The 56,599-nt window shown below is 71.0% G+C and carries 52 protein-coding genes (2 of these 52 running past the window's edge); 28 read left to right on the forward strand and 24 right to left on the reverse strand.

Annotation, left to right across the window (positions count from 1 at the left end):
• The 3 genes in view from BLS95_RS32365 to BLS95_RS32375 are tightly spaced (at most 1 nt apart) and all read right to left on the reverse strand, a layout consistent with a single transcriptional unit that may run on beyond the window.
• Positions 1–299: the start of a cytochrome P450 gene (locus BLS95_RS32365; RefSeq protein WP_090940104.1), read on the reverse strand. Its footprint begins 976 nt before the window's first position; 299 of the gene's 1,275 nt are visible here — the first part of the coding sequence; its start codon is at positions 297–299; its stop codon lies off the left edge, out of view.
• Position 300: 1 nt separating this feature from the next.
• The gene (locus BLS95_RS32370) at positions 301–501 is read right to left on the reverse strand and encodes a ferredoxin (RefSeq protein ID WP_090940106.1); all 201 of its coding nucleotides are present in this window, start codon (positions 499–501) and stop codon (positions 301–303) included.
• Complete coding sequence (locus BLS95_RS32375) at positions 498–1,115, reverse strand: TetR family transcriptional regulator (protein WP_090940109.1); 618 nt, start codon at positions 1,113–1,115, stop codon at positions 498–500. Before BLS95_RS32375 ends, BLS95_RS32370 begins: the two co-directional genes overlap by 4 nt.
• A gap of 117 nt (positions 1,116–1,232) precedes the next feature.
• On the opposite strand from BLS95_RS32375, the gene BLS95_RS32380 reads away from it, so the two are divergent.
• On the forward strand, positions 1,233–2,099 hold the full coding sequence (locus BLS95_RS32380; protein WP_090940111.1) for a S1 RNA-binding domain-containing protein: 867 nt from the start codon (positions 1,233–1,235) through the stop codon (positions 2,097–2,099).
• Between the two features lie 319 nt (positions 2,100–2,418).
• Positions 2,419–3,153, forward strand: a complete 735-nt coding sequence (locus BLS95_RS32385) for a DUF4328 domain-containing protein (protein ID WP_176993494.1) — start codon at positions 2,419–2,421, stop codon at positions 3,151–3,153.
• Positions 3,154–3,189: 36 nt separating this feature from the next.
• On the opposite strand, the gene BLS95_RS32390 is transcribed toward BLS95_RS32385, so the two are convergent.
• On the reverse strand, positions 3,190–3,684 hold the full coding sequence (locus tag BLS95_RS32390) for a hypothetical protein (RefSeq protein ID WP_090940117.1): 495 nt from the start codon (positions 3,682–3,684) through the stop codon (positions 3,190–3,192).
• Between the two features lie 266 nt (positions 3,685–3,950).
• On the opposite strand from BLS95_RS32390, the gene BLS95_RS32395 reads away from it, so the two are divergent.
• Positions 3,951–4,520, forward strand: a complete 570-nt coding sequence (locus BLS95_RS32395; RefSeq protein ID WP_143043947.1) for an ArsR/SmtB family transcription factor — start codon at positions 3,951–3,953, stop codon at positions 4,518–4,520.
• 10 nt (positions 4,521–4,530) lie between these two features.
• On the forward strand, positions 4,531–4,701 hold the full coding sequence (locus tag BLS95_RS55980) for a hypothetical protein (RefSeq protein ID WP_176993495.1): 171 nt from the start codon (positions 4,531–4,533) through the stop codon (positions 4,699–4,701).
• 206 nt (positions 4,702–4,907) lie between these two features.
• Here BLS95_RS55980 and BLS95_RS32400 read toward each other — a convergent pair whose 3' ends face one another.
• Together BLS95_RS32400 and BLS95_RS32405 are read right to left on the reverse strand one after the other, a co-directional pair.
• A complete protein-coding gene (locus BLS95_RS32400) occupies positions 4,908–5,372 on the reverse strand; it encodes a MarR family winged helix-turn-helix transcriptional regulator (RefSeq protein WP_218136088.1) in 465 nt (154 codons plus the stop codon).
• A 171-nt stretch (positions 5,373–5,543) separates the two neighbouring features.
• On the reverse strand, positions 5,544–6,422 hold the full coding sequence (locus tag BLS95_RS32405) for an N-acyl homoserine lactonase family protein (protein WP_090940122.1): 879 nt from the start codon (positions 6,420–6,422) through the stop codon (positions 5,544–5,546).
• A 176-nt stretch (positions 6,423–6,598) separates the two neighbouring features.
• Here BLS95_RS32405 and BLS95_RS32410 point away from each other — a divergent pair, with 176 nt between their 5' ends.
• From BLS95_RS32410 to BLS95_RS32420, 3 genes are all read left to right on the forward strand, one after another.
• Positions 6,599–7,516, forward strand: a complete 918-nt coding sequence (locus BLS95_RS32410) for a hypothetical protein (RefSeq protein WP_143043948.1) — start codon at positions 6,599–6,601, stop codon at positions 7,514–7,516.
• 133 nt (positions 7,517–7,649) lie between these two features.
• Complete coding sequence (locus BLS95_RS32415; RefSeq protein ID WP_090940127.1) at positions 7,650–9,686, forward strand: ArnT family glycosyltransferase; 2,037 nt, start codon at positions 7,650–7,652, stop codon at positions 9,684–9,686.
• Positions 9,687–9,820: 134 nt separating this feature from the next.
• Complete coding sequence (locus BLS95_RS32420) at positions 9,821–11,077, forward strand: bifunctional glycosyltransferase family 2/GtrA family protein (protein ID WP_090940130.1); 1,257 nt, start codon at positions 9,821–9,823, stop codon at positions 11,075–11,077.
• 19 nt (positions 11,078–11,096) lie between these two features.
• Here the strand turns inward: BLS95_RS32420 and BLS95_RS32425 are convergent, their stop codons facing one another.
• Complete coding sequence (locus BLS95_RS32425; RefSeq protein ID WP_245765418.1) at positions 11,097–12,557, reverse strand: sensor histidine kinase; 1,461 nt, start codon at positions 12,555–12,557, stop codon at positions 11,097–11,099.
• A gap of 13 nt (positions 12,558–12,570) precedes the next feature.
• Complete coding sequence (locus BLS95_RS32430) at positions 12,571–13,302, reverse strand: response regulator transcription factor (RefSeq protein ID WP_281250052.1); 732 nt, start codon at positions 13,300–13,302, stop codon at positions 12,571–12,573.
• 239 nt (positions 13,303–13,541) lie between these two features.
• Between BLS95_RS32430 and BLS95_RS32435 the strand changes: the two genes are divergently transcribed.
• Entirely contained in the window at positions 13,542–14,204 is a 663-nt protein-coding gene (locus tag BLS95_RS32435; protein WP_143043949.1) for an inclusion body family protein, read from the forward strand.
• Here BLS95_RS32435 and BLS95_RS32440 read toward each other — a convergent pair.
• Positions 14,188–14,832, reverse strand: coding sequence for a class I SAM-dependent methyltransferase (locus BLS95_RS32440; RefSeq protein ID WP_245765419.1), 645 nt, complete (start codon positions 14,830–14,832; stop codon positions 14,188–14,190). The two genes, BLS95_RS32435 and BLS95_RS32440, sit on opposite strands and share 17 nt — an antisense overlap.
• A 136-nt stretch (positions 14,833–14,968) precedes the next feature.
• On the opposite strand from BLS95_RS32440, the gene BLS95_RS32445 reads away from it, so the two are divergent.
• On the forward strand, positions 14,969–16,246 hold the full coding sequence (locus BLS95_RS32445; RefSeq protein WP_090940142.1) for a sensor histidine kinase: 1,278 nt from the start codon (positions 14,969–14,971) through the stop codon (positions 16,244–16,246).
• The gene (locus tag BLS95_RS32450) at positions 16,219–16,878 is read left to right on the forward strand and encodes a response regulator transcription factor (protein ID WP_090940145.1); all 660 of its coding nucleotides are present in this window, start codon (positions 16,219–16,221) and stop codon (positions 16,876–16,878) included. The genes BLS95_RS32445 and BLS95_RS32450 overlap by 28 nt, the downstream gene beginning before the upstream one ends.
• 361 nt (positions 16,879–17,239) lie before the next feature.
• Here BLS95_RS32450 and BLS95_RS32455 read toward each other — a convergent pair whose 3' ends face one another.
• On the reverse strand, positions 17,240–18,121 hold the full coding sequence (locus BLS95_RS32455; protein ID WP_090940147.1) for an SDR family oxidoreductase: 882 nt from the start codon (positions 18,119–18,121) through the stop codon (positions 17,240–17,242).
• Positions 18,122–18,233: 112 nt separating this feature from the next.
• Between BLS95_RS32455 and BLS95_RS32460 the strand changes: the two genes are divergently transcribed.
• The 4 genes from BLS95_RS32460 (at position 18,234) to BLS95_RS32475 (ending at position 25,770) form a co-directional block, all read left to right on the forward strand.
• Positions 18,234–18,653, forward strand: coding sequence for a winged helix-turn-helix transcriptional regulator (locus BLS95_RS32460; RefSeq protein ID WP_090940150.1), 420 nt, complete (start codon positions 18,234–18,236; stop codon positions 18,651–18,653).
• 116 nt (positions 18,654–18,769) lie between these two features.
• Positions 18,770–20,026, forward strand: coding sequence for a lipase/acyltransferase domain-containing protein (locus tag BLS95_RS32465; protein WP_143043950.1), 1,257 nt, complete (start codon positions 18,770–18,772; stop codon positions 20,024–20,026).
• Between the two features lie 146 nt (positions 20,027–20,172).
• Complete coding sequence (locus BLS95_RS32470) at positions 20,173–24,426, forward strand: WD40 repeat domain-containing protein (RefSeq protein ID WP_090940155.1); 4,254 nt, start codon at positions 20,173–20,175, stop codon at positions 24,424–24,426.
• 87 nt (positions 24,427–24,513) lie between these two features.
• The gene (locus tag BLS95_RS32475) at positions 24,514–25,770 is read left to right on the forward strand and encodes a DUF5685 family protein (protein WP_176993496.1); all 1,257 of its coding nucleotides are present in this window, start codon (positions 24,514–24,516) and stop codon (positions 25,768–25,770) included.
• A gap of 82 nt (positions 25,771–25,852) precedes the next feature.
• On the opposite strand, the gene BLS95_RS59170 is transcribed toward BLS95_RS32475, so the two are convergent.
• The 4 genes from BLS95_RS59170 to BLS95_RS32490 form a co-directional block, all read right to left on the reverse strand.
• Positions 25,853–25,978, reverse strand: coding sequence for a hypothetical protein (locus tag BLS95_RS59170; protein WP_281250053.1), 126 nt, complete (start codon positions 25,976–25,978; stop codon positions 25,853–25,855).
• Positions 25,979–26,079: 101 nt separating this feature from the next.
• Positions 26,080–30,411, reverse strand: a complete 4,332-nt coding sequence (locus BLS95_RS32480; protein WP_090940161.1) for an HAD-IC family P-type ATPase — start codon at positions 30,409–30,411, stop codon at positions 26,080–26,082.
• An 81-nt stretch (positions 30,412–30,492) separates the two neighbouring features.
• On the reverse strand, positions 30,493–31,491 hold the full coding sequence (locus tag BLS95_RS32485) for a hypothetical protein (RefSeq protein WP_090940164.1): 999 nt from the start codon (positions 31,489–31,491) through the stop codon (positions 30,493–30,495).
• 220 nt (positions 31,492–31,711) lie between these two features.
• A complete protein-coding gene (locus BLS95_RS32490) occupies positions 31,712–33,337 on the reverse strand; it encodes an amidase family protein (RefSeq protein WP_090940166.1) in 1,626 nt (541 codons plus the stop codon).
• Between the two features lie 423 nt (positions 33,338–33,760).
• Between BLS95_RS32490 and BLS95_RS32495 the strand changes: the two genes are divergently transcribed.
• Entirely contained in the window at positions 33,761–34,999 is a 1,239-nt protein-coding gene (locus BLS95_RS32495) for a PP2C family protein-serine/threonine phosphatase (protein WP_090940169.1), read from the forward strand.
• A gap of 17 nt (positions 35,000–35,016) precedes the next feature.
• On the opposite strand, the gene BLS95_RS32500 is transcribed toward BLS95_RS32495, so the two are convergent.
• Entirely contained in the window at positions 35,017–36,219 is a 1,203-nt protein-coding gene (locus tag BLS95_RS32500) for a site-2 protease family protein (protein WP_090940172.1), read from the reverse strand.
• 213 nt (positions 36,220–36,432) lie between these two features.
• Between BLS95_RS32500 and BLS95_RS32505 the strand changes: the two genes are divergently transcribed.
• A complete protein-coding gene (locus tag BLS95_RS32505) occupies positions 36,433–36,942 on the forward strand; it encodes a hypothetical protein (RefSeq protein ID WP_090940176.1) in 510 nt (169 codons plus the stop codon).
• 119 nt (positions 36,943–37,061) lie between these two features.
• Positions 37,062–38,354, forward strand: a complete 1,293-nt coding sequence (locus tag BLS95_RS32510) for an ArsB/NhaD family transporter (protein WP_090940179.1) — start codon at positions 37,062–37,064, stop codon at positions 38,352–38,354.
• Here the strand turns inward: BLS95_RS32510 and BLS95_RS32515 are convergent.
• The 4 genes from BLS95_RS32515 to BLS95_RS32530 are packed head-to-tail and all read right to left on the reverse strand — an operon-like array spanning position 38,347 to position 42,617.
• Positions 38,347–38,805, reverse strand: coding sequence for a nuclear transport factor 2 family protein (locus tag BLS95_RS32515; protein ID WP_090940183.1), 459 nt, complete (start codon positions 38,803–38,805; stop codon positions 38,347–38,349). The two genes, BLS95_RS32510 and BLS95_RS32515, sit on opposite strands and share 8 nt — an antisense overlap.
• 38 nt (positions 38,806–38,843) lie before the next feature.
• Entirely contained in the window at positions 38,844–41,105 is a 2,262-nt protein-coding gene (locus tag BLS95_RS32520; protein ID WP_090940186.1) for a xanthine dehydrogenase family protein molybdopterin-binding subunit, read from the reverse strand.
• Positions 41,102–42,097, reverse strand: coding sequence for an FAD binding domain-containing protein (locus tag BLS95_RS32525; RefSeq protein ID WP_090940189.1), 996 nt, complete (start codon positions 42,095–42,097; stop codon positions 41,102–41,104). The genes BLS95_RS32520 and BLS95_RS32525 overlap by 4 nt, the downstream gene beginning before the upstream one ends.
• A gap of 34 nt (positions 42,098–42,131) precedes the next feature.
• Positions 42,132–42,617, reverse strand: coding sequence for a (2Fe-2S)-binding protein (locus BLS95_RS32530; RefSeq protein WP_218136099.1), 486 nt, complete (start codon positions 42,615–42,617; stop codon positions 42,132–42,134).
• A gap of 122 nt (positions 42,618–42,739) precedes the next feature.
• On the opposite strand from BLS95_RS32530, the gene BLS95_RS32535 reads away from it, so the two are divergent.
• Together BLS95_RS32535 and BLS95_RS32540 are read left to right on the forward strand one after the other, a co-directional pair.
• Positions 42,740–43,393, forward strand: a complete 654-nt coding sequence (locus BLS95_RS32535; protein ID WP_090940195.1) for a TetR/AcrR family transcriptional regulator — start codon at positions 42,740–42,742, stop codon at positions 43,391–43,393.
• A 74-nt stretch (positions 43,394–43,467) separates the two neighbouring features.
• Positions 43,468–45,081 carry a cellulase family glycosylhydrolase gene (locus BLS95_RS32540; RefSeq protein WP_090940198.1) on the forward strand — a complete coding sequence of 538 codons (1,614 nt, stop codon included), beginning with the start codon at positions 43,468–43,470 and terminating at the stop codon, positions 45,079–45,081.
• Positions 45,082–45,148: 67 nt separating this feature from the next.
• Here the strand turns inward: BLS95_RS32540 and BLS95_RS32545 are convergent, their stop codons facing one another.
• Genes BLS95_RS32545 through BLS95_RS32560 form a run of 4 tightly spaced genes read right to left on the reverse strand, consistent with a single transcriptional unit; the run spans position 45,149 to position 49,926 of the window.
• Positions 45,149–46,990 (reverse strand): glycoside hydrolase family 127 protein, encoded by a 1,842-nt coding sequence (locus tag BLS95_RS32545; protein ID WP_090940201.1) that lies wholly within the window; start codon positions 46,988–46,990, stop codon positions 45,149–45,151.
• Positions 46,983–47,747, reverse strand: a complete 765-nt coding sequence (locus BLS95_RS32550) for a carbohydrate ABC transporter permease (RefSeq protein ID WP_090940203.1) — start codon at positions 47,745–47,747, stop codon at positions 46,983–46,985. The genes BLS95_RS32545 and BLS95_RS32550 overlap by 8 nt, the downstream gene beginning before the upstream one ends.
• Positions 47,744–48,658, reverse strand: coding sequence for a carbohydrate ABC transporter permease (locus BLS95_RS32555; RefSeq protein ID WP_090940206.1), 915 nt, complete (start codon positions 48,656–48,658; stop codon positions 47,744–47,746). The genes BLS95_RS32550 and BLS95_RS32555 overlap by 4 nt, the downstream gene beginning before the upstream one ends.
• Positions 48,655–49,926, reverse strand: coding sequence for an ABC transporter substrate-binding protein (locus BLS95_RS32560; RefSeq protein ID WP_090940209.1), 1,272 nt, complete (start codon positions 49,924–49,926; stop codon positions 48,655–48,657). Before BLS95_RS32560 ends, BLS95_RS32555 begins: the two co-directional genes overlap by 4 nt.
• 110 nt (positions 49,927–50,036) lie before the next feature.
• Between BLS95_RS32560 and BLS95_RS32565 the strand changes: the two genes are divergently transcribed.
• The 9 genes from BLS95_RS32565 to BLS95_RS32600 all read left to right on the forward strand — a co-directional run bounded on the left by BLS95_RS32565 (position 50,037) and on the right by BLS95_RS32600 (position 56,555).
• The gene (locus BLS95_RS32565; protein ID WP_090940210.1) at positions 50,037–51,050 is read left to right on the forward strand and encodes a LacI family DNA-binding transcriptional regulator; all 1,014 of its coding nucleotides are present in this window, start codon (positions 50,037–50,039) and stop codon (positions 51,048–51,050) included.
• 109 nt (positions 51,051–51,159) lie between these two features.
• Positions 51,160–51,429, forward strand: a complete 270-nt coding sequence (locus BLS95_RS32570) for a sulfurtransferase TusA family protein (protein WP_090940213.1) — start codon at positions 51,160–51,162, stop codon at positions 51,427–51,429.
• An 89-nt stretch (positions 51,430–51,518) separates the two neighbouring features.
• On the forward strand, positions 51,519–52,535 hold the full coding sequence (locus BLS95_RS32575) for a LacI family DNA-binding transcriptional regulator (protein WP_090940217.1): 1,017 nt from the start codon (positions 51,519–51,521) through the stop codon (positions 52,533–52,535).
• Between the two features lie 406 nt (positions 52,536–52,941).
• A complete protein-coding gene (locus BLS95_RS32580) occupies positions 52,942–53,733 on the forward strand; it encodes an alpha/beta fold hydrolase (protein ID WP_090940220.1) in 792 nt (263 codons plus the stop codon).
• Complete coding sequence (locus BLS95_RS32585; protein ID WP_090940223.1) at positions 53,730–54,176, forward strand: YdeI/OmpD-associated family protein; 447 nt, start codon at positions 53,730–53,732, stop codon at positions 54,174–54,176. The genes BLS95_RS32580 and BLS95_RS32585 overlap by 4 nt, the downstream gene beginning before the upstream one ends.
• A gap of 65 nt (positions 54,177–54,241) precedes the next feature.
• Positions 54,242–54,364 (forward strand): hypothetical protein, encoded by a 123-nt coding sequence (locus BLS95_RS59175; RefSeq protein WP_281250054.1) that lies wholly within the window; start codon positions 54,242–54,244, stop codon positions 54,362–54,364.
• A gap of 2 nt (positions 54,365–54,366) precedes the next feature.
• Entirely contained in the window at positions 54,367–54,717 is a 351-nt protein-coding gene (locus tag BLS95_RS32590) for a nuclear transport factor 2 family protein (protein ID WP_090940226.1), read from the forward strand.
• Between the two features lie 36 nt (positions 54,718–54,753).
• Positions 54,754–54,966: a hypothetical protein gene (locus BLS95_RS32595; RefSeq protein WP_090940229.1), complete on the forward strand. Its 213-nt coding sequence runs from the start codon at positions 54,754–54,756 to the stop codon at positions 54,964–54,966.
• Between the two features lie 503 nt (positions 54,967–55,469).
• A complete protein-coding gene (locus BLS95_RS32600) occupies positions 55,470–56,555 on the forward strand; it encodes a calcium:cation antiporter (RefSeq protein ID WP_090940232.1) in 1,086 nt (361 codons plus the stop codon).
• Here the strand turns inward: BLS95_RS32600 and BLS95_RS32605 are convergent.
• Positions 56,537–56,599, reverse strand: the 3' portion of a protein-coding gene (locus BLS95_RS32605) for a TetR/AcrR family transcriptional regulator (RefSeq protein WP_090940235.1). Its footprint extends 573 nt past the window's final position; the window shows 63 of its 636 coding nt (coding positions 574–636); the start codon falls outside the window, past its right edge; the stop codon is at positions 56,537–56,539. The genes BLS95_RS32600 and BLS95_RS32605 overlap by 19 nt on opposite strands.

Consider the following 56,599-nt stretch of genomic DNA (forward strand, 5'->3'; position numbering starts at 1 on the left):
AAGTTGCTCATGACGATCGACCGCGACGAGAAGCGCTCGGTGTCGTACGCGATGGCCGCGACGTCCTCGTAGCGCGTCGGCAACCACCCGCCGCCGAACCGCTCGGTACGCGCGATCGGGCAACGCTGCCGCAGATCGTCCTGGATGGGATAGGGGTCGGCCGCCCACTCGGCCTCGACATGGGAGAAGTCGGTCGCCCAGTCCGTCACCGGACCGGTGATGATCTCGCTACGCGTGCCGGGTGGCAGCTCGCCCTGCCCCTCCCGGTAGTCCTCGACGAAGCGATCATCGACGCTCATGTCATGCCTCCTCGATGAGGTCGATCGCCCTTTCCGGGCAGTTGGACACCGCCAGGCGCGCCGCGCGCTCCCCCGCGGCCGGCACGACACCGTCACCGGCGACCTGCCCGTAACCCTCGTCGTCCTCCCCGAACAGCTCCGGGGCCAGGGTGTAGCAGCGGCCGTGGCCGTGGCACCGTTCCTGGTCGATCTGCGCTTTCACTGCGTGGCCCTCCTGGGTGAGGTGAGGTCGGCGGGGGCGAGGGCGGTCACGACGCGGGTGAGCAGCGCGGTCCACTCCTCGTCGTCGACCTGGTGCAGGTCCGGGGTCACGAGCGCGCTGCCCATCGCGAGCAGGAGACAGAAGTGGGCGAACGCGTCCGGCGACAGCGCGCGATCCAGCTCACCTCGGGCCTGCGCGACGCGTACGAGCTCGCCGATGTAGTCGGCGCGCTCACCCACGTAGTCCCGCATCGGCCCCGCGACGTCCGCGTCACGCCGGGCCGCCACCAGCGCCTCGACCAGGAGGTGTCCACGGGCGTCGCGCCGCCGCGGCAACCGGCGACCTGCGGCCACCAGCGACTCGGCCACGGACCGGTCGGGATCGCCGGCGAACAGGTCGGCGAGCAGCCGCCGCCCGTGCTCCCGCAGCGCCGCCACCAGTAACTCGGCCTTCGACCCGAAGTGCGCGTAGAGCGCCCCGTTGCTCACGCCCGCGGTCGCGGCGATGTCGGCCACCCGGGTGCCGTCATAACCACGCTGCGCGAAGACATCGGCGGCGGCCCGCAACAACCGCTCCCGCGTTTCCGCAGCCGTTACGCCCGCTATGCGGCCCATGCCTAAATTAAAAGGGCATTCATTTGATTGGTCAAGGTTCCTGCAGTAGGCGGGTGCTGTTGTCTGAGGCGCTTGCCAATGTCAGTACGGCCCGGCATTCGTGGGAGCCTTGGAGCCATGGGGGCGGTGGAAGACGAAGAGTCCCTGGCCGCGTTCCTGAGGACGGTGAACGTCGGCGACGTCCTCACCGGGACCGTCGCGGAGGTCACGCAATCACAGACGACCGTGCTCCTCGACGCCTTCACCAGTGATCCGATCGGCATCATCGGCCCGCTCGATCGTTCCTGGCGGTCTGAACCTCTTGAAGTCGGTGGCCGAGTCTCCGGCGAGGTCATCGCCGTTGATCTCCGAGAGCGGCAGGTCCGGCTCTCGCGGTCGGCGACCGAGAATCCCCAGCTCTGGGCCTATCTGAAGGCGCTGCGTCCGGGGCAGCGGCTGGCCGGCACGGTGGCCGCTATCGAACGCTTCGGCGTCTTCGTGGATCTGGACGATGGACCCGACCATCCCGTCTTTCCCGGCGTTGGCTTCATCACCATGCCCGAACTGTCCTGGCGCCGCTTCGAGGACCCATCCGAAGTCGTTTCCGTGGGAGAGCACGTCACCTGCGAATTCCTCGTCTTCGACACCTATAACGGCGAAGCCCGCTTGTCGCTGCGCGCCACCCGGCCCGACCCGTTCCAGCAGTTCGCACGCCGCGTACACGTGGGGCAGATCCTGCACGGTTCGGTCACCAAAGTGGTGCCCATCGGCGTCTTCATCCGCGTGGCAGACGGCATTGAAGGTCTGGTCCACGTCAGTGAACTGGCTGCCACGACTGTTGAGGCATCAGGCGATGTGGTCCAGGTCGGCGACGAGGTCACCGTGATCATCACTGAGATCGACGTGCAGCGACGCCGGCTCGCCCTGTCGCGCCGCCAAGCCCCCGAGAAGGCCTGGGACCTCCCATCACCTGCACCTGGGAATCCGCGCGATCCCGCAGGCTGATCTGTCTCCCAGCCACCATCTATGGGCGGTGGTCACAGCTTCGCTCTCAGCGCCTGACCAGCCGGGCCATCTATCGCACTAGAAGCGTGCGCGCTAGAAGGTTCGGCCCGGGTGAGGCTGTGAACGACACTTGTGGGGAGAAAGTACAAATCCCGGCTTCATCACGAGAGGATGCCGGGTCGGACAACTGATCCACTCCTGGTTCGTGGCCCGACATACTGGTTCGTCCCGATTCCGAAAGGGCCGCGCCATGTATCCGCCATCCCCTTCCCACCCTGGCTACCCGCCACCGCCGATACCCTTACGCCCGGTCCGGGGCGTGGCCATCTTCGCCGTGGTGGCCCTGGTGTGCGACTCCCTCATCGGGATCGTCGCGGCTGTGATAGACCTCTGGTACGCCTCGCTCGTGGACCGCATGATCGTCGACCTCGACTCCGTGTCCGAGGCGGAGATCGACACGGGCGACCTCGTCTACGGCCTGTCCGGCATCCTCGAGACGGTCGTCTACCTCGTGGCCGTCGTGGCGTTCCTGGTGTGGTTGTTCAGGGTCAGGGCGAACGCCGAGATCCTCTCACCCGGCGGCCACCGGCACACCCCACCGTGGCTGATCTTCGGCTGGGTGGTGCCGATCGTCAACTTCTGGTTCCCGAAGCAGATCGTGGACGACATCTGGTACGCCTCCTCCCGCACCCCCTCGCCTCCTCGGGGCCTGTTCAACGCCTGGTGGGCGGCCTGGCTGATCGGCACCTGGGTGGCCAACGTGGCCGGCCGCCTGCTGTTCAACGCCGAAGAGCTGGAGTCGCTGGCCGCCGCCGCGCGGTTCGACGTGGTGGGCATCGTGCTGATGCTCATCGCGGCCGTGCTGGCGATCGGCGTCATCCGCAAGATCACCGAGGCCCAGGAGGCTCACCGCTCGACGGCCGCCGCCGGCATGACCCCCGGAGGCATGCCTCTCGGCAGCACGGCTTCCGGCGCCCCCGGTGGTATGCCTCCCGGTGGAATGCCTCCCGGTGGTATGGCCGGGGCTCCCGACCGCGGCTACCCGGGGTACTGACGGTCGGTGCCGGCGGGGCGCCGACCGAGGACTCGTCTAGCGTGCTCTCATGAACCACTGCGCGTCGCTGATGGCGCGGATCGCCCCCTGCCGCACTGTCGTGTCATCGGTGGTCTGCAGGTAGCCATTCGTCTCAGAGCTTCTGAGGGTGTAGATGTCGTTCTCGGTGAACGTGTTCTTCCAGTGCCTGCTGGTCCAGTCCTCGCAGGTGCCGGACGAGACCGGGTTCGTCGAGATCAGGCACTTTCCCGTCCACTTGTTCTTCAGCAGTCGGAATTCGGTGTTCCACTCGCTGTTGACCCAGTGCCACTCTTGGGCGTTGGCGGCGGTGTCGCAGGTCACCATGCGGATCTCGCCGCTTTCGTAGGTCGACAGGCATTTGCCGTTCCCGCGGTTCAGGAACGACCAGTAGATCACCGCGGAGGCGTTCGCCTCATCGATGGCGGACGCTGCGACCGCGGCAGGGGCGGGCAGGGCGATGCCCACGGCGGCAAGCGTGCCTATGGCGATCATCGTCAGTCTCTGGTACATCAGCGTCTCCTTTGAGATGGACGCTCCACAAGATGAGCCAGGACGCTGAGCTGACCCTTAAAACTCGCTGAAACACACGGTTGCACGGACAAGGGCGCGCGCCTGCTGGGCAAGCCCATCGACTGCACGAACGTGCGGTGATCACCTCGAGGACTTCGGTGTGCCCTCGACCGTGCCTGCGTTCGAATACATCTGGCCAGCGCGCGATTTCCAAGATCCAGTAGGCGTCTTGAGCATCTTCACCTGCTGGTCCTACCGTCGTGGCCATGCAACAGATCGATGACCCGGACGTGCTCAAGGTTCTGACCAGCCGCTTTCGGATGAGGCTCTTCAGCCTCCTTTTCCAGATTGGCCCGGTCACGGTGAGCGAGCTCGCCAGACGGATGAATGCCGACCCCGGCCAGGTCAGCTATCACCTGCGGCAACTGCAGAAACATGACTTGATCGAGGACGTGCCGGAGCTCGCCCGGGACAGCCGGGAACGCTGGGTGCGGCCCGCTATGGGCGGGCTGGTAGTGGATAGGGACTTCGAAGCACCGGAAGCCAGAGCCGCGTTGCAGGCGTGGACTTCACAGTGGGTGATCGACCAGTTCGAGCGGCTGCGCGACTTCAAACGCACTCACATGACGCTTCCCGAGGACTGGCGCAACGCGGGCTTCGGAAGCAGCCGCCACCTACGACTCACCAAGGACGAGTTGGCGCAGCTCGCCGACCAGCTCAATGCCGTGTTGCAGCCGTGGCGCGAGCTGACCAAATCACGTGTCGAATCGAGCGAGGCACCGCCGGATACACGCCCGATTTTCATCTTCTACCACGCATTCCCCGAAGAGCCCTGAGGAGCCTTCCATGTATGCCATGCATGAGGAGTGGGGCCGCGCCTACCTCGCTGAGCGGCGAGCCGAGGCCGCACAGTTACGCATGATCCCGCCGCGCTCGCGCCGGCGTGTTCTTCCGCGCCTCCGCGGCCGGTTCGCGATCACCCTCCGCCGCCTCGCCGACCACCTCGAACCCGCCTGATGGCCCGTACGAGTATCCGCAGGCGTACCGGCAAACGCCTACGCCAGGTGCGGTTCTCCCGTCCGCCGGCACGATCATGCTGGTTTCAGGGCCTCCAAGAAAACGGAGTGGTTCATGAGCAGCGGCGGCTGGCGCTGGGCTTGGCCGGCTCCGTGGTGAGGCCAGCTGCTGGTGGCGGCAACTCACGCCGGTGTGGGCAGGTGCGATCAGGCTGAGAAGCTTTCTTTGCGTCGTCGTACCTTTTCGCCGGCGGGGAAGTGGTCGGCCACGGTTCGGAGCGTGGTCAACGTGGGTGTGATCGGTTGTCCGGCGAGCATGTCTTCGATCGCGTCGTTCAGGTCGTCCTGGACCGTTCTGACGCGCTCGGCCAGTTGCCTGCCGGCTGCCGTGAGTGTCAGGGTAACGTGCCGTCTGTCGCTCGTACTGATCGTCCGCTCGACCAGCCCCGCGGTCACGAGCCGGTCGACCAGCCTGCTCGGATTCACTCCCGACTCGCATACCAGCAGTTCACCGAGTCCCGAGAGGGTGAGGGGCCCGCGTTCGTCAAGGACGCTCACCACCTCCGCCTGGGCCGGCGTGAGATCGAGCGGGCGGAGCGCGGCGGCGAGCACCCGGTTGCCCTCTCGCTGAATCGCCAGGACCAGGTAGCGGAACTCTTCGGCGTCCTTCACCGGTGCGGATCCTCTCTCGGCGGAAACTCTCAAGGAGCGCCCTGTAGGTGCCATTCTTCTTTGTAGGCGCATGCTACGGCATCTGATGACGTGTCATCGAATGGCCTCGGGCGACCGTCTCCGCGCCGTGGGCCTCGATGATCTCCTTGAGAACGCGGAGGTTCTCGGTCTTCACGCCCTTTGCGCGCGGCTGAGGGCCCCGGCGAGGCGATCGGCCGCTCCGGGGTCGTGGGCGGCCAGAACCGCCAGGTCAGGCATCGTGGCGCGCAGGGCGTTCACCTTGTTCACCGCGTCACGCATCTGCTTCTTGTCGCCTACTCCGGGCAGTGCGCCGGCCGCCAGAAGGTCGTCGTCGTAGGTGAGATCCCCGACCAGGATCAGTGGCGCGTGGTCCGGGCGGCGGATCAGCATGGAGAGCGAGCCTGGTGTGTGCCCTGGAGTGGCCAGCAGCAGGAGGCTTCCGTCGCCGAACAGGTCATGGCCGGTGCTGAACGGTGCCACCGTCGGATCCGCGAGCGGTTCGGGTGTTATCCGCTTCCAGCTCAGTCCCGGTAGGTCGATGTGCGATGGCATCAGGCCACGTGCCTCAGGAAGCGGCTTGTGCAAGGACTCCCATTCCGCGTGGCTGATGACGATGTCGGCGTGGCCGAGCAGGGGCAGCCCGCCGATGTGGTCCTGGTGAAGGTGGGAGATCACAGCGGTGTCCACGTCGTCGATGGCGTACCCGAGTCTGGACAGGCCGGCCGTCAGCGTCTCGTCCGGTTCGATGGCGAATTTCGCGAGACGCGAGTAGATCAGCTTGTTGAACCCGCCGGGGAAGTAGTTCGGATCGGTCACGGACGCCCGGTCCTGCCCGGTGTCGAACAGCACCAGGCCGTCGCGATGCTCGATCACGTAGACGTTGATCGGCAGGGGAGTTGTCCATCGCGTCGAGGTGAACAGCCAGAAATAGGGGTTCTTCCATGTCGGTCCAACATGCTCCGGCCGGATGGCCACTGAGCCGGTGCTGAGGACGGATACACGCTTGATCGGATCTGTCGAAGCCTTCATCGGAAACCTCCCAGTGATGATCTATGTCGTGTCATTAAGTTACACGACATAGATTCGAGGTTGCAAATTCCCAGTGTTTCGGGCGGGATGTGGCCGGCCTCCGAGGCGATCAGCGCGGGGCCGGGTCCCGCGAGGGTCTCGCCCGCACCGGCCCCTGGCGGCTACTCTCTACTCCTATGCGATCACGCAGCGGCGTCGAGGTGGAAGCCCTCGCGTTAACGGCCGCCGAGGTGAGGCAGCAGATCACGCGCCGCCTGCTACCGGACAAGGACCAGGCCGAACGCCCCATGTACGTCGGAGACGACGTCCTGAGCTGCCCGCAGTGCCAAGGCCCGCTCACCGGCGGCCACGCCGCCAGTGGCTGGTACCCCGATCCCCTGAGCGCGTCCTATACCTGTGCCGGCCCTGACTGCGCCGAGGTCCACGCGCCCGTGACCGCGGTGGATCAGGAGCTGCAGAAGCTGACCGCCCGGCGCCTGTCCCGGCCCGCGATCGTCGCCGTCTGGCGCGAGAGACGCGTGACGGAGCTCGACGAGCAGATCGAGACGGCCCGCGCGGTGCTCGCCTGGTGCCGCGACAAGCGGGGCGGACGACTGCGCGAGCTGGTGAACTGGCTGTTCATGGCCGTGCACCTCCACGACAACTCGCTCGACGCCTACGCCGGGTGGCTGGCCGACCTCGTCATCGAGCGGGCCGGCCTCTCCGGAGGCACTCCCCACGGGCGACCGCTGGCCGACCTGTCGAGTGCGCGCAGCGCGTACGTCCTGCATCGCCGTACCAAATTCGGCCACACCCGACGTCAGGTACGCCGCGCGCTCGGGGGCCGCAACCAGCACAGAGCATACGAAGCCGAGCTGGACCGGCTCCGGAACCGGTACTGGGACCTGCTGAACGCCACCGACTGGCGGCATCCGGGCCCGCTTCCGCTTCCCACGGACGACAAGGCCCTGCGAGAGGACTGGGGGCGCTCCCCCACCACCATGACGGAGCGGCGACGGTCACTGCTGCTCACGGCGCTCGGCCAGGACCAGATCACGCTCAACCCGCCGACGGAGTCGAGATCCCGCGTCCGCGTGATCTCCGGGCAGAGCTGACGACCCGGACGGCGGCCAGGCGTCGGAGCGAACACCCCCCACCGCGCTCACAGGTCACACACAGCGTCGGCACATGGCTCGGACAGGCCGGCGGCCGACAGTGGTCGAGTACGCATGGATGAAAGGACGCGCCATGAGCTCGACATTGCCCGCAACGCCGGTGGACCGGCCGCCGCCCGATCCGGCGCGTGGCGGGCAGAGCAGCGGCGCACCCGGTGACGGCACCCGATGGGTGCGTCCGGCCCTGCTGGCACTCCTGCTGGCCACCGCCGTGCTGTACCTGTGGGGCCTGGGCACCTCCGGCTGGGCCAACTCCTTCTACGCGGCCGCGGCACAGGCCGGCTCGCAGGATTGGACGGCCTTCTTCTACGGCTCCTCGGACGCGGGCAACTCCATCACTGTCGACAAGACTCCCGCCTCGCTGTGGGTGATGGCCCTGTCTGCCAGGCTGTTCGGCGTCAACGCCTGGAGCCTGCTCGTACCGCAGGCCCTGATGGGCGTCGCCACCGTCGCGCTGCTGTACGCGACCGTGCGGCGCTGGTACGGCCCGGCCGCCGGACTGGTCGCCGGCGCCGTGATGGCGCTGACGCCGGTGGCGGTGCTGATGTTCCGCTTCAACAACCCCGACGCGCTGCTGGTGCTGCTCATGGTCGCCGGTGCGTACGCGATGGTCCGCGCCGTGGAGAACGGGGCCACCAGGTGGCTCGTGTGGGCCGGCGTCTTCGTCGGCTGCGGCTTCCTGGCCAAGATGCTCCAGGCGCTGCTCGTGGTCCCGGTGTTCGCGCTGGTCTACCTCGTCGCCGGGCCGCCCAAACTGGGCAGGCGTCTCCTCCAGCTCCTGATCGCGGGGCTCGCGCTGGTCGTCTCGTGCGGCTGGTACGTCGCCGTCGTGGAGCTGGTGCCCGCCTCGACGCGCCCCTACATCGGCGGCTCCCAGAACAACAGCCTCCTGGAGCTGACCTTGGGCTACAACGGCCTCGGCAGACTGAACGGCAACGAGGTCGGCAGCGTCGGAGGACGGCCGGGCGGCGGCTGGGGGGACACCGGATGGACGCGCATGTTCGACGCCGCACAGGGCGGCCAGGTCGCCTGGTTGCTGCCCGCCGCTCTCGTGCTGCTGGTCATGGGCCTGGTGGTGACGGCCCGCACGGCACGTACCGACCGGACCCGTGCCGGGTTCGTGCTGTGGGGCGGCTGGTTGCTCCTCCACACCGCGGTGTTCAGCTTCATGGCCGGCATCTTCCACGCCTACTACACGGTGGCCCTCGCCCCTGCGATCGGCGCGGTGGCCGGCATGGGCGCGGTGACGCTGTGGAGGCGGTGGAAGAGCCCCTGGGCGCCGCCGGTCGCGGCCGTCACCGTGGCGGTGACCGCATGGTGGTCCTTCGAGCTGCTCGGCCGCAGCGCCGACTTCCTGCCGTGGTTGCGCTGGGCGGTGCTGCTGGGCGGGGTCGCGGCGGCGTTGGGGCTGCCGGCCTCGGCTCACCTGAGCGTGCGCGCGACCACGGCCAGCGCCGCCCTGACGTTCGTCGTGGTCCTCGCCGGGCCTGGCGCCTACGCGATGGACACCGCCGCCACCCCCCACGCCGGCTCCATCCCGTCGGCCGGCCCCTTCACCGCCGCCGGCCCTGGCGGCCGGGGCGGCCCCCGGCCGGGCGGTGGCCCGCCACCGGGTGCGGCCAGGGGCATGCCAGGTGACGGCACGATTAGGGACGGCAACGCTCAACGCGGTGGCTTCCCGCGTGGCGGGACGCCGCCCAACGGCCTGCCCGGTGGCGGCGCCTGGAGAGGCGGCGGCGGCATGGGCGGGCTGCTCAACGGCTCCACCCCTGGCGCGGACACGGTCAAGCTGCTCCTGGACCAGGCCGGCTCCTACACCTGGGTGGCCGCGGCGATCGGGTCGCAGAACGCCTCGGGCTACCAACTGGCCACCGGTCATCCGGTCATGCCCGTCGGCGGCTTCAACGGCAGTGATCCATCCCCCACCCTCGCCCAGTTCCAGCAGTATGTCACCGACAAGAGGATCCACTATTTCATCGGCGGCGACCGCGGCCCCATGCGTGGCGACGGTGGCGCCTCCGGGCAGATCTCCGCCTGGGTGACCGCCACCTTCAAGCCCACCACGGTCGACGGCCTCACCCTCTACGACCTGACCACCCCGGCCTCCTGACCGGCCCACCACGAAGGCGGCCCCCCGTACCCCGGGGAGCCGCCTTCCGCGCTGTGCCGGGCGCCGCCCGGCTTCACAGCCTCGTCACAGCACGACCACAAAACCCTGACAGCCGCCCCGGCGACGGTAGGACCATGAGCACCTCAGCGTCATCCGCCTCCGTCACGGCCCCACGATTGCCGGCGAACGCCCCGGTCCTCGACGTCGTGGTGCCGGTCCACAACGAGCAGGACGACCTCGAACCCTGCGTGCGCCGCCTGCGGCACCACCTGGTCAACGAGTTTCCCTATACGTTCCGCATCACGATCGCCGACAACGCCAGCACCGACCGCACCCACCAGATAGCGGTGGGGCTCGCCGCAGAACTGCCCGAGGTCTCCTACGTACGGCTGGCCGCGAAGGGGCGGGGCCGCGCGCTCAAGCACGCCTGGTCGGCCTCCGACTCGCCGGTGCTGGCCTACATGGACGTCGACCTGTCCACCGACCTGGCCGCGCTGCTGCCCCTGGTGGCCCCGCTCATCTCCGGCCACTCCGAGCTGGCGATCGGCTCCCGGCTCACGCGCGGCGCCCGCGTGACCCGCGGCCCCAAGCGGGAGATCATCTCTCGCTGCTACAACCTGCTGCTGCGCGGCACGCTGTCGGCCCGCTTCTCCGACGCGCAGTGCGGCTTCAAGGCCGTCCGCGCCGACGTGGCCGCGCGCCTGCTGCCCCTGGTGCAGGACACCGGCTGGTTCTTCGACACCGAACTGCTCGTCCTGACAGAACGCGCCGGCCTGCGCATCCACGAAGTCCCCGTCGACTGGGTGGACGATCCCGACAGCCGCGTCGACATCCTGCGTACCGCGGTCGCCGACCTCAAGGGCATCGCCCGCCTGGTCACGGCGCTCGGCACCGGCCGGCTGGCTCTCAGTAGCCTGCGCGAGCAACTCGGGCGCTCCCCGCGACCGGTGCCCGGCGTGCCCGCCGGCCTGACCGGGCAACTCCTGCGCTTCGCCGCCGTCGGCATCGTCAGCACCCTCGCCTACCTGCTGCTCTATGCCCTGCTGCGGACGCAGACCGGCGCGCAGACCGCCAACCTCGTCGCCCTGCTCGTCACCGCCGTGGCCAACACCGCGCTCAACCGGCGTTTCGCCTTCGGCGTGCGCGGTACCGGCCGCCTGTGGTTGCACCAGGCCCAGGGCCTGCTGGTCTTCGCCGTCAGCCTCGGCCTGACCGGCGGCTCCCTCGCCCTGCTGCAAGCCCTCGCCCCGGCTCCCGCCGCGCCCCTCGAACTCGGCGTGCTCGTGGCCGCCAACCTCGCCACCACCTGCCTGCGGTTCCTCCTGCTGCGCACCTGGGTCTTCGGCGGGGTCCCAAGCGCCGTGGCCAGGCGCCGGCCGCCCCGCTCCTAGCCTTGGTGGGAGGAAACCGTCAGGTGCGGGGCAGGCGGACGGTGAACCGGGTTCGGCCCGGCGCGCTGTCGACCTCCACGGTTCCGCCCTGCTCGCTGAGCACCGCGTGCACGATGGCCAGCCCGAGCCCGGTGCTGCCGGAAGTCCTGGAGCGGGAGCCATCGCCGCGGGCGAACCTCTCGAAGACGTACGGGAGCAATCCGGCCGGGATGCCCGGGCCGCTGTCGGAGACCTCCAGCACGGCCTGCCCCCCGCAGGTGCCGACAGTGACCGTGACAAGGGTGCCCTCGGGGGTGTGCGTGCGCGCGTTGGCGAGCAGGTTCGCCAGCACCTGCTGCAGCCGCCCTGGGTCGCCGAGCACCGTGACCGGTTCCTCGGGAACCTCCAGCCGCCACTCGTGCCCAGGCCCCGCGGCGTGGGCGTCGCTGACCGCGTTGACGGTCAACATCGACAGGTCGACAGGTTCGTGCGCGAGCGGACGGCCGGCGTCCAGGCGGGCCAGCAGCAGCATGTCCTCGACCAGGCGGGTCATCCGCCGGGCTTCGGACTCGACCCGGCTCAGCATGTGCGCCACTTCGGGCGGCACCGGCTCCCGGGCGCGCCGGCCGAGCTCCGCGTAGCCGCGGATCGCCGCCAGCGGGGTGCGCAACTCGTGGCTGGCGTCGGCGACGAACTGGCGCACCTGCGTCTCACTGGCGTGCCGCACCTCCAGCGCGTTGCCGACGTGGTCGAGCATCCGGTTCAGCGCCGCCCCGACCTGGCCGACCTCGGTGCCCACGTCGGCATCCGCCTCCGCGACCCGCTGCGGCAGGACCACCTCGCCGCGGTCGAGTCTCAGCCGCGACACCCGGGTGGCGGTCGCCGCCACCCGGGACAGCGGCCGCAGCGCCCGCCGTACGATCACCACGCCGAGGTAGGTCACCGCCAGCACCACCAGCACGCTCACCCCGCCCACCACACCGGCCACCAGGTACAACGTCTCCTTGGTGTCGGCCAGCGGCAGCCCGGTGACGAAGACCACGCCGTCAGGCATGGTTCGCGCGATGAGGCGATACTCGCCCAGGGCTCCCAGGTCGTGGCTGCTCGGGGGGCCGTCCACCGGCACCGCCAGCAGCGTGGCGTCGAGGCCGCTGACGACCGGCGGCGGCTGCCCGTCCTCCACCAGCACGTCGGCGTTGACCACTGTGCCGTGGCAGATCCGCGCCGCCAAGGTGCCGATGACCTGCCCGGGTGGGAACTGCCGAGCACGCGGCTGCATGCAGTCGCGTGGACCCGGCGGGGGCAGCCGATCGTCGAAGCCGCGCGGCGCCCGGTTCGCCGCCGCGCTGAGCTGGTCGTCGACCCGGTCGTAGAGCGCCTTGTTCAGGGTCAGCTCGGCGGTCACACCGACGACCAGGAACGCGGGCACCAGCAGGGCCGCCATGGCCGCCACCAGGCGGGCCCTGAGCGACCAGCGCGCGGGCTCGCGCCACCGGCTCACAGGGGGCGGCGGCTCACTCCCCGGGCCTGAGGACATACCCCGCGCCGCGCAGTGTGTGGATCATGGGAGCCCGGCCCGCGTCGATCTTCTTGCGCAGGTACGAGATGTAGAGCTCCACCACGTTCGCCTGGCCGCCGAAGTCGTAGTTCCACACCCGGTCCAGGATCTGCGGCTTGCTGAGCACCCGGCGTGGGTTGCGCATCAGATAGCGGAGCAGCTCGAACTCCTTGGCCGTCAAGGTGATCGGCTCGCCGGCCCGGCGAACTTCGCGGCTGTCCTCGTCCAGGACCAGATCCCCGATGACGAGCTGGGAGCCGGAGCGCCGCTCCGATCGGGCGGCCCTGCGCATCAGCCCGCGCAGCCGCGCCACCACTTCCTCCAGGCTGAACGGCTTGGTCACATAGTCGTCGCCGCCGGCCGTCAGTCCCGCTATCCGGTCCTCCACCGAGTCCCTCGCGGTCAGGAACAGCACCGGCACATCGGCCCACTCCGCGCGCAACCGCCGCAGAACCTCCAGGCCGTCGATGTCGGGCAACATGACGTCCAGCACGACGGCGTCCGGCCGGAAGTCGCGGGCCGCCCGTACCGCGCTCAGCCCGTCTCCGGCGCTGCGCACCTCCCAGCCCTCGTAACGCAGTGCCATGGACAGCAACTCCGCCAGGGTGGGTTCGTCATCCACCACCAGGACCCGCACCGGGCCGCCATCGGGTCGGCGTAGCTGCCCGAAGGCATTCGCATTCCCCATCGTCATCATCCGATCGTCGGCAAAGACGCTGTGCGCCCCCTTTCGTCAACCTGTGTACCAGCTGTGAGTATCGAACCCACCATGCGCCGTCCTGACCACCCCGGTGATGCACCTCTGTCCTGTTCGCCATATCTGCCCCGGGGAAAGGGGCGCGCCCTCCTGGTCCCAGGGACTGATTCCGGCTGCTCATCGCGTCAATGCCAGGCGTTACGGTGCTATTTGGGTGACATTCTGCGGTCTTGACAGCACTTACGGCGAACATCATGGTGGAGGCGTTCGCCCCTCAGCCTTCGACCCCGCGCATCAACGCGCGGCACCGATCGACCGCATTGACGGCTGAGTTGTGGTTGCGGGTTCCACGTTCTGTTCTCGTCGGACACGACAGGGAGAATTTCTGCATGTCGGAATTCATTAACGTTCTCATCGCCATCGACGCCGAAACCATTGTCGGAGAATTCGGCAGGAACACCGATCCGAACGGGCCGACGTCGATCCCCGACAGCAGCAACCTGATCTACATGACCACCCGGCAGAACCAGCTCGGGAGCACCCCGGGCAGCGAGTTGACGATCAACGCCTCACCCATGGACATCATCAGGTGGCGTGAGACGACACTATCCCTGAACTCCGAGTACACCGGCATCCTCTACAGGTTCAACACCCTGGCAGGGCAGGATCTGATCAGCACCCCCGTACCGCGGTCGGTGATGCTCAGCGAGCCGCAGCCGAACAGTCAGGACCCGCTGAATCCCACCATCCAGAAAATCAGCAGTTATTACTGGGAGTGCGAGGTCCTGGACACGGGGACGGTCACCTACAACTTCAGTTTCATGATTCTCAACCACAAGGGCGAGAAGCAGGGTTACTACTGCTGGGACCCCTTCATCAACATTCAGCCCTGAGCACCGGCCTCCGGCACACGTACGTCATCCCGGGCGGAATGTTCCGCCAGACCGGCCCGGTGGTCAGGACCTCCTCGAAGGCGGACCGGAGCCGCCGCCGGAAGGCCCTGGCCATCGGGAGGGGCAGGGCGTGCAGGTAGGTCACCGTGGTGAAAGCGGCCCCGGGGGCGAGCACGCTGCCGATCTCGTGGAGGATCCGCGACTGGCGGGAGGCTGGGAACAGAGACCATGGAAGCGTGCTGACCACCGCGTCGACCTGGGTCACGCCGGCCGCCGCCAGCAGGGCTCCCAGCTCCGCCGCGTCGCCATGGATCACCTCCAGCCACGGCTTGGCGCGCCGCAGGTGGGCGACCATCGAGGGCTCGACCTCGATCGCGAGTTGCCGCGAGCCGGGCGCCAGCCCGCGGCGGATGGCCTCGCTGATCGATCCCGTACCCGGGCCGAGCTCCACCACCAGCGGGGTTCCGGAGGACGGCACCACCGCCGTGAGTGCCCGTGCCAGCGACGGCGAACTCGGTGCCACGGCGCCCACCACCCCCTGCTTGCGCATGGCGACCGCCACAAAGGCTCGCAGGTCGGAGGGCCTGTCGTCGTCTGTTCCCGGTCGCAAAGTCACTGTCTCGTTCACGAGACCCAATGACATCGCCGGCGGCGTTCGGGGCGCAGTGACCGAGGACCTACTCTTCGGGGTAGGGCTGGATATACCTCGCAAGTAGGGCGGCGCCCATCGGAAGCATGCTCTCTGACCTCGTATTCTTTGCCGCGTGCGACCACGACAGTCATGGCAGGCGCTCACGCGGAGAGACCTGATCCTCTCCTCCCTGCCATGGCGCGCGATGGCCTACCTCGTCACGGGCGTGGGCGTCGGCGCGATCGTGCTGGTGGTGTTCCTGGGGTTCTTGTTCACCGGTGCGGTGATGACGCTGCTACTGGTCGGCATCCCCATGGTGGTGGCGCTGGGGCTCGGCGGGGTTCCGGTGGCCGCGCTGGAGCGGAAGCGCCTGCGGATCATCGACGGGGCGCCGGCCGGCACTCCCCATCGCGTTCCCGGCCAGCCCGGCCTGCGCGCGTGGCTGGAGCTGCGTTACAAGGAGCAGGCCACCTGGAGGGAGCTGGCCTACACCGGGCTCCTGATCATGGTGCTGTGGCCGATCGAGCTCGCCATCGTGGTGTACGGCCTGGTGGTGCCCATCGCGATGATCTGCACGCCGCTCGCCCTGAGCGAGGCCGACGTGATCAACGTGCTCAAGGTGTGGCACGTCGAGACCTATCCCAAGGCGTTCTTCGTGGCGGCCGTGGGAGTCGTCACGCTGGTCCTCGCCGTCTACCCCCTGACAGCGCTCGCGATGGCCCACGCCACGCTGGCCCGGTTTCTCCTCACGCCCCGAGATGACGAGCCGGGCGAGCGGCTGGCCGAGCTCACCCGTTCCCGTACCCGTCTGGTGGAGGCGTTCGAAGCCGAGCGGCGGCGCATCGAGCGTGATCTGCACGACGGGGCCCAGCAGCGGCTCGTGTCGTTGACGATGATGCTCGGGCTGGCGAAGATGTCGCGCGGTGAGGAGGCCACCGAGCTCGTCGACGAGGCGCACAGGCAGGCGAAGCTCGCGCTGGCCGAGATCCGCGACCTGATCGGGGGCATCCATCCGCGCATCCTCACCGACCGCGGGCTGCCCACCGCCCTGGCGGAGGTCGCCGACCGTTCTCCGGTCCCCGTGGAGGTCTCCGTCGACTTCTCCGAACGCCTGCCGGCGCCCGTCGAGTCGGTCGCCTACTTCGTCGTCTGCGAGGCGCTGGCCAATGTCGCCAAGCACAGCAAGGCCCGGCATGCCACGGTCGAGGGGCGGTTCGAGGACGGGATGCTCGCCGTGGAGATCCGGGACGACGGCGTGGGCGGCGCCGACGCCTCGGCCGGGACGGGACTGGCCGGCCTGGCCGATCGCGTCTCGGTGGTCGACGGCAAGCTGATGCTGTCCAGCCCCGCCGGCGGTCCGACCCTGCTACGTGTGGAGATCCCTTGCGCGTCGAACGCCCCCTCAAGATAGTCATCGCCGAGGACGGCGTACTCCTGCGTGAGGGGCTTTCCGGGCTGCTGGCCCGGTTCGGTCACACGGTGGCCGCGTCCGTCGGGGACGCCGGTGCCCTGGTCGCGGCCGTCGCCGAGCACCGGCCCGACATCGTCGTGACGGATGTGCGGATGCCTCCGGATTTCGCCGAGGAGGGATTGCGCGCCGCCGTCGCGCTGCGCACGGCCGACCCGCGCCTCGCCATCCTGGTGCTCAGCCAGTACGTCGAGCAGGCCTACGCCTCCGAACTCCTCGACTCCGGCGACGGCACCGGAGTCGGCTACCTGCTCAAGGACCGCATCGGCGACGTCGAGGAGTTCTTCGACGCGCTGCACACCATCGCGGCGGGAGGCACCGTCGTGGACCCGGAAGTGGTCAGGCGACTGCTGCGGCGCCGCCGCGACCCGCTCGAACGCCTCAGCCCGAGGGAACGAGAGGTGCTCGCCCTCATGGCCGAAGGGCGCTCGAACAACGCGATCGCCCGGGCGCTCGTCGTATCCGAGGCCGCCGTCGGCAAGCACATCGGCAACATCCTCGTCAAGCTGGACCTGCCCCCCGACGAGGACGACCACCGCCGCGTCCTCGCGGTCGTCACCTACCTACGCGGCTGACGCCGGTGTCGTCAGCTCTGCACGGCTCGCGTCAACGACCTCGGCCTTCCCGGCCTGTCCGGCGAGCCTTCCGCGACCTCCGACGCCCTCATCGAGGGCTTCACGACCCTGGCCCACCGCGCTCACCAGGCCGGCCTGAGGATCCTCGCCGCCACCATCGGCCCCTTCGCGGGCGCCGCCCCCCCGGGGATCAGTACTCCTGAGGGCCTCGCCGTCCGCCGCCAGGTGAACGACTGGATCCGTGCCACCGGCAGCTTCGACGTGGCCCGGGCCGTCGAGAATCCCGAGGACCCCGCCTGACCCGGTGGACGCGGGGCGGCTCGGGACGCCGGACTCGCGGCGGGCCGTGGACGCGGGCGGCTCAGGATGCCGGACTCGCCAGGGCCGTCGCGATCGTGGCGGCGATCGGCGTCGTCGGGCGGCCGATGAGCCGCGACAGCTCCCCCGGCGTGCCCGCCAGCGCGCCCCGGCTGATGGCCTCGTCCACGTCGACGAGCGCGTCGGCGTAGGCACCGGGGAGGCCGGAGGCGGTGAGCAGTGCCCTGCGCTCGGCGGTGGTGACGGAGGTGTGGACCACCTTCTTGCCGCTCTGCCGTGACACCTCCGCGGCGAACTCATCGAACGTCCACGCGGTGTCGCCGCTCAGCTCGTACGCCCTGTTCAGGTGCCCGTCCTGACTCATGACGACCGCCGCGGCGGCGGCGTAGTCCCGGCGCGGAGCCGTGGCGATGCGGCTGCCGGCGGCGACGTTGGTGACGATGGCCCCGCGTTCCAGCGTTCCGGCGAAATCGCTGAGGTCCCCCGCGTACGCCTCCGAGTACCAGTTGTTGCGCAGGAAGGTATGGGGCAGACCGGAGTCGAGGATCAGCTCTTCGGTGCCGCGGTGGTCAGCGGCGATCAGGAAGTCGGCCTCCGGCCCGCCGAACACGCCGACGTACGCCAGCTGCGCGACGTCCGCCTTCCGCGCCGCGTCGATGACCCCCTCGTGCTGCGCCACCCGCCTGCCGAGCTCGATGCCCGGGATCAGCAGCACCCGGTCCCCTGGCCGGAACGCCCCCGCGAACGTCTCCGGCCGGTCATAGTCGCCGAGATGCAGGCGAACCCCCTTGGCCACCAGGTCGGCGGCCTTGTCCTCGGCGCGAGCGACGGCCGTGATCTCGTCCGCGGGTACGCCGGCGGCGAGCAGGTCCGCGATGACGATACGGCCGAACCGTCCGGTGGCCGCGGTGATGACGATGCCCATCAGAGGTGCTTCCCGTCCCTTGAGTGAATCGGCGCAGGTCCCGCGCCCGAGGCTCACCATAGGACCGGTACAGTGCAATCAGGAAGTACCCACTTTCAGGTAAGGTACTGATATGGCAGTAAGGGAAAGGCCCGAGTCCGGAGAGCACGCGCCGCACGGGCTCCGTGCGGCGCCGGCCGACGTCAACCGGACGGACTGCCCCTCGCGCGTGGTGCTCGACCATGTCACCAGCCGCTGGGCCGTGCTGGTCCTGGCCGCGCTGCTGGAGCGCTCCTACCGCTTCAGCGAGTTGCGCCGCCACGTCGGCGGGGTGAGCGAGAAGATGCTCGCGCAGACCCTGCAGACCCTGGAGCGCGACGGCTTCGTCTACCGCGACGCCAAGCCCGTCATCCCACCCCGGGTGGACTACTCGCTGACGCCCATCGGCCACGAGGTGGCCGAGCAGGTGTGGACGCTGACCCGCTGGGTCGAGGACAAGCTGGACCACGTCTTCACCGCCCGCGAGACCTACGACGTGGCCCGCCGGCGCTGACCCCACCCGCCCCCGGCCCGATCTTCCTCTCCGACACGACGCTGACCTGCGAGTATTGCGTAGTGTGATCGTGTAACGATCCTTATCGAGCACAAATGCTGCGAGGGGGATCTGCGATGTTCGACGGTGGCTGGATTCAGAGTGTGCTGGCGGCGGCGCTGCTGCCGCTGGGATTGGGCGCGGGGCCGGCCGCGGTGCCTCCGGCGCGGGGGAAACCGCCGGTCGTGCTGTTCCCCGCCTTCCACTTCACCAAGCTCCAGGCGACCGTAATCGACCAGACGACGTCGCCCGGATGCCCGCGGTCGGGCACGTTCCAGGACTGGTTCCGCAACGACCGGCCGAGCAGGTTCAGCCAGGTGTGCCAGGACCTGCTGCTCACCCTGCGCTACCGCGACGACCCGGCGCTGCCGATGCCCGAGCGCTTCTCCGAGCAGCCCGGCGTCACCGTACGGATCATCGACTACGGCAGCACCAGCAGCGCGCCCTACTACGAGGAGATGTACCGCAGGCTGGAGGCGGACGGATACATACGCGACCACGACATCCGGGTCGCCGGCTACGACGCCCGGCTCACCCCCGACATGGGCGGCTTCCTCCAGCGCACCCGCCGCCTCATCGAGGAGACCTACCACGCCAACGGCGACCAGCCGGTACACCTCGTCGGTCACTCCAACGGGCCGCTCTACGCCCAATACCTGCTCACCCACACCAGCCAGGCATGGCGTGACAGGTTCATCCACGGCTTCACCCCGATCGCGGGCAACATGCCGGGGCAGGGCCTGATGTACCAGTTGATGTTCACCGGGCAGAACGTCCAGGACTTCGGCTACCCCACCACCGTGGAGAACGCGCAAAGCAGCGCGCGCATGTACCAGAGCGCCCCCTCGACCTACATGAGCGCCGCCGACCCGGAGATCTTCGACAGCCGCGAGGTCGTCATCAGCGACTCCTCGACGGGCCGCTCCTACACCCCGCGCGACTACCCGCGCCTGTTCACCGACGCCGGACTGCGCACCGCCCGGAGCATCGCCGACTACTACATCGGCTTCGTCCGGTTCGCCGACCCGAAGTGGTTCCCGAACGTGGACGTCTACGCAGAGAGGGGCTCCGGCCTGCCGACGGTCGTCGGGGCCAGGATGCCGGACCTGACCACCGGCCAGCTCGCCGACCCCGGCGACTTCCTGTATCGCATGGGTGACGGCAACCAGGAGGACACCACCAACACCGCCATCGTGGCCTGGCGGGCGATGCGCTGCCACCACTTCAGCCTGACCGACAACCCGGGCGTGAACCACGGCTCGTTGCCCAACGACCCCGCCCTGCTCGACCGCCTGGTCGACAACCTGAGCCGGCCGCGCAGCCACTGCTCCTAGCCAGGTGGCCGGTTCGCGGGCCTGAGCCCGGCGGGCGTCTCGACGAGCCCTGGCGACCCGGCCTCCACAGCCTCCTCGCTCTGCTATTTCTGTAACGGTCATGACGCGAAGCGTGACCGGAGCGCACTGCAGTGAGGATTCCCCCCTTGGCCGAGGACACCGAGCAGGATGACGGCGGCCTGCGTGCGGCCGCGCGGGCCGGCGTCGCGGCGGTGGTCACCCGGTCGGCGCCGCTGGCCCCGCCGGCGCTGCTGGCCGTCCTGTCGGCCGGGGCGCTGGTCCCGATGGCCCTGGCCGCGCTCGCCGGAACGGCCGTGCCCGTGGCCGAGCTCGTCGGCGGGGTGGGCGCGAACGTGCTCAGCACCGTCCTGACGGACGCCGTGGCGGCGCTGCGCAGGCGCACCTCCACCGTGACGCCGGAGGAGGCCGAGGACGAGCTGCGGCATCGGCTGGCCGCACGGCTGGACGCCGAGGCCGCCGGCGCCGGGGAGCTGCGCGGGGAGATCGCCGCGCTGCTGCGCGAGGTCGGAGCCGGGCAGGTCGCGCTCAAGGTGGCCGTCGAGAGCGGCGACCGCGACCTGCAGAGCTCCGTCGTCGCCGCGTTCGCAGAGCTCGGGGAGCGCTACGCGGAGACCGCCTGCCTGCTGGAGGGCCTGGAGCAGGCCGCCCTGGAGATCCAGCGGAGCCTGCACCGCCAGGACGCCGAGCACCGCCACGACCGTGACCTGCTGCGCCACCAGCTCGACCAGCTCGCGCTGATCCGCTCCGACGTGGCGGCGTTGCGGCAGCCGGACCGGGCGCCCGGTGGCGGGCCGCTCTGGGCGGGCGGCAGCCCGTACCGGGGGTTGTGGCCGTTCGAGACCGACCACGCGCCGATCTTCTACGGCCGCGAGCGGGAGACCGTCCGGCTGCTGCGCACCGTTGCCGAGCGCCTGGACGGGCCCGCCCTGGTCGTCGTCACCGGCGCCTCGGGAGCCGGCAAGTCATCCCTGGTACGGGCCGGGCTGCTGCCCGCCCTCGCCCGCGGCGCACTGGCCGAACCCGGCTCGGCCCGCTGGCCGCACCTGGTGCTCACCCCGACCCGCGACCCGCTGACGGAGCTGGCCACGCAGCTCGCCGCCCGCGCCCGCCTGGACGCGCTGACCGTGCGCCGCTTCCTGGCCGATCGGCCCGACCAGGCGCACCTGCTCATCCGGCAGATCCTGCTGTCCTGCGACGGCGCGGAACGGCTGGTCGTCGTGGTCGACCAGTTCGAGGAGCTCTACTCGCTGGCCCCGGACGAGCCGGGGAGCGCGGCGTTCCTGCAAGCCCTGGCCGCGGCGGCCACCGGCCCACCCGGCGCCGCACGGCCGCCCGCCCTGGTCGTGGTCACCGTACGCGGTGACTTCGTCGACCGGTGCGCCGCCGACGCGGCACTGGCCGAGGCACTGCAGGACGGGCAGTTCGTGGTCGGGCCGATGCGGCCGGCCGAGCTGATGTCCGCGATCGCCGGCCCGGCCGCGGCGGCGGGGGTCGCGCTGGAGGCCGGCCTGGCCGACGTCGTCCTGAAGGAGCTGGGCCCCCAGCCGGGTGCCGGGGTGCTGCCGCTGCTGTCCCAGGCGATGCTGGCCACCTGGGACAACCGCCAGGAAGGCCGGTTGACCGTACGCGGCTACGAGCGGGGCGGCGGCGTCGCCCACGCCGTACGCACCAGCGCGGAAGCCGCCTACGACGCCCTCACCCCGCACCACCAGGACCTGGCCCGGCGCCTGTTCCTGCGGATGACCGCGATCTCCCCCACCGGCCACCCGTTCCGCCGCCCACTCCGGCACGACGAACTCGCCGCCCCGGTCCAGCACGACACCCCGGTCGCGCAGGGCGAACACGGCACCCCGGTCCGGCACGACGAGCTCGGTGGGCGGGAGGAGCGGGCCGACGTGGCGGCGGTGCTGGAGTCGTTCGCGGCGCGGCGGCTCGTGGTGCTCGGTGAGGACACCGCCGAGATCGCCCACGACTGCCTGCTGCTGGCCTGGCCCCGGCTGCGCGGCTGGCTCGGCCAGGACGAGGCCGATCACGCGATGCGGAGTCAACTGCTGGCCGACGCCGAGCACTGGGACCGGCACGGCCGCGACCGTTCGTTCCTCTACCGCGGCGCCCGCCTGACCGCCGCCCAGCAGGCCCGCGCCCGCTGGAGGGCCGCGCCGGACCGCTTCCCGGCGCTGGAGCGCGCCGGCGAGGACTTCCTGCGGGCGGGCGAGGAGGCCACCGCCCTGCGGGCACGGGCGGCGGCGCGGCGCCGGGGATGGGCTCGGGCGGCGGTGTCGGGGCTGGTCGTGCTGTCGGTGGTGGCCGTGGTGGCGGCCGTGGCGGCGGTGCGGTCGGCCGGGACGGCCGAGACCCGGCGGCGGGAGGCGTTGTCCCGGCAGGTGGCGGCGCAGAGCGTGGCGCTGACGGGCATGGGCGTGGTGCTCCCGGGGCTGCTGGCCGTCGCCGCCCACCAGATCAGCCCCACCCCAGAAGCCCGCCACGCGATGCTCAACGTCCTGGCGCAGCCGGTCAAACGGGTGCTGCGCACGGGCGCGGGCATTCGCGCGCTGCTGAGCGCCAACGGCCGGACCCTGGTCGTGCTGGACGCCGATGGCATGGCACGGCGCTGGGATATCCGTGCCGGGCGGCAGGCCACCCGCGCCTTCGCCACCCACCCAGGAGGGGCCGGCAGCGCGGCGCTCAGCTCCGACGGCCGCACCCTCGCCATCATGGGAGCGGACCGGGCCGTGCGGCTGCACGACCCGGCGACCGGCCGGCGGCTCCGCCCGCCCTTCGCCCGCCACAGGTACGGCGTCCGGAACATGGCCCTCAGCCCAGACGGCAGGCTGCTGGCGACGACGGACTCGCGACACGCCGTCCGGGTGTGGAACGTCACCACCGGCAGGCAGGTCGTCGGCCCGCTCACCAGCTCCCCGTTCTCGGCCGACACGCTGGCCCTGGCACCGGGTGGCAAGATCCTCGCCGCCGGCGGTGACAACCTGCCCGGTTCGACCTGGGACCTGCCGAGCGGGCGGCGACGACAGCTCATGAACTGGCAGTATCCGATGCCGGCGCTCGCCTTCCGCGCCGACGGCGTCCTGCTCGCCACCGGCGGTATGGACCACACCGTCCGGCTCTGGAACCCGGTCACCCACCGTCAGGTCGGCGGCCCTCTCATCGGGCACCTGGGCCCCGTCCGCGTGGCGGCCTTCAGCCCAGACGGCACCATGCTGGCCACCAGCGGGGAGGACAGGACCGTGCGCCTGTGGGACGTCAGGCGGAGAATCCAGCTCGTGGCGCTCCCGAGCCCCGCCCAGCAGCTGGCCTTCAGCTCCACAGGCGGCACGCTCGTCTCCGTCGACCAGCGGGACGTCTCCCTGTGGGACGTGGCCGGCCTGACCCGCTCCGTCATCACCAACGTGAACGACGCCTCGTACACGGCCTTCAGCCCGGACGGCACCCTCCTGGCCGTTGCCGACCCGCTGGTGGAGGACGCCCACGTCAACCTGATCGACCTCCGTACCCGCCGCCGGGTGGGCGCGCCCCTGCCCCACAGGACGCTCATCACCGGCCTGGCGTTCGACGGCGGGATCCTGGTGGTCGGTACGAGCGACGGAACCGTGCACCGCTGGGAGCCCGGCACGCGACGGCGGGCCACCACGCGCCTGCCTGCTCCCGAAAGAGCGGGAACCGCCATGCCCAGGGCGACCATCAGCCCGGACGGCAAGATCGCCGCCATCCCGCGGGGCGGCAGGATGAGCCTCTACGCCGTCGATTCCGGCCAGCAGGCCGGTCCGCCGCTGCCCGGAGACATCGGCAGGATCCGGAGCGCGGAATTCAGCGCCGACGGCGGAGTCCTGGTGGCCACCGGCGACAAGGGGGACGGGTGGGTGTGGGACGTCCGCCATCGCCGGCTGATCGGCGGCCGGCTCCACCTGCCCGGCCTCGTCCGTGGCATCGACCCCACCGGCACGACTCTGGTCGTCTCCGACGAGAGCTACGCCGTCCACCTGTTCGACCTCGCCGGCCGCCTGCGGACCGGCGTGCCCTTCACCGGCCACACCGGGTGGGTGACCGCCGCCGCCTTCAGCCCCGACGGGAAGATCCTGGTGACGGGTGCTCACAACGGCGAGGTCCGGGTATGGGACGTGGCCACGCACCGGCAGCTCGGCTCCGCCCGCAACATCGGCGGCTCCGTCTTCACCGTGGGGTTCGCCCCTGGCGGCAGGAGCTTCGCCGTCGGCGGGATGGACCGGACCGTACGCCTCTGGAACGCCCGCGAGCCCTCCGACCCCGTGGCCGAGTTGTGCGCGCTCGCCGGCCGGTCGCTCACCCGGGAGGAGTGGGCACAGTCCGTCCCGGGTGAGCCGTACCGGACGGTGTGCCCGTCTTGAAACAGCCTGGCCGGACGCCGCGACCGGTCTGTGCCGGCCGAAGTGATGTTGCTACGGTTGCCCCGGCACATCCAGATGAGGGGGCATATGTTTGGCATCGTCCGCCCCTGCCGGCACGTGATGTGCCAGGGGCTCTACGCGGACTGGATGAGCCATCTGTGCGGGCTCTGCCTGGCGCTCCGCGACGAGCACGGACATCTGTCCCGCCTGGTGACCAACTATGACGGCCTGCTCGTGTCCGTCCTCACCGAGGCCCAGTCGCCCGCGTCCGCACCGCGCCGGCGGGCGGGCGCGTGCGCGCTGCGCGGCTTCAGGGGCGCGGACGTGGTGCAGGCCGCGGGGGTCCGGCTGGCGGCCTCCGTCTCACTGCTCCTGGCGGCGGGCAAGATACGCGATCACGTGGCCGACGGGGACGGCCCGTACGCCCGGCGCCCGGTGGCCGCCGGTGCCGCCCGGCTGGCGGAGCGCTGGTCCTCGGCCGGCACCGCCACGGCCGCCACGCTGGGCTTCGACCCCACCCCGCTGACGGCGGCGGCCGACCGCCAGGCGTCACTGGAACGCCCTTCGGCCCGGGCACTGGCGGCGCCGCCCGGGTTACGCGAGCTGACCGGGCCCACCGAGGACGCCGTGGCCGCCGCGTTCGCGCACACCGCCGTACTGGCGGGCAAGCCGCACAACCGGCAGGCCCTGGAGGCGGCCGGGCGCGGGTTCGGCAGGCTGGCGCATCTGATCGACGCGGTGGAGGACCTGGCCGAGGACCGGGCATCCGGGGCGTACAACCCGCTCGTCGCCACCGGCACCGGCCTGGACGAAGCGCGCGGCCACTGCGAAGCGGCGCACGCCGAGCTGCGTGCCGCCGTGGACGGGCTGGACCTGGCGCGACCCGCCCTGACGCGCGCCCTGCTGGTACGCGAGACCGGCAGCGCCATCTCCCGCGCCTTCACCACCGCGACACCCGGCACCCACCACCGACCGCAACCCAGGCGACCCGCAGGTCAGGGACAGGGACCCGGATGGCCCTCAGGCCAGGGGCCCGAGCATGGGCCCGCGGATCCCGGTGCGCCGCCGGCGGGGCCGCCAGAGGGGCCGCCGCCGAGGCGGAATCCCGGCGGCCTGCTGTCGCCGGTGTGCGCCGCGCTGACCTGCTGCACGTGCGGCCTGTACCGGGCCCCGTGGGACGAGGAACGCGAAAGCTCGTGCTGCAGGCGCTGCGAGTGCACCGAGCGCTGCGAGGACTGCGCAGGCTGCTGCGACGGCTGCGGAGAGTGCGCCGACTGCTGCTCCTGCTGCTCGAATGCGAACAGCTGCTGCGACTGCGACGGTTGCTGCTGCGACTGCAACTGATCGCCAAGACCGCGCCCCGACTACCGCCGGAGCACGTGTGGGCCGGCACGAAGCCGGCCGGGCCGAAGCGTCCCGGCCCCGGTTATGCGAGCCGGAGTCCCGCGGGCCGGAGGATCGACGCTGCCAGGCTCTGGACGAGGCGCGTGATCAACGCTTCGAGGAGGATGAGGGCGGCCTTCGCAAGCAACGAGGCCAGGAACTCGGTCAACTCTCTACCTCTTCGTAGGAAACTACACTTAGAGGCATAATCCGGCATAAAGATGTATAAATGGGCATGATCGATGTATCGAAATGGTGAACAAATGGTGACTAGTCCGCATCGGACCGCTCGATCATGCCCGCCACCACGACCGCGGCACCGGCGCTGCCCAGGCCGATCCCCCAGCCGATCGGGCCGACCGGCCGGCAGCCGAAGAGCTGGCTGACGCCCGGCGTCGTGATGATGGCCACCAGCACGCCGAGGGAGGACAGCGCGGCCAGCGCCACCATCCGATCACGCCCTCCGAGCGCCAGGGTCTGCAGCAACTGGGCCGACACCAGCCCGATCAGCCCGACGGTGTCCGCCCGGCCACGGGTGCCGGTCATCCGCGCCAGCAGCCACGCCGCCGTCGCCGCGGCGGCGGTGATGACGGCACGCAGGTAGATGTCGCGGGTCAGGGCGGCGCCCAGCGACGCCTCCGGCCCTTCGGAGAGCAGCCGCTCGGGGCTGGCGGCGCTGGGCGGCCGGATGGCCACCGCCATCGCCGGCAGCATGTCGGTGAGCAGGTTGACCAGCAGCAACTGGCGGGCGTTCAGGGCGCTGCGGCCGGTGAGCAGGCTGGATCCGAGCGTGAACGCGATCTCCCCGACGTTGCCGCCGAGCAGGATGCCCAGCGCGTCGCGGACGGAGGCCCACATGCCCCGGCCCTCGACGATCGCGTCGATGATCGTCTCGATCCGGTCGTCCACTACGACGATGTCCGCGGCGGCGCGGGTGGCGGGGGCGGCGTGCGAGCCGATGGCCACGCCCACGTCGGCGAGCCGGATCGCGGGCACGTCGTTGGCGCCGTCACCGGTGACGGCCACGACCGCGCCCGTCTTGCGGAGGCAGGTGACGATCCGCGCCTTGTGCTCGGGCGTCACCCGGGCGAACACCGCCACCTTCGCCAGCGTCTCGGTCAGCGAGTCCTCGTCGAGCAGCTCCAGCTCGGGGCCGGTCATCACGTGCATGCCGTTCAGGGCGCCGATCTCCGCCGCGATGGCCTCCGCGGTGCTGGGATGGTCGCCGGTGATCATCACGACCCGGACGCCGGCCCGCATGAGCTGCTCCACGCTCCGCTTGGCGGTCGGCCGTACCGGATCCGCCAGGCCGATGAACCCGCGGAAGCACAGGCTCTCGATGCGGGACTCGTCGAGGTCGGCGCGGCTGGACGCGGGCCGCTCGGCGACGGCCAGCACGCGGTAGCCCTGCAGGGCGAGGCGCTCCACCTCCTGCTCCAGCTCCTGCCTGATCCGGTCGTCCATCGGGACGGTCTGCCCGTCCCGCCGGACGCTCGTGGAGGAGGTGAGCACGATCTCGGGGGCGCCCTTGACGCTCAGCATCTGCCCGGTCTCGCACCGGCCGAGCACGGCGTGGTAGCCGCGGCCCGGTTCGAAGGGCAGCTCGTCCACCCGCTGCCACTTCTCCAGGCCGTCACCCGGCGTGATGCCGAGCTTCTCGGCGCCACGCACGATGGCCCGGTCCGTGGGATGCGGAATCGCGCGCCCGCCCTCGAACCGCGGCCCCGCCCGCAGCGCCGCGGCCACGATCATCCGCATCTCGGGCGAGGCCTTGTCCACCGCCTGCTCGACCCAGCCGTCCGAGACCCGGCCCAGGCTGATGCGGCCCTCCGTGAGGGTGCCTGTCTTGTCGAAGCAGAGCACGTCCACCCGGCCCAGGGCCTCGATCGTGGACGGGTTGCGTACCAGTGTGTTGTGCACCGACAGCCGCTTGGCCGAGGCCAGCTCGGCCACCGTGGCGACGAACGGCAGCCCTTCCGGCACCGCCGCCACCGTCATGCTCACCGCCGGGGCGAGCGCCTGCGACAGCGGTGAGCCGCGGAACAGCTCCACGGCCATCAGGACCACACCGGAGCCCAGCGCGGCCGGCAGGATCTTCCGGCTCAGCGCGCGCAGCCGCAGCTCCACCCCGCTCGGCGGCGGCTCGTGCCGGGTCAGCCTGGCGGTCCTGCCCGCCTCGGTCGCCTCGCCCGTGGCCACCACCACGGCGAGCCCGTGCCCGGCCGCGACGGTCGTCCCCTCGTAGACCATCGAGACGCGATCGGCGATGGCGGGCGCCGCGGTCGGCCTGGCGGTCTTGGACACGAGTTGCGACTCGCCGGTGAGCGTGGACTCGTCGATCTCCAGCCCGGCGGCCTGGATCAGCCGCCCGTCGGCCGGTACGGCGTCGCCGGCCCTGAGCTCGATCACGTCCCCCACCACCAGGTCCTCGGCATGGCCCGGTACGCCGCCGGTGGGGCGGCGCAGCCGTACCTTGACGGCGGTGGTCTCGGTGAGGCGGTGCAGCGCCCGGCCCGCGCCGCGCCGCTGGGCGCCACCGAGCAGGGCGTCCACCACGATCACGCCGCCGATCAGCACGGAGTCGAGCACCGAGCCGAACGCGGCCGACAGTCCCGCCCCACCGGCCAGGACCGGCGTCAGCGGGTTGGCGAGCTCCTGCACGGACGCGCCGATCAGCGACTGCGGCCCGCCCCTCGCCGGTCGGGGCACGGTCGCCCTGCGGCGCGCCGCCTCCTCCTCGGTCAACCCGGTCCGGGTGGTACGGAGCCTGTCCAGCACGTCCTGGGCCGCCATCGCGTGCCACGGCGTGGCGTCGGCGCGGACCGGCGGCCCCTCGCGCCCCACTCTCCTGCCCGTCCACTCCCCGACCAGCAGGGCGGCCAGCGTCGTGCAGTCGCGCACCATCTGGGCCCGCCGGACCGCGGTCGGGACCGGGCCGAGGAGCGCCAGCGTGGTCCCGGCGACCGCGCCGGCGGCCGCCACGCCCACCCCCCGCACGCTCGCCTTCCTGGCCGCGGCCAGGAAGCACAGCAGTTGATAAACGCCGTCGAGCTCGCCCATCACGTCGGCGTCCCACGGGACCTGCCGGCCTCCGTCGAGCACGCCGATGCCGAGGTCGGCCTGGCACAACCCGCGCCGCCCGCGCCGCGACACCACGGCCACGCCGTGGCCCTCGGACTGCAGCGCCCGTACCGACGAGACCAGCCGGGCCCCGCCCTCGACCCGGTCCGTGCCCAGCCGCCGGGCCAGGCCGGGCTCCCCGCCGGCCAGCACCACCTGGCACGTCCGTTTCGCCGCCGCGACCAGGGCCTCGGCGAGCGGGTGCAGCTCGCGGGCCAGGGCGACCAGGGCGACCGGGGTTCCGTCCCGCGCCACCGCGACCGCCCGGATCCCCTGCTCGCGCCACTGTTCGGGCACGTCGTCATGCGGCGCCACGCTCCAGCCGTCCCTCTTGCGGCGGGTTGCCGGGTCGGTGAGGTCGACGAGCGCGTACAGCCGGGCGTGCAGCTCGTCCGCGTCCAGATCGGGGACGAGCGGCTGCACGGCGTCGATCGTCCACATACCGGTGGTGAGCACCGGGGCGTCCAGGACGACGGTGTCGATGCGGTCCATACGGCACAAAGCGATGCGGTTGAACACGATCGTGCCGTGCTTGGCGAGGAAGCGGGTGGCGGCGCTGGCGTAGGCGTTCCTGCCGAGGTTGGCGGCCTTGGGCACGCCGGAGATCAGGACGGACAGGCCGCGCTGGTGGCTGCGGCTGAGGATCGTGGTGAGGCCGTCGGCGGCCACCGCGGCCCCGCTGGCCGCGTCGGCGTACCGCTCCACGGGCCCGCGCGGCAGCGGGGCGGGGCGCACCGGCTCGGCGGACCGGACATGCCGGTAGGCGCCCTCCTCGGCCGCGAACTCCTCCTCGCGCCGCTCCCAGGCCCGGCGCCCGGCGCGCGTGTCGATGTAGCGGCCGGTCGCGGCGACGGAGTCGACCAACAGCGACAGGGGCCGCATGGCCAGCGTGTTCGAGACGATCCTGCTGGTCGCCACCATCGCTTCCACGACGGGCCGGCCGAGCCGCTCCTCCAGCTCCCTGCGGATGCGCGGGGTGTGCTCGACCAGCGCGAGGACGTTGGGCACCGCCGGGGGCAACCTCGGGACCCGGGTCACCGCACCGGCCGCGGCCAGCAGGGTGCCCGCGAGGTGCAGGCCGAGGCTGGCGCCGGCGCGAGCCTGCTGCTCGACGCCGTCCAGCAGGGTGGGCCCCGGCGCCTGGCCGGGACCCACGTCGAGCTCCTCGATGATGGCCAGCAACTTGTCCAGCTCAACCTGGACCTCCGCGGCCTCCTCGCCGGCGGCCGGGCCTTCCTCGTGCCTCACGAACACGCAGCCGAGCGCCCCGTTCACCTCGGCACGCGGCACCCCGACCGCGCGCAACCGCTCCTCCAGGGCGCGGGCGGGCCCCTCGGTCCGTGGCCCGCCGATGTTCCGCAGCTCGATGCGGACCCCACCAGGGCACCGCTGAACCCGGCGCGAGCGCGGGAGGAGGCTCCTCACAGGTTCGGGGAGCATGTTGTGGAGCGTGTCGACGGCTAGAAAGCCGAGCAACGCCATGGGTCCTCCCGCCTTGGGGCGTCTGGCTCACCCGCGTGCGGCGGGACTCTTGCGTGTCCTGGTCGTACTGGTTGTGTGGTGTCAGCTCTCGGCAGCCGACGTCATGGCGGCCCGGGCCGGCGCGGTGGTCTTACGGCCGCTGCCGACACGAGACGTCGTAGCCGTCCTGCGACCGGTGGTCCCGGACGCCGCAGCCGTCTTACGACGCGTCGTACCGGAAGCCGCGGTGGTCTTGCGACCGCTGCCCGCACGGGACGTCGTGGCCTTGGAGCCGGTGGCACGGGCCGTCGCGGTGGTCTTGCGACTGCCGTTCGCGGCCGCGCTGGTCCTGGTCCGGCTGGTGCCGGTGGCCTTCTCACGCGTCGTCGTCGCGGCGCTCTTCGCGCGGCTCGCGGCGTCCGTGGCCTTGGCGCGGGTCGTGGACGCGGCGCTCTTGGCGCGGCTCGTGGCACCGGTGGCTTTCGCGCGCGTCGTCGTTCCCGCGGCCTTGGCGCCGGTCGTTCCCGCGGCCTTGGCCCGGCTCGTCGTGCCGGCGGGCTTGCGGGCGCCGGCGGCGCCTCCGGTCGCGGCGGGCTTGCGCCGCGCGGCGGTGCCGGCCGTCGTGGGCTTGCGCCGCGCGGCCGGCTTGCCCGGCTCGACCTCCTTGGCCGGGCCGGCGGCGGTCGGACGCGGCCTGCCCGCGGCCTGCTCCTGGCGCTTGCGCCGCTGCGCGATGACGGTGCCCGCGCCGATGGCGGCCGCGACGGGCCACTCCACGACCCCGAAGACCGCCAGCGCGCCGAGCGCGCCGTAGTAGGCGATCCGCTCGGGCGGCGGCAGGAACGTACGCGCCACGTCTACGTAGTGGCCGACCTCCTGCCTGCTGACATGCGGCATCTCGACACGCGGCATGTGAACCCGCGGCATGTTGACCCGCGGCATGGAAACCCGGGGCATCGAGACGTTCGGCATCTCGACGCGCGGCATCCGCATGTCGGGCCGCCGCAGCTCGATCTTGAGCATTGGCAGGTCCAGCGTGATCCGCTTGGGCACCTTACCGTCGGACGCGGCAGTGCGTCCGCGCGGCTGGGTGACGGCCATGATCCCTCCCTCTGTACGAGGAAATCCTTGGTTGTCACCCTTTCCATCACTCGTCCCGTTATTCCGGACAGTAAGTATTTGATGATTTTGCCGTCCCTATACCCGCCTCTCCGAACGGGTCACAGCTCCGCGCAGGCACCGGGATTCCCCGGCCCCGCAGGCGCCGGCACGGTGTGCGTGGCCCGCCGCGCCGTCCGGGAAGCGGCGCGGCGGGCGGCGGTCAGGGTGCGCAGCTCCGCTGCCACTTGCCCGGCCGCACGCACCGGAACAGGGAGGGGTTGGTCACGGACGGCGGGCGCCACTCCTGCGCGGCCTGCTCGTAGGCGTAGGCGTAGGACAGCAGCCTGGCCTCGGTGTAGGCGGTGCCGAGGAAGGTCATGCCGAACGGCCGCCCGTTCGCGGGGTCGTACCCGATCGGCACGGCGACGGACGGGTACTGGGCGCGGGCGCCGATCCCGGCCGAGCCGCTGCCGGTGAACAGGATCGCGTCGAGGTCCTCGGCGGCCAGCGCCGCGTCGATGCGCTGGCGGGCGCCGGCGATACCGTTGTCGCGGTCGGCCTCGTAGGCCGCCTTGGTGGCCGGGTCGTCGACGTCGATCGCGTTCGATTCCTCCAGCAGGGTCTGGCCGAACTTGATCGTGCCCTCGGCGGCGTGCGCGGTGTTGTACCTGACCACGTCGTCCAGGGTCTTCATCGGGGCGTTGCGGGGCAGGCGGGCGAGGTAGGCGTTCAGGTCGCGCTTGAACTCGTAGTTCAGGATGCCCGGCGGCAGGCCGCCGGTGCTGACGGTGACGGGGACGACCGTGGCGCCCTGGGCGCGCAGCACGTCGAGGGCCCGGTTGAAGGCGACCGCCTGGTTGCCGCTCGGAGTGCTGGCCACGCCGACGCGCACGCCCTTGAGCGCGTCCTTCGACAGCGCCGCCGTGTAGTCGGTGCCGGCGACGTCCTTGCTCGTCTCCGTCGCGGGGTCCTCGGGGTCGACGCCGGTCAAGGCGGTCAGCAGCGCGGCGGCGTCGTACACCGAGCGGGTCATCGGGCCGGCGGTGTCCTGCGAGGCGGCGATCGGCACCACGCCCGTCCTGCTGACCAGGCCGACGGTCGGCTTCACGCCGACGAGGGAGTTGGCCACGGACGGGCTGAGGATCGAGCCCGAGGTCTCGGTGCCGATGGTCACCGCCGCCAGCCCGGCCGCGGCCGCCGCGCCCGAGCCCGAGCTGGACCCGCTCGGGGTCTGGCTGACGTCGTACGGGTTCAGCACCTGCCCGCCGAGGCCGCTGTAGCCGGAGGGCATGCCGTTGGTGGTGAAGTTCGCGAACTCGGTCAGGTTGGTCTTGCCCAGGATGACGGCGCCGGCCGCGCGCAGCCGCTTGACGAGGAAGGCGTCGTCAGTGGGGTAGGAGTCGGCCAGCGCGAGCGCGCCCGCGGTGGTGGGCAGCCGCCGTACGTCGATGTTGTCCTTGACCAGCACGGGGATGCCGTGCAGCGGGCCGCGTACCTTGCCTCTCTTGCGGTCCCGGTCGGCCTGCCTGGCCTCCTCCACCGCGTTGTCGTTGAGCACCCGCACGGCGTTCAGGCCGGGGCCGTCGGAGTTGAGCGCGCGGATGCGCTCGATGTAGTCGTTGGTGAGCTCCTCGGAGGTGATTTTCCGGGCGCTCATCGCCTGCTGGAGCTGCGCCACGGTGGCGGTTTCGAGATCGATGCGGATTCCGGTGCGGTCGGCCGCGGCCTGTTCGGGCGCGACCGGCGCGACGACGCCCAGCGCGGCGGCCGTGGCGAGCGCCACCAGGCCCACGGTGGTGCGGGAGCCCAGACGGCGCTGTACGGATAAGACACGAGAACGTTCCATGGGGTGCATGCAGGTCCTTCCGAGGTGTCTCGTCTCGGCCGAATTCGGCACGAGTGACACACGATGATCACGCAGAAGGATGCAGCGCGTAAGTTATGCCGATATTTCCTCGCAGTTACTATCACCTCCCCATCTGGGCACACCGGCAGTCGGCGGGACGTCCCGGACACGGGCGGAACCCCGAGCCCATCGACCACGCCGGGCAGAGCGACAACGCCGGATCCCCCGCCACCCCGGCCCTCACCAGGCCACCCCCGGCGTGGGCGGGCGGCCTACGGGGGCGTCGTGGAGGGGCGGCGGGCACGGGGCTCCGACATACCCGACATCCCCATGGCGGTCTCTCCAGATCCCCATGAAAGCGGCGGATCATCGCTCATTGGGTATGAGCCCTCGCACAAGGACGATCGCGAGAAGGGCCTGCTGATGCGAAGCGAAGGCGAGCTGATGCTGGGCGGCCTGCTGCGTGCCAACCATCTGACGGTGCTGGAGCACCTGCCGGGTGTGATCGCGGAACACGCGAGCTCGGGCGGGTTCGCCGACCCGATGGTCTACGTGACCGACCTGCAGCAACAGCTCCTGATGCCGCTCCCGGGGCAGTCGGACCCGGCCGGCGAGCCGCTCCAGCCGCTCCGGATCGACGCCACGCTCGCCGGCCGCGCCTTCCGCGCCGTGGAGGTCGTGCGGGCCAGGCTCGTGCCCGGCTCCGCGGAGGACAGCCCGGAGCCCGGCCAGGGCGAGGCGCAGCGGTGGTGGGTGCCGCTGCTGGACGGCGCCGAGCGGGTCGGCGTGCTCGGGCTGACGGTGAGCGAGGGCGGGGAACTCGCCGAGTGGCGGGTCACGAAGCTGGCCTCGCTGGTCGCGATGCTGGTGATGGACAAGCGGCCGCAGAGCGACTCCTACGCCCGGCTGGTCCGCACCCGCCCAATGACCCTGTCGGCCGAGGTGCTGATGACGCTGCTGCCGCCGGGCACGTGCGCCAACGACGACGTGGTGATCAGCGCCGCGCTGGAACCCGCGTACGAGATCGGCGGCGACATCTTCGACTACGCCATCGACGGGGACCTGCTGCACCTGGCGATCTTCGATGCCATGGGCCACGACACCTCGGCCGCGTTGACCGCCACCGTCGCCGTGAGCGCGTGCCGCAACAACCGGCGCCAGGGAGCGGACCTGCCCACGACGGGCGAGGCCATCGACGCGGCCATCGCCGACCAGTTCGTCGGCCGGTTCGCCACCGGTGTGCTGGCCGACCTGAACCTGCGTACCGGCTGGCTGAGCTGGGTCAACCGGGGCCACCATCCCCCGCTGGTGCTGCGCGACGGCCGCTGGGTGGCCACCCTGAGCAGCGAGCCCGACCCGCCGATGGGCTTCCGGCTGAGCCCGGCCACCGGGCTGCTCGGCTACCAGTTGGAGCCGGGCGACCGGGTGCTGTTCTACACCGACGGGATCATCGAGGCGCAGAGCCCGGACGGGGAGCAGTTCGGGCTGGAGCGGTTCATCGACTTCATCATCCGCCACGAGGCCGACGGCCTGTCGGCCCCGGAGACGCTGCGCCGGCTGATCCAGGCGATCCTGAAGCACCAGAGCGGCCGGCTCCAGGACGACGCCACAGTGCTGCTGGTCGAGTGGCGCAGCACCCGGGAGCAGCGGCTCACCCTGTGAGGCGCCTGCGCATCGGCTCAGGCCGCGTCGCGGTGGTGGTCCTGGCCCTCCCGGTACGGTGGGGCGAGGTCCGCGCCGCGCAGCCCCGACACGTGGCCGCGCAGGTCGGCCGTCTGCACCGCGCGGCTGATGTCGCTGGGCGTGAGCAGCCCGATCAGGCGCCCCTCGGGGTCGAGCACGACGGCGCGGCCGTCGGCGGAGCCCTGCATCCTGGCCAGCAGGTCGGTCAGCGGCTCGTCAGGCCGCGCCTGCGGCACCTCGGCGGGCGGGCAGGCGATGTCGCGCACCCGGGTGACGTCACGCAGGGCGGGATCCACGTGGCGGACACGGTTGAGCGTCACCAGGCCGAGAAAGGAGCCGTCCTCCCCGGTCAGCGGGTAGGTGGACAGCCGCCGCCGCATCACCACCCGCTCGACGAGGTCTGCCACGGTCTCGTCCGGATGCGCGACCACGGGGTGCCGCGACATCACGTCACCGACCCGGACGCCGTGCAGGGCGCTGCCGAGCCGGGTGTGCTGTTCCTCGGCGCTGGCGGCGTTCACCAGGAAGAGGCCGATCAGGGCCAGCCACAGCCCGTCGAAGCTGCGCCCCGTGACCACCTGCACGAATCCCAGGGCGATGAGCATGTAGCCGAAGCCGCGACCGGCGCGGGCGGCGGCGATGGCGGCGCGGGCGCGGTCCCGCCAGCGCGCCCACAGGGCCGCGCGCAGCACCCGCCCGCCGTCCAGCGGCGCGGCCGGTATCAGGTTGAACACGGCGAGCAGCACGTTCACCCCCGCCAGGTACGCGAACATCCCGGCCAGCAACCCCGGCCCGAGCGTGGCCGAGGTCAGCAACGCCACCACCGCGAACACCGCCCCGGCCGCCAGGCTCGTCGCGGGACCCACCACGGCGATCCGGAAGTCGGCGCCGGGCGAGCGCGGCTCGCCCTGCAACTCCGCGACCCCGCCCAGCAGCCAGAGCGTGATCCGCGACACCCCGACGCCCTCCCGCCGGGCCATGATTGCGTGCGCCAGCTCGTGCGCGAGCAGCGACGCCATGAACAGCACCGCCGCCACCACGCCGGCCAGCAGGTAGACGACCCACGACCGGCCGGGGAAGACCAGCGGGAACCGGCCGAAGGCGAGCCCGAACACCAGGATCGCGACGATGACCACCACGCTGATGTTGAGCCCGACCTGGACTCCAGCGATGCGGCCCAAAGAGATGGATGAGCGCATCTCGCCTCCCACGCTGGGTCGATGCCCGCCCCCTACCCCCGCCGGGCCGCCCGTCACCAGTCTCAGCGGATTGACCGGATCATTCCTCCAGGCGTGGATCACCCTCCTGAGCTGCGACATCTCTTTCCGCCGATCCCGGGACCCCTCCCGCCGCCGCCCACTATGTTGGGGGCCGCTTCGTATCCGCCGCAGACGAGGAGCGCACGACTTCTCATGGCCGATCACGTCATCACCGTCCACTCCGCCGCCGGTTGCGGCGACTCCTTCGGCTGCGCCTGCGGCCTGCCCCTCGGCGACCGGGACGCCGCGGCCCGGCACGCCGCCCGCTCCGGCCTGTGCCCCGCCTGCCTGGGCTCGGGACAGGCCGCCCCTGGCCAGGACACCCCCGGCGACTGCGAAATCTGCGGCGGCTCGGGCAGCGCGGCGGCCAGGAACATCACGGTGCAGGCCCGGGTCACCGAGGACTTCGTGCGGAAGGTGGCCGCGCTGCTGCCCGAGGAGTTCGGGCTGGGCGAGGTGGTGGCGCTGCTGCGGCAGCACATGCCCAGGAGCGGCGGGATGGAGACCGTCCTGTCGGTGGCGGCGGGCATGATCCGCTATCTGGAGGTACAGGGCCACGTCGTGCTCTACTCGGCGCCCGATTTCGTGCCCGCTGAAGGGATTGAGCAGAACTACAGGGATCCAAGGTGGATCCGGATCACTCGCGAGCCTTACGGGTCTTGATACTTTATTGATGAGGTGTGCCGGGAAGTCTGGTCGGCGGTTCCGTCGCCGAGCCCGGAGGTCGCCCAGATGTTCCCTGACCGCCCCGCCCTCCTCCCCCGTGAGCGGCGGGTGGTCACATGACCGTCACGGCGTGGGTGGCGGTGGCCGTCTTCCTGCTCGCGTACACGCTGATCGCCACGGAGAAGGTGCACCGGGTCGCGGCCGCGCTCGGCGGGGCCGGGATCATGCTGCTGATCCACGCCACCGGCGCGGAGGCGGCGTTCTTCGGCGAACGTTCCGGGATCGACTGGAATGTGATCTTCCTGCTGCTCGGCATGATGATCATCGTCGGCGTGCTGAAGCAGACCGGGATCTTCGAATATCTGGCCATCTGGGCGGCCAAACGGGCCCGGGGCCGGCCGTTCCGGCTCATGGCGCTGCTCATCGTGATCACCGCCTGCGCCTCCGCGCTGCTGGACAACGTCACCACCGTGCTGCTGATCGCGCCCGTCACGTTCCTCGTGTGCGAGCGGCTGGCCGTGCCGGTGGCGCCGTTCCTGATCGCCGAGGCGCTGGCCTCCAACATCGGCGGCACCGCGACCCTGGTCGGCGACCCGCCCAACATCATCATCGCCAGCCGCGGCGGCCTGACCTTCAACGACTTCCTGGTGCACCTCGCGCCGCTGATCGTGGTGCTGGTGGTGGTGTTCGTGGCGCTGTGCCGGTGGCTGTTCCGCGGCTCCTTCCGGTACGACCCCGAGCGGGCCGCCGAGATCATGACCCTGAACGAGCGCGAGGCCATCGCCGACCGCCGCCTGCTGTGGCAGTCGCTCGCCGTGCTGGCCCTGGTGATCGTGGCCTTCGTACTGCATCCCGTGCTGCACTACGAGCCCTCGATCGTGGCGCTGTTGGGCGCCGGGGTGCTGGTGGCCGCCACCAACGTGACCACCGAGGAGGCACTCCGCGAGGTGGAGTGGCCGACCCTGGTGTTCTTCGCGGGCCTGTTCGTCATGGTCGGGGCGCTGGTGGAGACCGGGGTCATCGACCGGATCTCGCACGCCGCGGCCGAGGCCACCCACGGCCGGCTCGCCCTGACCACGATGGTGCTCCTGTGGGGCTCGGCGGTGCTGTCGGCCGTGGTGGACAACATCCCGTACGTCGCCACCATGAGCCCCATCGTCGCCGACCTCGTCCAGGCGGCCGGCGGCAACGAGCACGCCCAGGTGTTCTGGTGGGCCCTGGCCCTCGGCGCCGACCTGGGCGGCAACGCCACGGCCGTGGGAGCGGCGGCCAACGTCGTGATCATTGGCATCGCCGCCCGCAACGGCACCCCGATCAGCTTCTGGCAGTTCACCCGGTACGGGCTGGTCGTCACGCTCGTGACCGTGGCGATCTCGACGCCGTACCTGTGGCTGCGTTACCTCATCTGACGGGCAGCACGTCCACCCCCTGCTCGTGGTCGGCGCGCGGGCCGAAGATGCGCCGCTCGGACTCCGCGATGGGCACGTCGTTGATGCTCGCCTCCCTGCGCCGCATCAGCCCCGACTCGTCGAACTCCCACTGCTCGTTGCCGTAGCTGCGCCACCACTGCCCCGCGGCGTCGCGGCACTCGTACTGGAAACGCACCGCGATGCGGTCGCCCAGCACGCCCCACAGCTCCTTGCGCAGCGCGTAGTCCAGCTCCCTGTCCCACTTGCGGCGCAGGAAGGCCCGGATCTCGTCGCACCCGGTCAGGAACTCGTCGCGGTTGCGCCAGACCGAGTCCTCCGTGTACGCCTGCGCGACCCGGTCGGGGTCGCACGTGTTCCAGTCGTCCTCGGCGGCCTGCACCTTGATCCGTGCGGTCTCCTCGGTGAACGGCGGGACGGGCGGGCGTGACATGGTGCCTCCAGCAGCGGATGGTCGTTCTCCTGGGCAGCCTAGAGAAGTTTGTCCAGGGTGATGGGGAGGTCCAGGATCCGCCGCCCCGTGGCGTGCCGTACGGCGTTGGCCACGGCCGCCCCGACGCCCGTGATGCTCACCTCGCCCACCCCGAGCAGCCCCAGCGGCATGGTCGGATCGGGGTCACCGAGCCAGTCCACGTCGATGCGGGGCACGTCGGCGTGCACCGGGACGTGGTTCTCGGCCAGGCTCGCGTTCACGACGCGGCCGGTGCGCCGGTCGACCAGGGTCTCCTCCGACAGGGCCAGGCCGAGGCCCATCACGATGCCGCCGCGCAGCTGCGCCGCCACGGTCTTCGTGTTGATCACCGTGCCCACGTCGAACACGCCCACCCAGCGCGACACCCGCACCTCGCCGGTGTCCTGGTCGACCCGCACCTCGCAGAACTGGGCGCCGGAGGCCGCCTTGACCCAGTTCCGGCGGTCGCGCAGCATCTTGGCGGCGAACCCGAGCATGCCGGGACCCGCCTCCGCCTCCAGGTGGTCGCGGCCCGCCCGGGTCAGGATCGCCGCGTACGTCTCCCCGGCCGACCCCTCGTACAGCCCGCCGTCGCGCGCTTCCAGCCGGTCCAGGCGGCGCCCGCGCAACGGCGAGTCCGGCGCGTGCCGGGCCAGGGCGAACACGGACCGCTTCAGCTTGTGCGAGGCCGCCAGCAGCGCCGCCGCCGCGCTGGCCGTCTGCCCCGAGCCGCCCGCCCCGGGCCCCGGCGGCAGGTCGGAGTCGCCGTACTCCACCCGGACGGCCTCCATCGGCACGCCCAGCGTGTCGGCGGCGATCTGCGCCTGCGCGGTCGCCGCGCCCATGCCCATCTCGTGCAGCGAGGAGCGCACCACGACCGTGCCGTCCGCGGTGAGCCGCACGCCGACCTTGGCCGGCAACTGCCACGCCGGGTGGTAGGCCGTGGCGACCCCCATGCCGACCAGCCACCTCCCGTCCCGCATGGCCCCGGGCCGCGGGTCCCGCTCCTTCCAGCCGAACCGCTCGGCCCCCAGCGCGTACGCCTCCCGCAGCATCCGGTGCGCGAACCGCTTGCCGTCCACCGGGTTGTTCGCGGGCTCGTTACGCATGCGCAGCTCGATCGGATCGAGGCCGAGCTCCCAGGCCAGCTCGTCCATGGCCGACTCCAGGGCGAAGGTGCCGATGGACTCGCCGGGGGCGCGCATGACGGTGTTGGCCACCAGGTCGAGCTGGACGAGGTTCTGACGCAGGTGGATGTTCGGGGCGGCGTAGAGGTGCCGCGAGGCGGAGGTGATCTGCTCGGGGCCGCCGCCCACCCGGCCCGTCCTGGCCACGCTGGTGTGGATCAGCGCGGTCAGCCGCCCGTCGGCGTCCGCGCCCAGCGCCACCCGCTGCGTGCTCGGGGTCCGGCCGCCGACCGTGTGGAAGACGCCCTCCCTGGTGAGCACGAGCCGGACCGGCCGGCCGGTCGCCCGCGCGGCCAGCACGGCGAGCAGCGTGCCCGCCCAGATCATGGTCTTGCCGCCGAACGCGCCGCCCACGTAGGGGGACAGCACGCGGACGCGGCGGGCCGGCACGTCGAAGCGCTGGGCGAGGTGCTGGCGCACCCACGCGATGTTCTGGGTGCCCTCGTGCACGGTCAGGTCGTCGCCGTCCCACACGGCGGTCGTCGCGTGCGGCTCGATCGCGTTGTGGCTGTGCGGGGGCGTGGTGAAGCGCAGGTCCACCCGCACCGGCGCGGCCGCCAGCGCGGCGTTCGCGTCGCCCTTGTCGGCCCCGGCCGACTGGAGCGGGTTGTTCTTCTGCGGGACGGCGTTCGGCTCCGCGGCGGCGAAGTCCACCTCCGCGGGCGACTCCTGGTACGTCAGCCGTACCAGGCTCGCGGCGTACCTGGCGGCCTCCGGGGTCTCGGCGACCACGACGGCCACCGGCTGGCCGTTCCAGTGCACCTCGTCCGTGGCCAGGTAGTTGACCGAGGTCCCGCTGGCCATCGTGCTGGGGTTCAGCATGCTGAGCGCGGGCGCGGGTTTCATCGCGGGTGCGTTCTCGTGAGTGAGGACCTCGATCACGCCGCGCACCGCCAGCGCCGCCGCGGTGTCCACGGCCGTGATCCGGCCCCGCGCGACGGTCGCGTGCACGAGCGCGGCGTGGGCCAGGTTCGGGTAGGGGTGCTCGGCCGCGTACCTGGCCGCGCCGGTGACCTTGGCGGGGCCGTCCAGCCGATCCACGGCCCTGCCGACGTAGGGGGCCCGCTGCTCGACTTCCGCGTGTTTCGTGGTCATGCCGTGCTCCCTCCGTGGGTCAGGTCTCGCAGCGTGGCCACGATCGTGGCGCGGGCCAGCGCGACCTTGAACGCGTTCCCTGGCCGTACGGTGGCCGCCGCCAGCTCGGCGTCGGCCGCGCGGCCGAAGGACTCCTCGCTCGCCGGGCCGCCGACCAGGAGCCGCTCAGCCTCACGGGCCCGCCACGGCTTGGCCGCCACGCCGCCCAGCGCCAGCCGCGCCGCCGTCACGGCGCCGTCCCGCACCTCCAGCGCCGCCGCGACGGAGACCAGCGCGAACGCGTACGACGCCCGGTCGCGCACCTTCCGGTAACGGGAGTTGGCCGCGACCGGCACCGGCGGCAGCTCGACCGCCGTGATCAACTGGTCGGCGGCCAGCTCGAACTCCACGTCCGGGGTGGCGCCCGGAAGCCGGTGGAGGTCGGCCACCGGGATGCGCCGGGTGCCGCGCACGCTCTCCACCTCGACCACGGCGTCCAGCGCGGCCAGGGCCACGCACATGTCGGAGGGATGGGTGGCGATGCACTGCTCGCTCACCCCCAGGACGGCGTGGCCGCGGTTGAACCCGTCGAGCGCGTCACAGCCGCTGCCCGGCGCGCGCTTGTTGCAGGCGGCGGCCTGGTCGTAGAAGTAGGGGCAGCGGGTGCGCTGCAGCAGGTTGCCGCCGACCGTGGCCATGTTGCGGAGCTGGGCGGAGGCGCCGGAGAGGATCGCCTGCGACAGCATCGGATAGCGGCCGCGGACGCGCTGGTCGGCGGCGAGCGCGCTGTTGCGCACCAGCGCGCCGATCCGCAGCCCGCCGTCCGGCAGCTCCTCCACCCCGTCGAGCGGCAGCCCGCCGAGGTCGACGACGGTGTCCGGGGTCTCGATGCCCTCGCGCATCAGGTCCACCAGGTTGGTGCCGCCGCCGATGAACTTGGCGCCCGGCGCGGTGGCGACCGCCCGCACGGCCGCCGCGACATCGGCGGGCTTGACGTAATCGAACGGCCTCATGCCCCGGCCACCTCTCTGACGTGGGCGGACGGCCTCATGGCGTCGCCACCTCCCTGATGGCGTCGAGGATGCCGTTGTAGGCGCCGCAGCGGCACAGGTTGCCGCTCATGCGCTCCCTGATCTCCGCGTCGGTCAGCTCGGCCCGCGCCGCGGATCCGCTCACGACGCTGGGCATGCCCGCGGCGTGCTCGGCCAGCATCGCGACCGCCGAGCAGATCTGGCCCGAGGTGCAGTAGCCGCACTGGAACCCGTCGTGGCGGATGAACGCCTGCTGCACCGGGTGCAGCTCCCCACCCTGCGCGAGGCCCTCGATCGTGGTGATCTCCTTGTCCGCGTACTGCACGGCCAGGGCCAGGCAGGCGTTGATCCGCACGCCGTCGGCGAGCACCGTGCACGCGCCGCAGGCGCCCTGGTCGCAGCCCTTCTTGGGACCGGTCAGCCCGAGCCGTTCGCGCAGCGCGTCGAGCAGGCTGACCCACGGCTCGACGTCGAGGGAGTGAACGACGCCGTTCACCCGCATCCGTATCTCGGTCACGCGATCCTCCCGTCGGAGTCCGATTGGTTGAGGCGAAGCTAACAGAACGGCGTTCACTTAACAAGAGACCTTTGTTCTCTTAGGCTGCGCCAGTATGCTGGAGCGACATGACGCGGTCGGCATTCGTCCGGGCCAGGCGGCCGGAGCACAAGCAACAGCGGCGCGAGGCGATTCTCGGCGCCGCACGCGAACTCGCCCTTGCCTCCGGCGTGCGCAACGTCAGTCTGGGAGCCGTCGCGGAGGCGGTCGGACTGGCAAAGTCCAACATCATGCGCTATTTCGGCACCCGCGAGGAGATCTACCTCATCCTGGCCGCCGACGAGTGGCGGGAGTGGGGAGAAGCCATCGGCGACCGGCTGCGCGACTGCGCGGGAGCGGACGAGGTGGTGGCGGCGCTGGCCGAGACGCTGACCGCCCGCACACTGCTGTGTGACCTGATGAGCCACACCACGACCAGCCTCGAACACAACGTGTCGGTCCCGGCGGCACGCACGTTCAAGCAGGCCGTCCTGGGCGTGATCGCCGAGGTGGGCACGCTGGTCTCGCACGTCACGGATCTGACGGAGGGCGAGGCCGTGGAGCTCGTCTCGGCGGCGACCGGCCTGGCCGGGATGCTCTATCCCGTCACCCACCCCTCACCGGCGCTCGCCGAGCTCTACGCCCAGGACCCCGCCATCGCCGCCGCCTGCCCCGAGATGATGCCCACCATGATCCGCCTGCTCAGCGCGGTGGCCGCCGGCCTGCCCGCGCTCCGGTCCTGAAACTTTCACCCGCGCTGTACAGGGAAGCCCATCCGGTGTACATAACCGGTTAACCTCCGAAGAAGGGCACTCCCATGCGCAAGCGACTCGGGCTCGTGGCGGCGGCGTTCCTGTCGCTCCTCGTCTCGATGCTCATCGTCCCGGCCCCCGCGCACGCCGCGGTCGGACTCCGGGTCAGCGGCACCAGAATCATGGAAGCCAACGGGAACGCGTTCGTCATCCGCGGTGTGAGCCACGCCCACACCTGGTTCCCCACCCAGACGAGCTCCTTCGCCGCCATCAAGGCGCTGCGCGCCAACACGGTCCGCGTGGTGCTCAGCGGCGGCAGATGGCCGGCCAACAGCGCCTCGGACGTGGCCAACATCGTCTCGCTCTGTAGAACGAACCGGTTAATATGCGTCCTCGAAAACCACGACACCACCGGGTACGGCGAGCAGAGCGGCGCGTACACGCTCGACCAGGCGGTCACCTACTGGAACAGCGTCAGGAGCGCGCTCACCGGCACCGAGGACTTCATCGTCATCAACATCGGCAACGAGCCCATCGGCAACAACAACGCCGCGTCGTGGACCAGCGCCACCACGAGCGCGATCAGCCGGATGCGCAGCCTCGGCTTCCAGCACCTGCTGATGGTGGACGCGCCCAACTGGGGCCAGGACTGGCAGTTCACCATGCGTGACAACGCCCAGGCGGTCTTCAACTCCGACCCGCAGCGCAACACCGTCTTCTCGATCCACATGTACGGCGTCTTCGACACGGCCGCCGAGATCACCGCCTACCTCAGCGCGTTCCAGACGGCCGGGCTGCCGCTGGTGATCGGCGAGTTCGGGCACGACCACTCCGACGGCAACCCCGACGAGGACACGATCATGGCGCAGGCCCAGTCGCGTGGCCTCGGCTACATCGGCTGGTCGTGGAGCGGCAACGGCGGCGGCGTCGAATACCTCGACATGGTGACCAACTTCAACGCCGCCAGCCTCACCTCCTGGGGGCAGCGCATCTTCAACGGCGCCAACGGCATCGGCACGACCTCGCGCGAGGCCACGTTCTTCGGCGGCGGCGGAGGCGACGACACCACCGCGCCCACCACCCCCGGCACCCCGTCGGCCGCCGACGTCACCTCCAGCGGCGCCAGGCTGACCTGGTCGGCCTCCACCGACTCCGGCGGGTCCGGCCTGGCGGGCTACAACGTCTACCGCGAACAGGGCGCCAACGACCCGCTGCTCGGCCAGAGCACGACCAACTCCATCACGCTCACCGGGCTGAGCCCCGCCACCCAGTACCAGGTCTACGTGCGGGCCCGCGACGGCGCGAACAACCTGTCCGGCAACTCCCCCACCACCACGTTCACCACCAGTCCCGGGGGCAGCGGGGGCGGCGGCTGCACGGCCGCCGGCACCGTGCAGACCCAGTGGAGCAACGGCTACGTCGTCCAGCCCGTCACCGTCACCAACAGCGGCACCTCGGCCGTCTCCGGGTGGACGGTGACGTTCACGCTGCCGAGCGGGCACACCGTGACCGGCTCGTGGAACGCCACGCTGACCGTCAGCGGGCAGACCGTCACGGCCCGCAGCCTGGGTTACAACGGCAACCTCGGCCCGGGTGGCTCGACCAGCTTCGGCTTCCAGGCCGGCCGCCCCAACGGCAACACCGCCACCGCCGGCTCCTACACCTGCACCGCGTCCTGACCCACCCGGTGCCCGCCCCCGCGCACCGGGGGCGGTCACCGGGTGTGAGCGTTAACAGGACCAGGCGCTAGATCGGCAGCCAGACCCGCATGGTCGCGGGGCCGCGGTTCCCCCACCGGTGATAGGGGATGAGCCGCAGCCGGACGTCACCACCTCCGGCGGAGCCGCCGGACGGGCCACCGGCCGCGGACGTGTACGGCCAGCCGCCGTCCCCGGCGCCGAGCGTGGCCTCGACCTCCAGCTCGACGACGCCGTCCACGTGGTGCTCGGCGGGCGGGGACACCCGCGCGGTCAGGTCGCCGAGCGGCGGCTCGTCGGCCACCGACTCCGCGCAGTAGACCAGCGGCCCGCGCTCCACCGCCGCGCTTCCGCGCAGCGCGTCGATGCGCCGGTCGGGGAACGTCCAGCGCGGCGCCATGGGCAGCTCCAGCCGGATCTCGTCGCCGACCCGCCACGGCCCGTCGACGTAGGCGTACCCGGGGCTGACCGGCCGGATGACCGGGCCCTCGGGCAGCGGGGCCTGCGGGGAGGAGGCGGGGACGTGCGCCAGCGTGGCGTCCGTGGCCCAGCCGGGCACGCGCAGCCCGATCCGGCCCGCGCCGTCCGCCAGCACCCGGACGGTCACCGAGCCCGTCCACGGGTAGCCGGTCTCCACCCGCACCGCGAGGTCGCCGTGCCGGATCTCCGACGGCGTGTGGTGGTGGATCTGGATCCCGTCGGCCGAGGACGTCGCGACGTAGGCGGGCAGCGAGGCCAGCGTGCGGGCGATGTTGTGCGGGCAGCAGGACACGTCGAACCAGGGGGAGCGCAGCCCGCCCTCGGCGGCGTGGTTGACGCCTTCGAGCGGCTCGGCGGGCACCCGCACCTGCAACGGGTTGGCGTAGAAGAACGACCGGCCGTCCAGCGCCACTCCCGTGGCGAGCATGTTGTACATGGTCCGCTCCGCCAGGTCGGCGTAGCGGGCGTCACCCGTGGCCAGCAGCAGCCGGTGCGCCAGCATGATCGAGGCGATGCTCGCGCAGGTCTCGTTGTACGCGCGGTCCGGCGGCAGCTCGTAGTCCTCGCCGAACGACTCGTCGATGTGCCTCGACCCCATGCCGCCCGTCAGGTGCGTACGGCGGGCGACCGTCCGTTCCCACTGCGCCTCGACCGCCTTGAGCAACCCCTCGTCGCCGGTCTCGACGGCCACGTCCACCACGCCGGAGGCCAGGTAGAGCGCCCGCACCGCGTGCCCGCGGAACACCTGTGCCTGCCGGACCGGCAGGTCGTCCTGGTAGTAGGCGCGGCCGAAGGGGATGTCGGCGAGGGCGGGCAGCCCGCGCCGATCGACGAAGCGGCGGGCCATCTCCAGGTAACGCTCGGTCCCGGTCACGCGGTAGAGCTCGACCAGCGCCATCTCGATCACCGGATGGCCGCAGGTCTGGGTGCCCTCCATGAAGCGGCGGCACACGTGGTCGGCGGCCCTGACGGCGACCTGCGTGAGCCGGTCCTCGCCGTGCATGCGCAGCCGGGCGACCCCGGCCTGGATGAGGTGGCCGTAGCAGTACAGCTCGTGGCCCCACTCCAGGTCGGTGTAGCGGCTGCCGGACCAGCGGGTGTTGATGTACCCGTCACCCTCCTGGGCCTGGGCCACGGTCTCGGCCAGTGCGGGCAGCGCGGGATGGTCGGCCCAGGCCATGGCTTCCAGCAGCTTGTACGTCTCGGAGTCGCTGAACTCCCGGCCCCTGCGGGGGCGCTCACCCCGGAAGTTGGGGATCCAGCCGACGCGTTCCTCCCATTCCTGACAGTGAGCGATGGTGACCTCGCGGTTGAGCGCGATCCGGTCACCCCAGAAGCCGGGGGAAACGCTTACGGCGTCGAGGCCGAGGGGCGACAGAACGCCCGATGAGGGCAGGACAGGATTAGCCACGCAGAGCTCCTGACATGAATCCGCGCACGTAGTGGCGCTGCAACACGATGAAGAGGATGAGACAGGGAATCGCCATGACCATGACGCCGGACTGCAACATGCCGTAGTCGATCGCGCCGAACGTCTGCTGCGTCATGTTCACCACCGCCACCGGCAACGTGAACGAGGAGCCATCGTTGAGCAGGATGAGCGGCGCGAAGAAGTCGTTCCACGAGGCCAGGAAGGCGAACAGCCCCACCGTGATCAGCGCGGGCCGCACGGCGCGCAGCAGGATCCTGGTGAAGGCCCGGAACGTGCCGCACCCGTCCACCAGCGCGGCCTCCTCCAGCTCGCGCGGCAGCGCCTCGAACGCGTTGCGCATCATGAACAGCGCGAACGGCAGCTGGAACATCACGAACACCAGCGCCAGCCCGACCAGCGAGTTCTGCAGGCCGAGGTAGCCCAGCAGCACGTAGAGCGGGATCAGGATCGTCGCGTACGGCACCATCAGGATCGCCAGCGTGGCCAGGAACAGCAGGTTCTTGCCGGGGAAGTCGAAGCGGGCGAAGCCGTAGCCGCCGAGCGCCGAGACCGCCAGCGTGCCGGCCACGGTCATCACCGACACCAGCACGCTGTTGGTCGCGTACGTGCCGACGCCCTCGCCGAATCGAGCCATCTCCAGGTAGTTCGACGGCTCCTCCAGCGAGGCGTAGCCGCTCCACACCAGCGGGAACAGGAAGAGCACCGCGAGAGCGGACAACGTCACATAGCGGGTCACCGCAGCCTCCGCATCATCAGCGCGTTCAGCCCGATGAGGGCAGCGAGCAGCACCACCGACAGGGCCGCCGCGCCACCGAGGTCGAAGCGGAAGAACGCGTCCCGGTAGACGACCATGACCATGGACACCGTGCTGTTGTCCGGGCCGCCGTTGGTGAAGACGAAGAACTGGTCGAAGGCCAGCAGCGAGCCCGTGACGCTGAGGATCAGCATCAGCGCCATCGTCGGGCGCAGCAGCGGCATCGTGATCCTGGTGAAGATCTGCCAGCGGTTCGCGCCGTCGCTCTTGGCGGCCTCGTAGACCTCGGCCGGGATCGCCTGCAGGCCCGTCAGCAGGATGAGCATGTTGAACCCGGCGAAGCGCCAGATGACCAGCGTGATCGTGGAGAACAGCGCCATGTTGGGCGTGCCGATCCACTTGACCGGCTCGTCGGTGATGCCCAGCGCCTGGAGCATGGGGTCGATGGGGCCGAAGTCGTTGTTCAGCATCCCGTAGAACAGCAGCCCGGCGGCGGCGAAGCCGACCGCTCCCGGCAGGAAGAACGCGGTCCTGAAGAAGCCGATGCCGGGGCGGCGGTCCTGCACCAGCAGGGCCAGGCCGAGCGCCACGGCCGACAGCAGAACGGTGGTGATGGCGGTGTACTTGAGCGTGAACAGGACCGCGTCGATGAAGAGCGGATTGTCAGCGATCTTGAGATAGTTGGCCGGGGCGTTGAAGGTGGCCGGGCCGAGCAGCGGCCAGCGGTTGAGGGACATCCAGACGACCAGCACCAGAGGCGCGAGGAACAGCACGCCCACGATGACGGCCGTCGGGGCCGCGTACAGCCAGCCCTGGACCTTCCTGCTCCGCCACCGGGCGGGCGGCGGCGTGTGAGCCGGCCGCCGCCCGGATCGCGTGATCGTCAAGGTCATTGTTGCAGCGACTTCGTGATCTCGGCGTTGAGCTGCGGAACCTTCGCGGCGTCACCGAAGACGGCCTCGCGGGCCAGCCGCAGCCAGGGGCCCTGCGGGTCGTTGAAGGTCTGGCCGAAGCGCAGCGCGAACGGGGTCTGGCCCTTGGCGACCAGAGAGTTGATCATCACCACGCGCGGGTCCTCGGCGGAGTACTTGTTGGCGGCCAGGTCGGTACGCGCGAGCACGTCCTTGTTCTTGGCCATGACCTCCACCTGGGCCTCGTCGGAGACCGTCCAGGACAGGAAGTCCCAGGCCGCGTCCGAGTGCTGGGTGGTGGCGGAGATGCCGACGGAGTCGCCGCCCACGAACGTCGACTCGCCGCCGTCCGGCCCGGCGATCGGGGTGACGCCGATCTTCATCTCGGCCGGCATCAGGCCGAGCGTGGTGGAGGGCATCGGCATGACGCCGATCTCGCCCTTGGGGAAGAAGCCGGTCCAGGTCGGACCCTGCTCCTCCTTGGTGGTGGGGCCGGTGACCTTGTTCTCGTACAGGCCGCGGTAGATCTTGAAGACGTCGGTCATCGCGGCCTGGTCGTTGAGTGAGGTGGTGCCCTCGGGGTTCATGACCTGCGCGCCGGCGGCCCAGACCGAGGGCCAGAAGGTGAAGACGTAGCAGCCGCCGCAGTTGCCGCCGAAGAAGGTGCCGTGCACCTTGCCGTCCTTGCCGAGCTTCTCCTGGATCGTGGTGGCCTGCTCGGCGAACTCCTTGAGCGTCTTCGGCCCCTGCTCCGGGTCCAGGCCGGCCTTCTCGTACAGGTCCTTGTTCCAGAACCAGACCGACAGGTCGAGCGTGTGCGGGAGGGTGTACTGCCGGCCGTCGAGCGTGCCGAGCTTCATGTGCGAGGGTGCGAGCTTGTCCTTGTACGGCAGCGCCGCGATCTTGTCGGTGACGTCCAGGAACAGGCCCTGCGAGGTGTAGTTCGGGACGAAGATGACGTCGGCCGCGAACACGTCGGGGAGCTGCTTGGCACCGGCCGCGGCGGCGATGCGCGGCTGGTAGTTGTCCGTCGGGATGACGGTGAGTTTGACCTGGTTCTTGTGACTGCTGTTGTAGGCCTGTACCAGCCGCTCGCTTTGCGCCTGGGTGGCTGCTCGGGTCCACATGGTGATGGTGACGGGACCGTCCGACGGCTGCGCGCTGCCGCCGCCACCGCCGGCGCTGCCGCAGGCCGCTGCTGTGAGCGTTAACACACCGAGAAGGGAGATCCCGGCCAGCCTTCGTCTCATGATGTGCTCCTGGACTTAAAGGTTTTCGGAAACGTAGAAGAAACAAGAGTCCATGTCAATGGGTGCTAGGGTTCTATGAGTTCACCTGTGACCGAAAAGGGTTTCGAAACATGGCGAGTAAGCGGGCGACCATCAGTGATGTGGCCTCGCTGGCGGGGGTATCGATCGCCACGGCGTCCAAGGCGCTCAACGGGCGCCAGGACGTACGAGCGGCGACGCGCGAGCGCGTGCTCGCTGCCGCGGCGGAGCTCTCCTTCCAGCCGAACGCCCTGGCCAGAGGGCTGATCTCGGGGCAGACCCGGACAGTGGGGCTGCTGACCTCCGACAGCGTCGGCCGGTTCGGCATTCCGGTGCTGCTCGGCGCGGAGGACGCGTTCGGCGCGGGCGAGATGGCCGTGCTGCTCTGCGACGCCCGCGGCGACGCGATCAGGGAGCAGCACCACCTGCGGGCGCTGCTGTCGCGCCGGGTGGACGGGCTGATCGTGGTGGGCGAGAGCACCAACCCGCGCCCGTCGGTGAGCAAGGACCTGCCCATCCCCGTCGTGTACGCCTACGGCCCCTCGGAGGACCCGGACGACGTGTCGTTCGTGCCCGACGACGTGGGCGCGGCGACCATGGCCGTCAACCACCTGCTGGCCCTGGGCCGCCGCAGGATCGCGCACGTTACGGGCCCCGGGCACTACAAGGCGGCGCGCGACCGCGAGGAGGGGCTGCGCCAGGCGCTCGCGGCGGCCGGGCTGGAGCAGGCCGGGCAGACGCTGTCGGGCGTGTGGTCGCAGCGGTGGGGGCGGCACGCGGCGGAGATTCTGCTGATGGCCGAGCCGGAGATCGACGCGGTGTTCTGCGGCAGCGACCAGATCGCGGCCGGGTTCGTGGAGGCGGCCAGGGAGCGCGGGCGGCGGGTGCCCGACGACATCGCGGTGGTCGGTTACGACAACTGGGAGGTGCTGTCCACGGAGACCAGGCCGGCGCTCACGACCGTGGACATGAACCTGGAGCTGCTCGGCAGGACCGCGGCGCAGCACCTGTTCGCCGCCATCGACGGCAGGGCGACCCCCGGGGTGCACAAGATGCCGTGCCAGCTGGTGATCCGCGACTCCACCTCCCCACCCGGCATCTCCTGACCTGCTCCCCCGCCTCGCGTGCCCTGACTTCGCCGGTGTGCCGTTTCCCCCTCAGGGTGGCCCGCCATTGCGGCACGATCCCCGCCGGGAAGGTGGTTTCCTTGTACCTATGCCTGATCTGGTAGTGGACGGCGGCGACAAGCTCTGCGTGCAGTTGCTCATCGAACTGCGCGGTCACGTACGCGCCGCCGGGCCCGGCGCGGAGATCCACCTCATCGCCACCGACCCCGCGGCGCCGGTGGACCTGCCCGCGTGGTGCCACCTGACCGGGCACACCTACCTCGGCCCGGTGCCGGGAGCCGAGCGGCCCACCTACGCGCTGCGCGTGGCCCAGGGCGCCAAGGAGACGGACGAGAGCAGGCCGTGGCATGCGGCTTAAGCGGTTAATACCGTAACCCGAGGGGGACCTCGCGGGTCAGCCGGGGTGGCCTACAGTATGGAGGGTTATCCGGTTCAGGAGGGGAGTCCGTGAAGCGACCCACGATCGCCGACATCGCCACCCGGGCGGGAGTGTCCAAGGTGGCGGTCTCCTACGCGCTCAACGGGCAGCCGGGTGTGTCGGCGGCGACGCGGGCCAGGATCGTCGCCATCGCCGAGGAGATCGGCTGGCGGCCCAACAGCGCGGCCCGGGCACTCAACGGCGCCCGGGCGAACTGCGTCGGGCTCGCGCTCTGCCGGCCCGCCCGCATCCTGGGGGTCGAGCCGTTCTTCATGGAGCTGATCAGCGGCATCGAGGGGGTGCTCGCCGACCGCTCCTACGGGCTGCTGCTCCAGGTCGTCACCAGCCACCAGCAGGAGAGCGAGGTCTACCGGCACTGGTGGGGCGAGAGCCGGATCGACGGCGTCTTCCTGGTGGACCTGCACTACTCCGACACCCGGGTCGCCGAGCTGGAGCGACTCGGCATGCCGGTCGTGGTCATCGGCCATCCCTCGGAGTCGGGCACGCTGTCGGCCGTCTGGTCCGACGACGGCCAGGCCGTCCGCGAGACCGTGAGCTACCTGGTGGCACTCGGCCACACCCGCATCGCCCGGGTGGCCGGCCTGCCCGAGCTGGTCCACACGGCCCTGCGCGACCAGGCGTTCGCCGAGGCGTGCGCGGGCCTGGCCGAGCACGTCACCGTGCACACCGACTACACCGGCGAGGAGGGCGCCCGGGCCACCCGGCGGCTGCTCAGCTCGCCCGACCGGCCCACGGCGATCGTCTACGACAACGACATCATGGCCGTGGCGGGGCTGTCGGTGGCGCAGGAGATGCGGGTCGAGGTGCCGGCCGACCTGTCCATCGTGGCCTGGGACGACTCCCCGCTGTCCCAGGTCGTACGGCCGCCGCTCACGGCGCTCACCCGCGACATCCCGGCCTACGGGGCCCATGCCGCGCAACGCCTGCTGGCCCTGATCTCCGGCGAGAGCGTGCCTCCCTTCGAGGACCAGGCCGCCGCGCTCACCCCCCGCGGCAGCACCGGGCCGGCCCGCCCGCGAACGTAGCCCTCGTCGGCCCTGCTTGCCACCGGCACGTGCCGCGGGGCGGGGGCGAGCGGCTGGCAGACCGCCCGCCCCGACCCACGGCACGTGCCGTCCCCTCCTTCGCGGCAAGTTGCCGGAGCCGCCCGTGTCCCCCACAGCGAGTCGGCTCCTACCGTGACTGAGCGCGGTAGGGCCGCCCTGAGTACGTCGATTCCCAAAAGAAATGAGAAATCCGGCGATTTTCTGGTGCGGGCGGCCTCCTGACGGGGTCCGCCGGGAGGCCGACGACCCACCGGAAAGCCTGAACCCGCCGGCCGGGGAGCCCACTGGACCGTAGGACCACCGGGCCCGGAGCCGCCAAGTCCAACCCTCCCAGGTTGACAATTTTTTTTGTCGGCCAATAGCCTCGACCCTGAACGGAGGCGACATGAGCAAGATCATTTCTGCGGACGGCACCCCCATCGCCTACACCCGCACAGGCCAGGGCCCGGCGGTCATCCTGGTGGACGGCGCGCTCAGCCACCGCGCGCAGGGCATCAACACCGGCCTGGCCACGGCGCTGGCCGGGCGTTTCACGGTCTACACCTACGACCGGCGCGGGCGGGGCGAAAGCGGCGACACGGCACCGTTCGCGCCGGAGCGCGAGATCGAAGACCTGGCCGCACTCGTGGCCGAGGCGGGCAGGGCCCACGTGTACGGCACGTCGTCGGGTGCCGCCCTGGCGCTGGCGGCCGTGGACAGCGGGGTGCCGGTCGAGCGGCTGGCGCTGTACGAGCCGCCGTTCATCGTGGACGGCACCCGGCCCGCCATCCCCGACGACTACGTACGGCGGCTGGACGAGCTGGTGGCCACCGACCGGCGGGCCGACGCGATCCGCTACTTCTTCCGGACCGGGGTGGGGCTGCCGGGGTTCGTGGTGGGCATGATGCGGCTCATGCCGGCCTGGCCGAAGCTCAAGGCCGTGGCGCATACGTTGCCGTACGACGTGGCGTTCGTGGCCCCGTACGAGCGGGGTGAGCCCTATCCCGCCGCGCACTGGGCCTCGGTGAAGGTCCCGACGCTCGTCATGGACGGGGGCAAGAGCCAGGCCTGGATCCGCAACGCCGCCGAATCGCTGGCCGGCCTGCTGCCCAACGCCGAGTACCGGACGCTCGCAGGCCAGACCCACATCGTCAAACCCGCCGCTCTGGCCCCCGTACTGGAGGGATTCTTCCGATGAGATTCCGCACGACGATCGAGCTCGGCGGCAAGACGGCCACCGGCTTGGAGGTCCCGGCCGAGGTCGTCACGGGCCTGGGGACCGGCAAGCGGCCCGCCGTGACGGTCACGATCAACGGCCACACCTACCGCAGCACGGTGGCGATCATGGGCGGCCGCTTCATGCTGCCCCTGAGCGCCGAGAACCGCCAGGGAGCCGGGGTGGCGGCCGGGGACGAGGTGGAGGTGTCCGTCGAGCTCGACACCGCCCCCCGGGAGGTCGCCGTGCCCGCGGACCTGGCGGCGGCACTCGAAGGCGCCCCCGAGGCCAGGGCATTCTTCGAGAGCCTGTCCTATTCGCGCAAGTCCCGGCTCGTCCTGCTGGTGGAGGGAGCCAAGAAGCCCGAGACCCGGCAGCGCCGCATCGCCGACACCATCACCAAACTCGCCGACGGAACGGCCTGACCCCGCGAACGCCGCACGCTCACGAGCCGCCTCCACGGGTCCGCGAGCGGGGCACGGCGACGGCCGTGCGTAACGGGAGGCATGAGGGGTACACGGGCGATATGACCGAGGGCTTCGCCACCGACCTGCTGTGGGACGAGTCCCGGCGCGAGCTCATGATCGTGGGCCACGACCCGTTGAGAGGATAGCCATGGTGGAGCCGGGCCCCTGGATCGACGGTTACGTACGAGCATGGAACTCCAACGATCCCGACGAGATCGCCGCCCTGTTCACCGAGGGGGCCACGTACTACACCGAGCCCTACAGCCAGCCCTGGCGGGGACGGGACGACATCGTCGCCAAGTGGCTGCAACGGCAGGACAAGCCTGGTGAGGCCACGTTCGAGTGGCATCCGGTGACCATGACGGACGACGCGAGCGTCATCCAGGGGGTCACGACATACCCTGACAAAACGTACAGTAACCTGTGGGTTATCCGGTTCGCATCCGACGGGCGATGCCAGGAATTCACCGAATGGTGGATGCGACACGACGCCAAATGATGCAATGGGCCGAGCCGTTTTCACCCGAGGAGATCCATGAGAGACAACCTCGACCTCGCCGCCAGCGCTCAGGAGCTGGCCGACGCCGCACCCACGGGATCGATCGACCATGCCGCCGCCTCCTCGGTGGCCATCACGCTTGCCACCACCCGTGACATCGGCGACGCCAGGAAGACGCTCGACGGAGTCACGCCGCGAGAGGTACGCGAAGCCGCCGTAGCGCTGTTCGACCGGCTCTCCGCGAGCTGACGCCCCGGCCGACGGCGATCCCCGGCTCCGGGCGGGCACGCCCGCGCCCCAGCGAACGGCGCGTGACAGGTCATGTCCCGCCGATGCGCGGATCACGATAAAGCGGCACATCGCCCCCTTCATGAGACTTCGTGACGTGGTCTGGCGTCGATGGCGCACGCGTGAACACGGCCGCGTGAACCGACCGCCAGAGAACGCGCCGAAAGTGCTGAGCCGAAGCGCCGAGCGGTCGGCGGCAGCACGGATGCGCCATGCCTCGCGGCGGATCCTCAAGCCGGAGTCGCGACGGTAAAGCCCCCCAGCCGGGCCGCGCTCTCTGATCAGGGTGGACACAGACAGGCCGCGTCGATGTACGGCTCGCAAGCTGGTGCGAAAGAGGGCTACGGGGCCCTGTCGGATTTGCCCGGCAAACCCGGTGTCAATGCACCGTAAGGCGCTTGAGACCCTTGATAAACCCATGGTCGGCCCATGTCGGCCTGGTCTGCTCCCTCGAAAGGATCTCGATGTCGAACGATGCATCCACGCTCGTGGTGGCCGCGAGCCGGAGCAGGACGGTCAACATCCTGCTCGGCGTGGCTCTTTTGCTGGTGCTGGTGGACATCGTTACCGCGGAGGCGGGTGGTTGGGCCAGTGCCCAGTTCGTGGTGGGGGCTCTGGCGCTGATCCCGCTGGCGTTCGTGATCGGGGAGGCCACGGAGCGGTTGAGCGAGCACACCGGTCCCGTGGTCGGGGGTCTGCTCAACGCCACCATGGGGAACGCGCCGGAACTGATGGTGTCGTTGTTCGCGGTGGCGGGCGGGTTGTTCACGGTGGTGCGGGCGTCCTTGGTGGGGTCGGTGGTGAGCAATCTGCTCTTGGTGCTGGGCACTTCCATGGTGTTCGCCCCGCGGGGGCGGGTGAGCCGGTCCTCGGTGATCGGGGCGCTCGGACAGGTGGGCCTGGCGGTCGTGCTGTTCACCGGGATGGCCGTCCACTACGGGTGGCGGCAGAGCGGACAGCAGTCGTCGTGGTTCGACCTGCCGTTGTGTGCGATCTTGCTGGTGCTGTACGTCGCGCTGACGGCTCGGTCGGTGCGGGCGGCCATGGTGGAACAGCGGAAGAACCGTGAGGCCGCCGGGGCCGTGCAGCCCGAGTGGTCGTTGCGCAAGGGATTGGCCTATCTGGTGCTGGCGACGGCCGCGACCGTCGTGGTGACGCATGTGGTGACCGACACGATCGAGGCGTTCGCGTCGGCGAGCGGGCTCGGGTTGTTCTTCACCTCGGCGGTGGTCGTGGCGTTGGTGGGCAACGCGGCCGAGCACGGCGGTGCGGTGGTGGTCGCGGCGCGCGGGAACCGGGATCTGGCATTGGAGATCTCGCTGAGTTCTTCGGCGCAGGTGGCGGTCTTCGTCCTGCCGGTGGTGGCCCTGCTGTCGGCGACCTTCGCTCCGTTGCCGATGGCCTTCGAGCCCGTCGAGATCATCAGCCTGGCGATCGCGGTGGCGCTTCCGGCGCTGGTGCTGGGACGGGGGTCGTCGAGCCGGGTGCGGGGCGGCGTGCTGCTGGTGGGATATCTGGTACTGGCCAGCGTCTACTTCATCGCCGGCTGAGGCCGTGCCGCCGGTGGGTGGGCGGCGAGACGGGTCCGGACGGC

The organism is Nonomuraea jiangxiensis (genome assembly GCF_900099965.1).
Classification (GTDB): Bacteria; Actinomycetota; Actinomycetes; order Streptosporangiales; family Streptosporangiaceae; genus Nonomuraea; species Nonomuraea jiangxiensis.

Excerpts from the sequence above, each read along its gene's own strand:
- BLS95_RS32590 (WP_090940226.1), top strand. The coding sequence starts at position 54,367 with ATGGTGGAGCCGGGCCCCTGGATCGACGGTTACGTACGAGCATGGAAC.
- BLS95_RS32565 (WP_090940210.1), top strand. The coding sequence starts at position 50,037 with ATGGCGAGTAAGCGGGCGACCATCAGTGATGTGGCCTCGCTGGCGGGG.
- BLS95_RS32475 (WP_176993496.1), top strand. The coding sequence starts at position 24,514 with ATGTTTGGCATCGTCCGCCCCTGCCGGCACGTGATGTGCCAGGGGCTC.
- BLS95_RS32585 (WP_090940223.1), top strand. The coding sequence starts at position 53,730 with ATGAGATTCCGCACGACGATCGAGCTCGGCGGCAAGACGGCCACCGGC.
- BLS95_RS32465 (WP_143043950.1), top strand. The coding sequence starts at position 18,770 with ATGTTCGACGGTGGCTGGATTCAGAGTGTGCTGGCGGCGGCGCTGCTG.
- BLS95_RS32420 (WP_090940130.1), top strand. The coding sequence starts at position 9,821 with ATGAGCACCTCAGCGTCATCCGCCTCCGTCACGGCCCCACGATTGCCG.
- BLS95_RS32375 (WP_090940109.1), bottom strand. The coding sequence starts at position 1,115 with ATGGGCCGCATAGCGGGCGTAACGGCTGCGGAAACGCGGGAGCGGTTG.
- BLS95_RS32495 (WP_090940169.1), top strand. The coding sequence starts at position 33,761 with ATGCGAAGCGAAGGCGAGCTGATGCTGGGCGGCCTGCTGCGTGCCAAC.
- BLS95_RS32500 (WP_090940172.1), bottom strand. The coding sequence starts at position 36,219 with ATGCGCTCATCCATCTCTTTGGGCCGCATCGCTGGAGTCCAGGTCGGG.
- BLS95_RS32380 (WP_090940111.1), top strand. The coding sequence starts at position 1,233 with ATGGGGGCGGTGGAAGACGAAGAGTCCCTGGCCGCGTTCCTGAGGACG.
- BLS95_RS32555 (WP_090940206.1), bottom strand. The coding sequence starts at position 48,658 with ATGACCTTGACGATCACGCGATCCGGGCGGCGGCCGGCTCACACGCCG.
- BLS95_RS32415 (WP_090940127.1), top strand. The coding sequence starts at position 7,650 with ATGAGCTCGACATTGCCCGCAACGCCGGTGGACCGGCCGCCGCCCGAT.
- BLS95_RS32520 (WP_090940186.1), bottom strand. The coding sequence starts at position 41,105 with ATGACCACGAAACACGCGGAAGTCGAGCAGCGGGCCCCCTACGTCGGC.
- BLS95_RS32410 (WP_143043948.1), top strand. The coding sequence starts at position 6,599 with ATGCGATCACGCAGCGGCGTCGAGGTGGAAGCCCTCGCGTTAACGGCC.
- BLS95_RS32540 (WP_090940198.1), top strand. The coding sequence starts at position 43,468 with ATGCGCAAGCGACTCGGGCTCGTGGCGGCGGCGTTCCTGTCGCTCCTC.
- BLS95_RS32530 (WP_218136099.1), bottom strand. The coding sequence starts at position 42,617 with ATGCGGGTGAACGGCGTCGTTCACTCCCTCGACGTCGAGCCGTGGGTC.
- BLS95_RS32395 (WP_143043947.1), top strand. The coding sequence starts at position 3,951 with ATGCAACAGATCGATGACCCGGACGTGCTCAAGGTTCTGACCAGCCGC.
- BLS95_RS32595 (WP_090940229.1), top strand. The coding sequence starts at position 54,754 with ATGAGAGACAACCTCGACCTCGCCGCCAGCGCTCAGGAGCTGGCCGAC.
- BLS95_RS32430 (WP_281250052.1), bottom strand. The coding sequence starts at position 13,302 with ATGGGGAATGCGAATGCCTTCGGGCAGCTACGCCGACCCGATGGCGGC.
- BLS95_RS32535 (WP_090940195.1), top strand. The coding sequence starts at position 42,740 with ATGACGCGGTCGGCATTCGTCCGGGCCAGGCGGCCGGAGCACAAGCAA.
- BLS95_RS32405 (WP_090940122.1), bottom strand. The coding sequence starts at position 6,422 with ATGAAGGCTTCGACAGATCCGATCAAGCGTGTATCCGTCCTCAGCACC.
- BLS95_RS32485 (WP_090940164.1), bottom strand. The coding sequence starts at position 31,491 with ATGGCCGTCACCCAGCCGCGCGGACGCACTGCCGCGTCCGACGGTAAG.
- BLS95_RS32560 (WP_090940209.1), bottom strand. The coding sequence starts at position 49,926 with ATGAGACGAAGGCTGGCCGGGATCTCCCTTCTCGGTGTGTTAACGCTC.
- BLS95_RS55980 (WP_176993495.1), top strand. The coding sequence starts at position 4,531 with ATGTATGCCATGCATGAGGAGTGGGGCCGCGCCTACCTCGCTGAGCGG.
- BLS95_RS32580 (WP_090940220.1), top strand. The coding sequence starts at position 52,942 with ATGAGCAAGATCATTTCTGCGGACGGCACCCCCATCGCCTACACCCGC.
- BLS95_RS32505 (WP_090940176.1), top strand. The coding sequence starts at position 36,433 with ATGGCCGATCACGTCATCACCGTCCACTCCGCCGCCGGTTGCGGCGAC.
- BLS95_RS32525 (WP_090940189.1), bottom strand. The coding sequence starts at position 42,097 with ATGAGGCCGTTCGATTACGTCAAGCCCGCCGATGTCGCGGCGGCCGTG.
- BLS95_RS32510 (WP_090940179.1), top strand. The coding sequence starts at position 37,062 with ATGACCGTCACGGCGTGGGTGGCGGTGGCCGTCTTCCTGCTCGCGTAC.
- BLS95_RS32570 (WP_090940213.1), top strand. The coding sequence starts at position 51,160 with ATGCCTGATCTGGTAGTGGACGGCGGCGACAAGCTCTGCGTGCAGTTG.
- BLS95_RS32460 (WP_090940150.1), top strand. The coding sequence starts at position 18,234 with ATGGCAGTAAGGGAAAGGCCCGAGTCCGGAGAGCACGCGCCGCACGGG.
- BLS95_RS32480 (WP_090940161.1), bottom strand. The coding sequence starts at position 30,411 with ATGGCGTTGCTCGGCTTTCTAGCCGTCGACACGCTCCACAACATGCTC.
- BLS95_RS32455 (WP_090940147.1), bottom strand. The coding sequence starts at position 18,121 with ATGGGCATCGTCATCACCGCGGCCACCGGACGGTTCGGCCGTATCGTC.
- BLS95_RS32600 (WP_090940232.1), top strand. The coding sequence starts at position 55,470 with ATGTCGAACGATGCATCCACGCTCGTGGTGGCCGCGAGCCGGAGCAGG.
- BLS95_RS32390 (WP_090940117.1), bottom strand. The coding sequence starts at position 3,684 with ATGTACCAGAGACTGACGATGATCGCCATAGGCACGCTTGCCGCCGTG.
- BLS95_RS32515 (WP_090940183.1), bottom strand. The coding sequence starts at position 38,805 with ATGTCACGCCCGCCCGTCCCGCCGTTCACCGAGGAGACCGCACGGATC.
- BLS95_RS32490 (WP_090940166.1), bottom strand. The coding sequence starts at position 33,337 with ATGGAACGTTCTCGTGTCTTATCCGTACAGCGCCGTCTGGGCTCCCGC.